The organism is Polaromonas sp. P2_G11, from assembly GCF_056403595.1.
Genome location: NZ_JBFUFE010000001.1, coordinates 1,007,411 through 1,063,219 on the forward strand (window position 1 = coordinate 1,007,411; position 55,809 = coordinate 1,063,219).

Below are 55,809 nucleotides of genomic sequence, written 5' to 3' on the forward strand. Positions count from 1 at the left end.
ATTGCCGAAGAACACGCCTTCGCCGCCGAGCTGATGGCCGCCGAGATACCTGTAGTGGGCGCGCTGGTGCTGGAAGGCCGCACGGTGCACCACTTCAAGGGCTTCAGTTTCAGCGTGTCGCCCAGCCGCGGCGGGCGGCGGCCCGAGCTGGACAACCTGGAAGTGCTGGAATGGATAGGCCGTTTCCTGGCGCGCATCCACACCGTTGGCAGCGCCAAACCGTTTGCGCACCGGCCGGCCCTGAACCTGCAGACCTTTGGTTATGCCTCGCGCGACATCCTGCTGGCGGGCGGCAACCATGGCGCCCAAGGTTCCCACGGCTACATCCCGCTGGACATGGAGTCGCGCTGGCGCAAGGCGTTTGATGAAGCCATGCTGGTGGCGCAAACCGTGTTTGAAAGCGTGGGCGACGTGAAGAACCTGCGCCTGCACGGTGACTGCCACCCCGGCAACATTTTGTGGACACCCGAGGGCCTGCCGCTGGCCGGCCCGCATTTTGTCGACCTGGACGATGCGCGTACCGGCCCGGCGGTGCAGGATTTGTGGATGCTGGTGTCGGGCGACCGCGCGCAGTGCACCCGCCAGCTGGGTGCGCTCGTAGACGGCTACGAAGAGTTCCGCGAATTCGACCGGCGCGAGCTCGCGCTGATCGAGCCGCTGCGCACGCTGCGCCTGGTGCACTACAGCGCCTGGCTGGCACAGCGTTGGCATGACCCGATCTTCCCGATCAATTTCCCCTGGTTCGGCTCCAGCGACTACTGGAAAAGCCAGGTCGATATGCTGGAAGAGCAGACTGAGGCGATGCAGGAAGCGCCGCTGGTGTGTTGAGTGGGCGTATCTACGCCCCCTACGGCTCGGAAATTGCTATTTATTTGATAGCTGCTCGCGCACGTATATAAAGGGTTTCAGGCCGATTTGATGAGAAAAAGAGGCGTTTTTTGCCTCTTTTTTGCTTTTGCTGCTGAATTGTCGCGCGACGCCTACACCAGCAGCGCGTTCACCCGCCGCACGTACGCCGCTGGGTCTTCAGGCATGCCGCCTTCGGCCAGCAAGGCCTGGTCAAACAGGATGTGGGCCAGGTCGTCAAAATGCGCACCTTCCACACCGGCCTCGAGCTTTTTAACCAACGGGTGCTGGGCGTTGACCTCCAGGATGGGCTTGGACTCGGGCACGGCCTGGCCGGCCTGCTTGAGCATGCGGGCCAGCTGGGTCGACATGTCGCCGTCCTGCACCACCAGGCAGGCGGGTGAATCAACGAGACGGGAGGTGGCGCGCACGTCCTTGGCCTTGTCCTTCAGCGCCTCTTTCAGCTTGTCGAGGATGGGCTTGAACTGCGTCTGCGCTTCTTCGGCGGCTTTTTTCTCGTCTTCGTCCTGCAGTTTGCCCAAATCAACAGCACCCTTGGCCACCGACTGCAGCGGCGTGCCGTCAAAGTCGTGCAGGTAATTGAGCGCCCACTCGTCCACGCGGTCGGCCATCAACAGCACTTCGATGCCTTTCTTGCGGAAGATTTCGAGCTGGGGGCTGTTCTTTGCCGCGGCCAGTGTGTCGGCGGTGATGTAATAAATCGCGTCCTGGCCTTCCTTCATGCGGGCTTTGTAGTCGGCAAAGCCCACGCTGACGGTATCCGTCGTTGAGCTGGCAAAGCGCAGCAGCCTGGCCAGTCGCTCGCGGTTGGCAAAGTCTTCGCCCAGGCCCTCTTTGAGCACGGCGCCGAACTCGCCATAAAAAGCCTTGAACTTGTCCGCGTCATTGGCGGCCAGGTCTTCAATCATGGAGAGCACGCGCTTGGTGCAGCCCTCACGGATCGCCTTGACGGCGCGGCTTTCCTGCAGCAATTCGCGCGAGACATTGAGCGGCAGGTCGGACGAGTCCACCACGCCCTTGACGAAGCGCAAGTAGGTCGGCATCAGCGCCTGGGCGTCGTCCATGATGAAGACGCGCTTGACGTAGAGCTTGACGCCCGCGGCCTTGTCGCGGTTGAACATGTCCATCGGCGCCTTGGCCGGGATGAACAGCAGCTGCGTGTATTCGGTGGCGCCTTCCACGCGGTTGTGCGTGGTGGCCAGCGGCGCTTCGCTGTCGTAACTGATCTGCTTGTAGAACTCGTCGTACTGGTCTTGCGTGATGTCTTTTTTGGCGCGCGTCCACAGCGCCGCGGCCTGGTTGACGGTTTCCCATTCGCCGGTCACCACCATCTCGCCGGGCTGGTCGTTTTCGCCTTCCTTCCATGCTTCTTTCTGCATCAGGATGGGCAGCGAAATGTGGTCGGAGTATTTGTTGATGATGCCTTTGAGTTTCCAGGCGTTCAGGTAGTCGAGCGATTCCTCCTTGAGGTGCAGGATGATGCTGCTTCCGCGCTCGGCACGTTCGAGCTCGCTGACTTCAAACTCGCCAGTGCCGTCGCTGCTCCAGCGCACACCCTGGTTTGCCGGAAGGCCGGCGCGGCGGCTTTCCACTGCGATGCGGTCGGCCACGATAAAGCCCGAATAAAACCCGACGCCGAACTGGCCGATCAGCTGCGCGTCATTCTTCTGGTCGCCCGAGAGTTTGGCCATGAAGTCGCGCGTGCCGCTCTTGGCAATCGTGCCGAGGTTGTCGATGGCTTCCTGCTGCGACAAGCCGATGCCGTTGTCAGTGATGGTCAGCGTCCCGGCCGCCTTGTCAAAGCTCACTTTCACCTTGAGCTCGGGATCACTTTCATACAGCGACGCATCGTTCAACGCTTCGAAGCGCAGCTTGTCGCAGGCATCCGACGCGTTGGAAACCAGCTCGCGCAAAAAGATGTCCGGGTTCGAATACAGGGAGTGCGTGACCAGCTTGAGCAGCTGCGCAACTTCGGCTTGAAAAGACAGGGTTTGTTTCTGCATGGTTAGGGGCATGGTTGTTTCAAGTTTGTTACTGATTCACTGGATTGGGAAGAAAAAGCCGTTTTGGATGGCAGTATTTACGCTTGTTACTTGTAAGTCTTTTGGCTCTATTTACGAATAAATCCAATAATTTCAACGGTTTGACGTGACAAATTCCCCACTAGAAGGTGCTGTTACAGATACAAATCAACCGATTTCAGAAATATCTGGTTACAGTCCATTCACCTTCACATTTCCCTTGTTTGTTATTCGTTTTTTAACTGGAGAACAGTCATGAAAAAGCTCATTTTAGTAATCGCCCTCGGCCTTGCCGCTATCGCCACCCTGCCCGCCTATGCTGCCACCGCAGCCGGCACCTTCAACGTGGTGATCAACCTGACCTCGAAGTGCGAGATCAACTCCACCAACGCCGCCACCGGCGCGGTCATCAACAACGTGGTGTTCAACTACACCTCGTTCCAGACCACGGCGGCTACCTCCACCGGCGGCGGTTTCAACGTTCGTTGCACCAACTCCCTGCCTTACACCCTGGCACTGAGCAACTCCGGCGTGACCGATGATGCCGTCAACCTGGCTTATACCCTGGCACTGAGCGCTGCTGCCGGCACCGGCAACGGCACCGACCAGGCCTTCACGGTCAACGGCACCATGGCCGCCGGCCAGGCTGGTACCTGCGCCACGGCGACTTGCACCAATACCGCTGCGACCAACAAAGTCAAGACCCTGACGATCACCTACTGATCGCCCCCCGGGCTTGATGTCAGCCACGTCGACAGTCATGATCCGCAAGGCCGCCTTCGGTGTTCTCCTGATGCTTGCCGCTGCTGCCTGCTTCGCGGGCGCGGCGGCGGGGCAGTTGTCGGTCCAGATCACGCTGAACGTCCCGGGAAACACCACCGGCAATGGCAACGCCTGTACCAGCGCCACCGGCTCTGGCGGCAGCGGTGCCTCGGTGCAGGTAACCTGCAATTCGAATGTCTTTGTCAATATCTCGCAAGTCCGCAGCCTAGGGGATGCCCGCTTCATGCCCGGTTACCGGCCCACGCGGGACTCCCTGCTGCCCGACTACTGCCGCAATGAGTTGTCCCGCAACGACCCTGGCGCCCGCTATACCTGCCGGCTCCAGGACCAGCGCCAGGTGGCCACGGCCGACGAAGAATCGGATGACGGCTGGGAAATCGAAAGCCGGCGTTACGCCCTTGACACAGATGCCGCGGCGATTGAAAAACAGGCCCGTTTGCGGCTTCAGGATGACCGCGGTACCGTGACGGCACTGCACGTTGCCCATGCCGGTAACCTCTCTAAATCGGTAGAGATGCTGGTATCCTTCTGAGGATGAACGTCTCACAGCGCCGAAGCAAGCTTGTTACCTACGCCTTCCTGCTAAGCCTGCTGGGGCCTTGGGCGGCTGCCACGGCAGGCGTTTTTTCGGTGACACCGGTGCGGCTTTACATGACCCCGCGCGATCGGGCCATCGCCGTCACGCTGTCTAACGAAGCCGATACCGAAGTCGTGCTGCAGGCTGACATCAACACCTGGACCCAGAAACCCGACGGCACTGACGAACTCGTCCTGACCGAAGACCTGATCCTGGCCCCTCCCATCATCAAGCTGGCACCCAAGGCCCGGCAAGTGGTACGCCTTGCCCTGCTGAAGCCCGCAGATGCAAGCCGGCAGCTGACCTACCGCATGATCATTCGCGAAGTTCCTGAAGCTGTACCCGCAACTGGCATTCAGGTTCCCATCGCGCTGGCCTTGAGCATGCCCGTGTTCATCACGCCCCCTGTGGCCAAACGCCAGGTTAGTTGCACTAACCAGCTGGCGGACGCCAAAACCCTCAACCTGCAATGCAGCAATACCGGTACGGCTTACGCCCAGATACGGGAAGCGACCGTCACGCGTAGCACACAAGTCCTGGCCCGGTTTGAGGGTGGCAGTTACATCCTGCCCGGTGCCCGTAAAACGGTCGGGCTTAAGGCAGAGCAGGCCCTTACAAAAGGGGACGCCCAACTGGTGGTGACCTTTGATGACGGACAAAGCCTGACGACCAGCATCACGCTGCCTTGATTTGGTACCCGATTTCAATGAGGCGCTGGTGGACTTTACGAAAACACCCCGTAGCGATTGGCATTGCAGGCCTTTGTTGCGGCCTGCTGGCACACGCCCAGACACCCGCCTCCTCTAATGCGCCGCCAGCGGCCCGGTCATCCAGCGACCGGCTCCTTCCGCTGGAAGTCTTCATCAACAGCACCAAGGGCGGCGTCTGGACCCTGCTTGAGCGCAACGGCATCCTGTATGCGCCGGAAGATGCCTTTGAAGAGTGGCGGCTGAACCATCGGCCCAGCGCGCAGGACGTTGATTTCCAGGGCCAAAAGTGGTTTCCGCTGTCTGCTATTCCGGGATTCGAAGCGCGGCTGAATTTCGCCGACCAGTCAGTGGATCTGGTGTTTTCGCCGGCAGCCTTCAACGCCGTGCGCCTGACGCAGGAATCCGCCATGCGTCCCCCGCTGTCGCCGTCGATCCCCGCTGCATTTGCGAATTACGACCTCAATTACATCACCACCCGCAGCCGCATAGCCGGCAGCACCACGGATGCGAAGGACCTGGGCGCCTTGACTGAATTCGGCGTGTCGGGGGAGATGGGGCTGTTGACCAGCAGCTACGTGGGACGCAACCTCATCAGCCAGGACCCGACACTCAGGGCCTCATGGCGCAGGCTTGAAACCACTTACACGCGCAACTTCCTGGACAGCAACAGCTCCCTGCGACTGGGTGACAGCAGTACGCGCACCGGAATTTCGGGACGCCAGGTGTATTTCGGCGGCATACAGTTCAGCAAAAACTTCTCGCTGCAACCTGGCTTTGTCACCCAGCCGATTCCCACCGTGACCGGCCTGTCGGCGGCGCCCAGCACCGTTGAGCTCTATGTCAACGACGCATTGCGGCAAACTTCCAAGGTCCCATCCGGCCCCTTCAGCATCGACAACTTTCCCGCACTGACCGGCGCCGGGGAAGCCCGAGTGGTGGTACGTGACATCCTGGGCCGGGAAACCGTCGTCACCCAATCATTTTTCAGCAATGCCAACCTGCTGGAAGAAAACCTCAGCGACTGGAGCTTTGAGTTGGGGGCCGTACGCCGCGACCTCGGGATTGAGAACGCCGACTATGGGGATCGCTTCGTTTCAGGCCTCTGGCGCCAGGGCCTGAGCAAAAGCCTGACGGTTGAAGCCAACGGCGAATGGTCGAAGTCTCTGATGCGTGCCGGCGCCGGCGCCAGCTATGAGCTGCCCTTCCAGATGCTGGGACAGACGGCGTTTTCGGCCAGCCGCAGCGACGCGGCTGGCCAGGGCACCAACTGGATGGTCGGGGTCGAGCGCAGCGGACTGCGGCACGGCGTGTCGCTCAGCGCGGAAGGCGCATCGCGCGGCTACCGGCAAATCGGTATTGATACGCCATCGCCCCGCCTGCAAACCACCGCCAGTTACAGCTACAGCAGCGACAACTTCGGCGCCTTCAACGTGAGTTACGCTGGCTTTGACAACTACGACCTCGGAAAGCTCAACACACTCAGTGTGAATTACACCCTGCGCCTCGGTCAACGCGCAGCCCTGACTTTGAGCGCCACCCGCCTCAGCGGCATCAGCTCGGGGACTTCAGTGGGCGCCACCCTGATCGTGCCGCTTGAGAATCGGGTCACCATCGCCGCAGGTGTCACTACCCGCAGTGGAAGCACCGAAGGATATGTAAACGCCAGCCGAGCAGTGAGTGCCGAAACCGGCTGGGGCTGGCGAACGGCGCTGGGCTCCCGTGCGGACGGCCGCTATGCGGAAGGCGGCGCTTATTACCAGGGCACCAAAGGCCTGTTTTCGGCTGACGTCAGCAATGGGGAGAGCCAGCAAAACCTGCGCCTGGGCCTGATCGGGGGCATGGTGGCGGCCGAAGGCCAAGTCTTCGCCACTCGCCGCGTGCAGGAAAGCTTTGCCATTGTCGAGGTGCCAGGTTATGCCAACGTGGGCGTGGGCTTCCAGGGCAGTACCCTGACCCGAACCAATTCAGACGGCGTCGCGCTGCTGCCGCGCCTGCTACCGTTCCAGCGCAACAGCGTACGCCTGGATCCGAGCGAGCTGCCGATCAGCGCCGAACTCGACTCCATCGAGCTCGAAGCCGTGCCGGCGCTTCGGGGGGCGGTCAAGATCGCGTTTCCCGTCCGCTCAGGACGGGGCGCCTTGATTCGTATTGAGCTGGACGATGGCGAGCCGGCGCCCTCGGGTGCAGAGGTTGAGCTGATCGGCGACAAGAAAGAGTTTTTTACCGCTCGCCGCGGCGAGACCTTTGTCACCGGCCTGCAGGCCCAGAATCGCCTGCGCCTGAAATGGAACGGGGCTACCTGCACATTTGCGGTGGAGTTGCCGCCCGGCAACCTTGAGGATATCGCCCGGGTAGGCCCGGTACGCTGCAGTGGTGTCAAACGATGATTGACACCAAACCCTGGCGCCTCGCCGCTGCGGCCTGCCTGACTCTTCTGGGCGCGGCACCGGCCTGGGCCGCGCTGATCTGCAACGCCACGGCGACGCCTGTGCAGACGGTGTACTTTGAGAACGACCCGAATCCCACAGACGGCGCGTGGACCGTGACGATCAACTGCACGCGCGGCCCCACAGATTCAGCCAGCTCAGACTACACCTTGCAGGCCGATAACGGTTTCAACCCCACAGGCAACACCAACCAGGCGGTCAACGGTAACGGCCAGACCAACCGGATCGCTTACGAGCTTTACAGGACGGCACCAGGCAACGGCGCATGGGGCGGAACCACGGCCACTGACTTCGCCGGAACGATCAACTTCGGCGGCGCCCTGACAGCCAGTGCCACCCATGTCTTCTACAGCCGCATTGCGGCCGGGCTCAACAAGAGCGCCAAACTCTTCACCGATACCGTGACCATGCGCCTGCGCTATGACAACGGCCCCGGCAACGTGGATGTCTTCCCCACATTCCCCGTGAGCATCAACAACCAGTCCGTCTGCCTGCTCAGCACGCCGCCGGGCAATATCCAGTTCAACTACGCCTCCTTTCAACTCGCCGCGGCCACGGCCAGTACGGCCTATGCCGTGCGCTGCACCATCGGCGAAACCTACACCATGGCGCTGGACGCGGCGGCAGGAAACCTGCTCGCGCTCAACTACGCCCTGGCTTTGAGCAATCCAGCAGGTCAGACCGGTACCGGCTTCCCGCAGAATTTCACGATCAACGGAACCATCCCAGGCGGCCAATCCGGCACCTGTGCAACGGGCATGTGCACCAGCACGCAGGCGCGGACCCTGACCATTACTTACTAACATCCATCTTGTTTTCCGTCAGCGTGATTTTTGTCACGATTTTTCGACACCAGTACCCACGGGAACGACGCAATACGGCACCATGCACAGTACTGCTACAAAACGTTACCATCAGCAGTTAGGAGTCGTCCCGCCAACGAAGGCCCGGGCGATTAACGGAGTCCATCGATGAGTGTCTCTTACGCATTGCGCATAGCCCTGGCAGCCCTGCTGTGCACCTGCGCGCTGCAAGCCAAAGCAGCCATTACCTGCACACTCGCAGCCACATCCGTAGACCTCAATTACACCAACGGGGCCGCCGCCGCCAATGCCAGCGGCACCATCACTGTGAACTGCACCAGGCTGTCGACGGACGCCAACAGCACCACTTATTGGGTCAGCATTGATTACGGCAGCCGCACGGGCCTTACCCGCCGGGTTTTCCGTCACGGCGGCGGCACCATCAATGCCGACCGGCTCGATGTCAATATCTACAAGAATGCGACCACGACCGACTGGATCAACACCGGCACCGGGCGGGTGAATGGAACGTTGAATTTCGGCGCTGCGCTAAGTGCCAGTACCACGCTGACCTACAACTTCCGCGTGGTGGCAGGACAAACCGGAAACACGGCAGGCATTTATGACGAAACCTTTATCACGACCCTTCAGCTAGCCACTGCCGGCCCCGTCGTTGCCACCACGACCTTTACACCCACCGTGAGCATCATCGCCCAATGCTTTGTGGGGCAGGTGGCGTCAGGCAATACCGCCCCGGGCGCCATTTCGCCCTCCACACTGACACTGGACTACATCTCTTTTGCGCCCACCCCCCAGACCAGTACCATGAACTTCACGGTCGACTGCACTCGCGGCACCAGTTATGCCCTGGCGCTATCACCGGCAGCGGGCACATTGCTGGGCCTCAACTACACACTGGCACTCAGCGGTGCAAGCGCAACGGGCGATGGCCGGGCTCAGCCCTATACGGTGACAGGCACCATTGCAGCCGGCCAGGCAGGCACCTGCTCTACAGCCACCTGTACTGCCACCCAGACCGGGGTTACGGTCACCGTCACCTACTAACGCGCATCCCTGGCGCACCCGTCAGCAAGCTCCTGCCGCCAGCCGGCAGCGAGCGCTTTGCTGTTTTTATGCCCAATAAGGCCAGCATTCCACAGCCTTGTCGCGGCTCATATAAGGCTGGCACCCCCATATTGAAGAAAACCCCAACAAAACATCAATTTCATCAATTAATTTAATAAATCAAATTTGTGTGAAATGTCACTAATTAACAGTTATGAGGTGACTTTTACCAATTGATTCAAATTATCAAATTCGATAGCATGACTGCAACAACTGATATTTTTAAGGAGTTGCACCATGAAGATCATCAAATTTGCTTTTGTCGCCGCCTTGGCCACGCAGTCCCTGCTGGGAATTCATGGTGCAGCCCTGGCGCAAACATCCGGCTCCTTTGGTGTCACCATCATGTTGCGCAGCTTCAGTGAGGCTGTCACGGCAGATCATCGCTGCACCCATCGCGGCCAGCCAGACGGCCAGGCCGGCACCCTGCGCATCAGCTGCCCATCCACTGTGGATATCCAGGCTATCGCCGCAGCATCGACCAGCAAAAGCGGCCAGATCCAGCGCATGAACGCCATGCCCGATTCCGCTGCAGGTAGCCGCCTTGCTGTGGTGGCAGGCAAGCCCATGAACTCCCGGGACCCGGTTGAATTGACCATTTCCTGGTAATCAGCGGCTCACACGCCGCCTGGCGACACCAGGTTTCCATCCTGCCGCACTTGCATCTCGCGAGCAGGACCTTCAAGCCCTTGTCGGCAACCGGCATGCAGTGACGGCTGCATAGCAAATCTCGCGCAAACGAGGCGCGACCTGCCCGCGCCTCCGCACCACACTCAAACGCGCCTCGACCGGCACACAACCGTAACGCCGGTGTGCTGTGTGCCTGGCGATTCCGCCGGCAATCCGTCGCAAGCCGCCGCCAGCGAGCGCGCAGTCGATCAGCTGCCTGCGCTGCTATGCACGCCACACAAGGGCACCACGCGATCCCAGTGGCGTGCCTACCTGCCTATCTATCACGGGCAACCAACCACCACCGACGTCCCTTGCGTGGACCTCTTCCGGTTAAAGCGCATACGACTTGCCCAGTCAATCCAACCACCATCGCCGTCTGATTGCATGAAGCCCGCCTTGACTTTGAGGCCTCGCTCGAATAGCGCGTGCTACAGCCTTCATTGACCAGCTCTGCCTCTCATACAACGAGTGTTCGACCAGTTCAAGCGACGCGGTAGTTCCAGAGAGGAACAGAGAAAAGCACCACTTGGCAGACAAACGCCATTTGTTTCTGACTCGTTACACCACTCTGGGAAATATGTCACAGAAGAAGGCTTATGGCATTCGTTACATCCAAGCCAAACCCCATCTTTCTTGTCGCCATTTCGCATAAATCCATTGTTTTCAATGACTTAAGCGTGACGTATTTACCATTTGTCGCCCGCGTTACGAATGTAAAGCCACCTTTTTTCGAAACGCCTAGTTACAGTCCATTCACGTTCAGAAAAAGCCTGAACACCCGATTCACCTTCTTATTACCGCAGAGAGGACCTTGATGAAAAAAATTGTTTTAGCAAGCGCCTTGGGCCTGGCCGGTTTGGCGGCAGCGCCAGCGCATGCAGAGTCCACATTTACCACGCCCGCAATTACGGGTTCCACAGCGACTGCACGGCTGGACTTTTCCATTGTCATTCCGCAGGTGCTGTTCCTGCGTGTCGGCACCAGCTCTGGCAATACGGCAACCGATGGCACGATCGACAGCGTGACCTTTACGGTTCCAGGCGCCAGTGTGGGTAACAGCACCGTGATCGCCGGTGTGGGCGGCGACCTCACCGCAGGTGCTGTGACGGTGCGCGTTTATGGCAACGGCGGCAACATCAGCCTCAACTCAAACACCACCGGCCCGTTGACGACCGGCACCGCCGGTGAAGTGATCCCCTGGAGCCAGATCAATGTGGTCGGTGCCGCACTGGGAGCCACGACCGCCGGCTTTACCAATGCCGCCATTACCCACCCAGCATTCAACCTGGGCGCAGGCGGCGGAGCTGGTACCGCCACCACATTGACGGCCACCAACCGACTTGTCCGCGTCGAAGGCAAGTGGACTTATACCTACCTCAACGCAACCTTACCCGCAGCCGGCACGTACGGCGGCACCATCGCCAAAAACGGACGAGTTACTTACACCGCCACGCAGCTCTGAACTTCAACCTTAATCCTTAGGAAACATCATGAAAAAACTCCTTCTTGTCAGCACCCTGGGCTTAACCGGCTTGCTGAGCGCTACCGCCCACGCCGAATCCACATTCACCAACCCTGCCATCGTCGGTTCGACCGCGAACGCTCGCGTGGACATGACCATCGTCATTCCACAAGTGCTGTTCCTGCGTGTCGGCACCAGCTCCGGCAATACGGCAACCGATGGCACGATTGACAGCGTTACCTTCACGGTCCCAGGCGCGAACGTCGGCGACAGCACCGTGATTGCTGGCGTGGGCGGTGACCTGACCGCAGGTGCAGTGACAGTGCGCGTGTATGGCAACGGCGGCAACATCAGCCTCAACTCCGCCACCACCGGCCCGTTGACGACCGGCACCGCCGGTGAAGTGATTCCCTGGAGCCAGATCAACGTGGCCGGCGCAGCACTGGGCGCCACCACCGCCGGCTTTACCAATGCCGCCATCACCCACCCAGCGTTCAACCTGGGCGCAGGCGGCGGTGCTGGTACCGCAACGACGCTGACCGCTACCAACAAGCTGGTCCGCGTCGAAGGCAAGTGGACCTATACCTACCTCAACGCGACCTTGCCAGCAGCGGGCACCTACGGCGGCACCATCGCAAAAAATGGCCGCGTTACCTACACCGCTACACAACTCTGATTACATAAATCCTTAAGTGGCCCCGCTTGTCGGGGCCATTTTTATTTTTGTTGATATTTCTGAGTTAGCGTAAAGTGGTACTTATGCGCACCCAACCCCTGTTCCTCGTGCCCACTCGCAGCAGTGTGTTGCAAGTGCTGCGCGTCGCCGCATTGGGGGCCGGCGCTCTGGCCTGCGCGGGCGCCCAGGCCTTTGTTGTCACCATCACAGCAGGCACCAAGTCATTGTTTTTGCAGGTAGGCGCCGGAACCATGACCGGCGGCAATTTCAGCTCCGGAGGTACGCCCGGCAACAATTCCACCATCAATCGCGTTTCAGTCACCATTCCAGCGGCCAACATCGGAGCCGGCACCAGCGCCATGACAACCGACAGCACCGTTACGGCCAGCCCTTATGACAGCTTTGCCTTTTGCACGGTGCCCGCGCAGGTTTACGTCGGCGGCTTTTACCGCACACCGGGCACCGGCGCCAACGCCACACTCACCGCCACCGCACCGGCCTCTCTGGTCAATGCCACGGGCGACACCATTCCGTTCAATACCATCTCCTGGGTTTCCGGCGGCGCACAAGACCCGACTCCCACCATCCCCAGCGGAACGTTTGTAGGCGGTGCATCACAAACGCTGCTCAGCGTTACACGCAACACCTGGTTTGAAAGCTGTCTGCAGTTCAACTACGCCAATACCCAACTGGTGGGTTCGGGCACCTTTACCGGCCGCGTCAGCTACACCCTGACCTCCCCATGATGATGAAAAGACCGGTCAGCCTGTCACACCTCATCGGATTTGCCGCCCTCCTGCTGCTTGCCAACGTGCTGACTGCACAACACGCAGCCGCCACCACGACCCGCGTGGATGACACCGGCACCGTCGCGACCCAGAGCGTCGTCCCCATGCGCTGGCGGCAGCTGGTTCCTGGCCGCGGGGCCGACAACTCGGTGGAAGCCAGCCTGCGGGTTGCGCTTCGCCTGAACCTCTCGCGCTGGTTGACCCAGCCGGTCAGGCTCTACATGGGGCTCGCCCCGGTCCCGGGCGAGCCCATCTTTGTTACCTGGAGAACCCAGGGGCGTTTGCTGCCTGGCTCACTGCGATCTGGCGGCCGCACCCTGATCTTCGACGGTGTCGTCAGTGCGGCTACCCTGGAAGAAACCGTTGAGCTGATTCTCAGAACAGATGGGCGCGCGCTGACGTCTTCCCAGGCCCTGCAGTTTTATTTCGAGGTAGATACGCAATGATCCGTCTCCGGTTACTTGCCCTGCGGCAGTATGCGGCTGGCCTTGTTGGCTTGGCCTTCGCCCTGATTGCGCCTGGCGCAATGGCAAGCGAATTTGCATTGGCAGTGTCGCCTCCCCGGTTTGAACTCGAAGTCAAACCCGGCGAGCGTCTGCGCCAGATCATGGAAATCACCAACGCATCGTCAGCTTCCTCAACGTTCAGTATCAGGACAGCGGACTGGCGGCTTGGCATGGACAACTCCGTCACTTTTAACGATGAACTGGGGCCCGGCAGCTGCCGACCATGGGTGGCCATCGAGCGGCGCGAACTCACCGTTGCGGGTGGGCGTCCTTACCGGTTTCGCTTTGAAGTCAATGTGCCCCCCGATGCAAAGCCTGGTGAATGCCGCTTTGCCATCATGCTGGAAGGCCAGGAGCAGGTTACCCGCATGGAGTCGGGCCCCCCCATCCCATTTTCCGCGCGTCTCGGCGTGGTGGTGTACGTCACCATCGGCGGCGCCACACCGGAGCTGAGCGTCGCCGGCTCGGGCGTCCAGACCGTGAACGGCAAGCCCACACCCGTCCTGCAGATCCGCAACAGCGGCACGGCCCACGGCCGTGTCACCGGCTTCCTGAACGGCACCGATGCATCCAATACCTCACTGGAATTTTCGCCAGCCAACACCCCCATACTTCCCGGCGAGACACGCACGATCCCACTGAGTGCCACTCGCCCGGGAGACCAGGACACCGCGGCGCAGATCCGCTATCCCGTCACGGTGCGCGGCAAGCTCGAATGGGGCAAAGGCCAAACACAAAGTATTGAGCAGCGCTTCGCCCCATGAAGCGACGAGCGCACACGCCGATCATCCCTTCTTCCTTGCCACTCAAGTGGTGGCGCATCGGCCTTGCAGGACTTGGGACCGGTTTTGCAACGGCTGCGGCCCTGGCCCAGGCAACGGCTCCGCCCGCTGAGGGCCAGCCTTATGTGGACCGCGTTATGGAGGGCCTGCCGGACCCTGACGGCGGACTTCAGCTGAAGGCCAGCGAATACAACGAAGCTGGCTGGCCGCGAAGCTGGCGTGTTGACTATTCCCTGTTCAAGCAGAACGGTGGCGGTGGCGACACCACCTCCCGCGCGTTGGGCATAGGCGGCTTCGTGGACACACCGAACCACGGCGCGCTCTCGATCAATGCCAACCTGGTCCAACAGCAGTCGAATGCGCCGGGCAACCAGGCCCAAAACAGCGGCAGCACCTGGCGCATTGACCAGCGCGCCCTGCCGCTGGACGGCGGCTGGTTTGCCAACCACAACGCGGGCGACATCAATACCGTCAGCACCCGGCTCGCCCGTGGTACCGGGCGGGTATCGGTGCCGGCCACGCCCATCCGGGGTGTTGGTGGACAGTGGTACCTCAACGACGCCGTAGACCTGAACGCAGCCGCGGGACGTACCGGCCTCTTTAGCGGGCTGGATGCCGTCGGCTTCCAGACTTCCGGCGGCAGCATCGGGTCTGCCGGTGCGCAATTTCGCCTTCCCACCGGTGACGCATTGGGGGCAGGAAGCCGCACTGACGCCGCATTCCAGTTGATCGACGGTAAAAATATTTCGGACAACGGAGGCTTCGGCAACTCATTGAACACCCGCGCTTACTTTGCTGCGGCGTCCTGGGAAGGCGCAGCGCCGTGGGGCACGGGACTGGCTACCGGCTATGGGTCGCCCAGCGAGCGGGTCGGCGGCCTGCGCATGCAGGCCAACCTGGTGCGCAGCAACAGCACGCAGGGCGGCGAAGCCACTGGCCTCTGGCTGGATGCCGCGTGGCGCACCGAACGCTGGCGTACCACAGCCGGTGTTTTCCGCTTTGAACCCAATTTGCGCTGGGGCACCACGGTCCTCGCCAGCGACCTGCAAGGCGTCTACTGGCAGGCCGACACCTCCACCCGGCAGTGGCAAGCCGGGTATGCGGTCGAGCTGAGTGACAGCGTGAGCCGTGCCGGCGCAGGCAGCGGTGCGTCGGGACGCAGTGCCTTCATCAACGTCAACGGCCGCTACCTGCTCGATTCGCGCAACTCGGTGGGCGCGGCCCTGAGCTTTCGTACCATCACCAGCCCCGGCCAGTCGGCGCAGCTGTCCTGGAGCCGCGCCAGCGACTGGGGCCAGACACAATGGCGCGCCGACCTGGCCAATGCATCCGGCGTCCGGACAACCCGGCTCGGGGTAGACCAAAGCTGGCCGGTTGTCTTGCCGGCCACTTTCGGCACCTCGCTGGCATGGGAGCGGATGAGCGGCAATGTCAGCCCCACCACAGGCCTGATCTGGGGCATTCTTGGCACCCTGTCGCCGTGGTCGCAATGGTCGCTGGATGGGTCGGTGCGGGGTGCACGCCGCAGCGACGGCGGCGAGTCGGTCAATGCCAATGTCGGCGTGAGCTGGCAACCTTATGGCGGCTGGTCGCTCACCCTTCGTTACACCGAGTCACGCGGGCAGGAACCGCTTCCGGCACTGGTGGTCTCGGCCCTGACGGCAGCAACGCAGCAGGCCATTGCAACCACCCAGACCAACCGCAGCATCCAGCTGCTGCTGCGCTACGAAGACCGGGCCGGCACCTCCACAGCACCGCTAGGCGGCCTGCCCGGAACCGGCTCCGGCGGGCTGACAGGCACGGTGTTTTTCGACGCAGACAGCAATGGCCGCAGGGAAGCGTCCGAAGGTGGCGTGCCTGGTGTCACCGTCATCCTCGACCGGCGCTACGTGACACGAACCGACAGCCAGGGCCGCTACGAGTTTCCCTACGTGGCGGCCGGAGATCATTTGATTGAAATTTCTCCGGACAACGTTCCCTTGCCCTGGAGCCCGGTTCTTCGCGATCCTGCGAAGACGGTCATTTTGGTACGCCAAACCAATTCGCTCGACTTCGCCGTGCAGCGCGAACGCTGAAAACACCGCCTCCGCTCCACGGAGAGCCCGTGTGAGTTGATGGCTGCGTCAAAACTCAGAACGTCTGAGCTCGGGGCCGCGGCAGCCCTCGGAAAACTCAAAAATTGACAAATCGATGGGTTCGCTCGGCAATAATTTGATGAAACAATCAAAAACAAGCTGAAATTTGCTGAAAAACCGAATAAACCGGTAAATAAGTCACACATTTGCTGGCATTAATGTCTTGCATCACTTTTATCAATTTAGTTACTATTGAGGCGTACTTAATCACTTCACAGGTTCAGCTCCGTGTCCTCCTGCAGCACCTACCCAATGTCTTTCAGCCGCCTCATGGCGCTGTCGGCGCTGCTGGTGGCCATGTTCTGCATACCGCAGAGTTCACGAGCTGGCGAGATGCTGAGTGTTGACAAACCCCAGGCCAGCACAAAGCTGGATTTCGCCATCGTCATTCCGGCTGTGCTTCGTATCCTGGAAAACAGCCACCCGGCAGCCCTGCTTTCTGCCGACACCACGGGATCCCTCATTTCCGCCACACAGCGCATGGTGCTGGTATCGACCCTGGGCAAGGGCTTCTGCATGGATTTGCAGCTCAACCAGCAGCAAGTAGCGGGCTGGCAGCTGAACGTCAGCGGCAGCGCGGGCACACGCGTCGAGGCAGCCGACGGCGGCTACCGGGTTTGTGCACTGCGTCCCGGCCGTTTTGAATTGGCACTGCAACACGCCTTCAGCCTGAAGGAACGCAAACCCGGCGCAGACGCCTTGGCCTCCAACTTCAGCTGGCCCGTCAGTGTGAGCCTGGTCACCCCCTGACCAGATTGCGTAAAACCCCCGGCCGCCAGGAAGGCTAACGGCCCAGCCATTGCACCAGCTGGCGCGTCACCTCGGGGCGGCCCAGCAATTCCATGTGATTCATGCCTTGTGCCACCCACTGGTTTTCCGGCGCAAACGCCAGCGTGCGGGCCGCCTCTTCATGCAGGCCCAGGGCGCTTTCCAGCGACACCAGCCCATCGCCCACCATCTTGCGCGCCAGTGCCTCCCTGACCGGAACCAGGGGGCCGCGGCCGGCTGAAAGCGTGGTGGCGGCGACCGCATAACAATCCACGCCCGCGGGCAGGGGCACGACCTCCCGCACGTCTGGGCCACGTTCAAAACGCCCCGCCTGCCGCCAGTCGGCTTCCAGCACGTTGCCGTGGCGCAAGTCAGTGATGCCGGCACTGCGCACCTGGCCGATCCTGGCAAAGGGCCGTGTCACCAGGTTGCTGCCCAGCACGCCGTCGACCCAGCTGCCCAACCGCTCCAGCGGCGCGCCGTGATGGGGTGTTCCCAAAAATACCATGGCCTTGAGCTGCTGCAGCCAGCTGTGGCCCGTCTGGGCTGCGTGGTGGCAGGCGCTGCGCGCAACCAGGCCGCCCATGCTGTGCACCAGCAGCGTCACGTCCTGCGCCGGTTGCGGCCAGGCTTTGACCAGTTGCTGCAACAGGCCGGCCAATTGCTCGCCGTTGGCCGAGGTATGCAGCCCCGTGTTGTAGTGCAGGTACACCGGCGTGTAACCCAGCTCGCGCGCAAGCTGGCCGCCATGGCCCTGCGGCAGCGCGCTGTTGCCGCACCACTGCAGGTCATTCATGCACAGCCCGTGAACCATCACCAGGATTTTTCCCGTCGCTTGCGGCAGCCGCGCGGCCAGCGCCTGTGGGTCCAGCACCAGCGGCTGGCCTTCATGGCGCAAGCTCATGCGGATCGCCAACGGATTGGCGGTGTCCAGCAGCAGGTCACCCAGCACGCCGTTCAGGGCCGAAAGCATGGCCTCGCGCTGCGGTGAAGAAGCCTGCGCGCCGGCCAGCGGCGCTGCGCGCGACAACACCGCATTGGCCGCCCCGCCTGCCAGCCGCGTGACGCCCCTGATGCTGCCGTAGACCCAGCCCGTGATGCCGGAAGGCCTGACGCCGCTGCTTCCCGGCGCGCTGTCGACGAACCTTGAACCCAGCAGGCCAAACGGTGCGGCCACGGCTTTGTACACATTGCCCTGCACGGTTTCTGCCAGTCCCGTGACGCCCAACGTTGCCTGCGTGGCAAGCTGGGCCAGCCCCTGGATGTCGGAAACATGCAGCCAGGTGGGCAACAGCTTCGATGAAGAAGTGGAAGTGCCTGCTACGGTGTCTGTCGGGCCTGGTGTGCGCATGCCACGATTGTGGGGGCAAGAGCGTGCGCGCGCCAGCGATACCGCATGGCGGGCGTTTTGTAAGTAAAAATGCCGGCTGGCCTTTATGGGCGGGCGCAAGCAGCTACCAATTTAATAGCACGTCCGTGAGAACCCTTATCACCGGCAGAATCCTGCCAGCCCTTCAGCGCCTTACTTGCAAAGGTGCAGCAACTCCGTCGGTGCAGCCGTTTCAACACCCACGGGGTTGGGTGTAACCACCGGCACAGGCTCGGGCGCGCCCGGGTTCAGCACGTTGTGGATGCGCGCCGCAAGCGCAAAGCGTGGATACGCGGCGTCGCCCACCGTATTGCTGCCGTTGGCCAGCAACACCACGTCATAGCCGCTACCGTAGCCCGCATCGACCGATGCAAAACTGACCGTCTGCCCGCCGGCACCATAACTGCCTGGCCCGCCCAGCGCGGTCAGGCCCATGCCGATGGGCGCAGATTCTCCGTCGGCCAGGCGCGCCGGTGTGCGCATCAGCACAAGGCTGTCGGCCGACACGATGGCGCCGCTTCTCAGTGCGCCGTTCCATCGCACCATGTCGGACGCGGTGGACACCACGCCGCCTGTCGCGTCGAAGCCCGAGTTGAGGTCGGGGCACACCAGCCATCGGTCACCCGGCTTCACGCGGTAGTAGCCGCGCGCAGCCTCAGGCCGCGGCTGCGGCCCCAGCAGATAGGAAGCCGACATGCCTGCAAGCTGGAACAGCAGCTGCGTGAAGGCCGTCTCCAGCGGTTGCCCGCTGGCGCGCTCGATCACGCGGCCCAGCAGGATATAGCCGGCATTCGAATAGTCGTAGGCCGTGCCCGGCGGTGCATAGAGACCGCGCGCATTGAGGTTGGCAAAAAACGTCTCCCTGGGAATGGGCGGCTCCTGCAGCACGGCCGGCACGCTGCCCACCAGCAGGTCATCGGGGTCTTTTTTGGCACCAGGAATGCCGGCCACCATCTGCATGACCTGGGCGATGGTGGGGTCCGGCCGGTAACGCAGCTCGGGGATCCAGTGCGACAGCGGGTCGGCCAGCGAGATTTTTTTCTGTTCCTGCAGCTTCAGCAATGCCGCCGCAGTGAGCTGCTTGGTGACCGAGCCGATCTTCACCGGCGTGGAGGACGTCATGGGCACGCCGGCACGCAGGTCGGCCGCGCCATAGCCGCGTGCATAGAGCACCGTGCCGGCCTTGCCCACCGCCAGTTGAAGGCCTGGCAACACACCCGGAACATATTCGGCGACCAGCGCGTCGATTTGCCCAGCCACCGCGGGCGGTATCGCCGGCCGCTCAACCTGGGCCTGCGACGCGCAGGCACCCAGTGCCAGACAGCAGGCCGCCACTCTGTGGGCCAGCGGACGCTTTGAAAATCCCTCGACAGGATGGCAGGTGTGCATCTGTGTATCCCTCCATGGTTGGACCTGGGCCCGTTATGGCGTTATCAGGCCCTAGCTTACTTCTGTTGGAGGACTACTTCCGCTGGAAGCGGTTTTGCAGAAAAACCGGTACGTCCATTGCCCGTGAAACATGACGGCCTGCTTTCGCTACGGCTGGACGCTGAACGATGGGAGGCGGGTCAATTCCAGCTGTGCGGACATCTTCGGATTTCGGCAAGACAGGGATCGCATCAGCAGCATGCGCATCGTTGACGACACCCATCCCCTGCTGCGCCAGGAGGTGGGTGACAAATACGCGCCTGATTCCGCCTGGGGCCTGTTAACGAGCCCTAGTGCAGGGTCGTTTGTTCCTGGCAATAGTCAAACAGGCCCTCTAGCTCACTGGATTTGTCGAACACCGCATCGGCCCCGAGTTCGGCGGCGCGCCTGCGGATTTCATCCGTCGCATAGTTGCTCAGGACAACCACCTTCTGGTAGGGCTCACGGTTGCGGCAGCCTGCGAGAACGCCCAGCCCGCTGCCTTCTTTCAGGAAAAGATCCACGATGGCCAGATGCCACTCGCCGTCGTGAAGTTTCAGCCAGCGGGTGGCCTCGGTCTGGGTGGCGCCGTGGCCCGTTACCTGGACAGCGGCAATCTCCTTGAGCGCCTCTATCAGGTTCTCAAGAACGATTTCGTTGTCTTCTACCAGGTAAGTAATTAGTGCCATACAACCCACTTTAGGCTTTGGCCTACGGGAAACTGCCATCCGTTGACGCGCATCCGGGTAGGACAGAGGGACGCACGGCCCACAGGACGGTCAGAGCCTGACAGGGCAGACTAGAAGTGCTCGTGCGGCGCCAGGTAGCGCCATTGGCCGACCGGCAGGTGGCCCAGATTGACATTGCCGATGCGCACGCGCTTCAGGCCGGTAACAAAGAGGCCCACCTGCTCGCACATGCGGCGAATCTGGCGCTTTTTGCCTTCCTTGAGCACAAAACGCAGCTGCTCGGGGTTTTGCCATGACACCTTTGCGGGCTTGAGTGCCTGGCCATCCAGGCTCAGGCCGTGATTCAGCAGCGCCAGCTTTTCACGCGGGAACAAAGCCTGCACGTTGGCCGTTTCGTCCCCTTTTTCGGTTCTGTAGCTGACGCGCACCAGATACTCTTTTTCGATCTCCGAGTCTTCGCCGATGAGCTGGCGCGCCACGCGGCCGTCCTGCGTCAGCACCAGCAACCCGATGGAGTCAATGTCCAGCCGCCCGGCCGGCGCCAGGCCGCGCAACTGCTCATGGCCCCAGCGCATGCGGCTGTTGCATTCGCGCCAGCGGTTTTGCGGCTGCACCAGCACCACGGCCGGCTCATGCCCGTCTTCGGCCTGGCCGCTGACATAACCGACCGGCTTGTTGATCAGGATGGTGACCTGCTGGCGCTGCTGCTGCTCGGCCTGGCGGTCAATCTCGATGCGTGCATCCACGGCCACCGGTTGCCCCATGACGGCCGGTGCACCGTTCACACGCACCCAGCCGCGGGCGATCCAGTCATCGGCCTCCCGGCGCGAGCACAAGCCCAGCTCGGCCATGCGCTTGTTCAGCCGCATGGTGGGGGCCGGTGCGCCTGGTGCGGGTGCCGGGGCGGCGGTTTTCGGAATTCGCACGGCCGCACCCACGGGTTTCGGAGCCGGGCCGGGTTTGAGAGGTTCTGTCATTTGCTATATATTTTATAGCTGCTTGCGCGCGTCAATCGTGGTCTGCAGCCATATTTGTCATTCAATACGGGCGGAAAGCGCCGTCAGGCCACCCAAAGGCGATAACCCACAGCCGTTTCCGTGAGCAAGTGTTTGGGCTGCGCCGGATCGGCCTCAAGCTTCTGGCGCAGGTGGCCCATGTAGATGCGCAGGTAGTGATTTTGCCCGGCATGGGCGGGGCCCCACACCTCGCGCAATAGCTGGCGGTGGGTCAGCACCCGCCCGGCGTTGGTCATCAACACGGTGAGCAGGCGGTATTCAATAGGCGTGAGGTGCACCTCCACACCGCCGCGGCGCACCAGCCGCGCCTGGCGGTCCACCACCACATCGCCAAAGGTAAAAAGCGGCTCGTCAGGCGTTCCGTCAGCACTGGCAGCGCGCGGGCGGCGCAGGTTGGCACGCACACGGGCCAGCAGCTCGCCCACGCCGAAGGGCTTGGTCAGGTAGTCGTCGGCGCCGGCGTCCAGCGCGGCAATTTTGTCGGCCTCGTCGGCGCGCGCCGACAGCACCACAATCGGCACGGCCGACCAGCCGCGCACGTCGCGAATCACCTCCAGCCCGTCGCCGTCGGGCAAGCCCAGGTCCAACACCAGCAGGTCGGGCTTGCGGGTGCCGGCCTCGGTCAGCCCGCGCTTGCCGGTGTCCGCCTCGAAGACCTGCCAGCCTTCGGCTTCCAGCGCCGCGCGCACAAAGCGGCGTATCTGCGGCTCGTCTTCAATCACAACGGCAACGGGTGCGGGGTGGGACATGGGTAAAGAAGAAGAAAGGTCAGGCGGTTTCGGGCAGGCCATGCGGCGGCGGGCGGCGCGGCAGGGTGATGGTGAATTCTGCACCACCGCCCGGCGCATTGGCGGCCGTGATTTGCCCGCGGTGCGCCTGCACCACTGCCTGACAGATGGCCAGGCCCAGCCCCACGCCCGGCGTGGCCGACTCGGCCTCGCCGCGCGTGAACTTCTCGAACAGCTCATGCTCCCGGCCCTTGAGGCGGGCGGGCAGGCCGAGCCCATGGTCACGCACCGCCAGCCGCAGCGACTGCTCCGTCGTCTCCGCGCTAACCTCTATGGGCGGCTGCCCGTACTTGGCAGCGTTTTCCAGCAGGTTGACCAGCACACGTTCCATCAGCACCGCGTCAAATTCGACCAGTGGCAGATCGGCGGGTAGCGCCGCCGTGATAGCCTTGCCGGCCAGCGCATGCTGCGCCTGGCGGATCGCCGAACCAACGATTTCCTCGACCGACTGCCACTCACTCCGCAAGTTAACGGCCCCGCTTTGCAGCCGTGCCATATCCAGCAGGTTGTTGACCAGCGCGCTCAGGTGGCGCGCTTCGCCGGCGATGGCGCGCGCCGCCTGCGACTGTTCGTCGCTAAGTGGCGGCGCCGTGCGCTGCAAGGAGTCGGCCAGGCCGATCAGTGCGGTCAACGGCGTGCGCACATCGTGCGAAATCGCCGCCAGCAGCATGTTGCGCAGTTTTTCGGACTCCATCTGCACCACCGCCTGCTGGGCCACCTCGACATAGTGCACGCGCTCCTGCGCGATGGCGATCTGCCGCGCCAGGGTTTCGAGCTGCTGCATCTGCTCGGGAATCAGCAGCCAGCGCGCCTGCGCAGGCTTGAGCGCCAGCACGCCACGCACGCGCATCGGCGCCTTGAGCGGGATGTAATGCCATGCCTGGGCTGACAAGGTGGCGGTGGCCAGCCCCGCCGGCTGTTCGTTGCGGAACACCCAGTCGGCCACGCTGGCATCGAAATCCGCGGGCGGTTTGGCGGGCGAAAGCAACTGGTCGTGGCTGTCGGTCACCATCACCAGAGCCTGCCCGCCGAAGTTGCGCTGCGCGGCCGCTTCGCCGAGTTCAATGACCTGCTCACTCAGCAGCGCCGCCGACAGGTCGCGCGTGAGCTCGAACAGCGACTGCGCGCGGCGCTCACGGCTGGCCGCGATGCGCGCCTGAAAACGCAGGCCCGCCGTGAGCTGCCCGGTCAGCAACCCCACCACCAGCATGACACCGAAGGTCAACAGGTACTGCACGTCGCTGACGGCAAACGACAGGCGCGGCGCAACGAAGAAAAAGTCAAACGCCGCCACATTGAGAAAGGCCGCCAGCGCCGCCGGTCCACGCCCGAACTTCAACGCCACCAGCACCGTACCGAGCAAAAACAGCATCACGATGTTGGCGAGGTCAAAAAAGCTGAGCAAGGGCAAAGCCAGCACGGTGACGGCTGCGCTGCTGGCCGCAGCCCATGCGTATCGCGGCACGCTCTCCTGCCAGGCCGCAGCCTCGTCATCGTCGGCAGAACGCTGCACGGCGCGCGCCAGTCGCCGCGCGCTGTCGGCGTGGCCCACTTCCACGATGTCCAGGGTAGGCGCCAGCGTCGCCAGCCGGCGCGTCATGGTGGAGCCGGCCCACAGCGCGCGCCAGCCCGGCAGTTGCGGGCGCCCCACTACCAGCGTGGCGCAGTTGAGCTGCTGTGCCTGCGCCACCAGTTCGGCCGCGGCATCGCTGCCGGTCAACACCGCCGTGGCAGCCCCCAGCTCTTCGGCCAGCTGGATGACGGCGAGGATGCGGTCGCGCCTGGCGACCTCGAGAAGCTGCAGGCGCGGCGTTTCCACATAAGCCGCATGCCAGCGCACATTGAGCTGGCCGGCCAGGCGCGCCGCCGTGCGCACGGTCTGCTCGGCCCCTTCGCGCGGGCCTATGCAGGCGAGGATGGCGCCTTCGGTGTTCCAGACCGGGGAGATGGACTTCTCGACGCGGTAACTGCGCACGTCGTCTTCCACATGCTCGGCCGTGCGCCTGAGCGCGATCTCACGCAGCGCGATCAGATTGCCCTTGCGGAAGAAATTCTGCGCCGCGCGCTCAGCCTGCTGCGGCAGGTAGACCTTGCCGGCCTTCAGCCGTGCCATCAGCTCGTCGGGCGTGACGTCAACCAAAATGATTTCATCGGCGCCGTCCAGCACCGTGTCCGGTACGGTTTCATGCACGCGTATACCGGTGATGGCTCCCACCGTGCCGTTGAGGCTTTCCAGGTGCTGCACGTTGACCGCCGACCAGACGTCGATGCCGGCTTCCAGCAACTCCTGCACGTCCTGCCAGCGCTTGGCGTGGCGCGACCCCTCGACATTGCTGTGGGCGAGCTCGTCGACCAGCAACAGCGACGGCCTGCGCGCCAGCGCCGCGTCCAGGTCGAACTCTTTCAACCTGTGCCCGCGGTAGGCCACCTCCTGCAGGGGCAACTGCTCAAGCCCGGCCAGCAATTCCATGGTTTCGCTGCGGCCATGCGTTTCGACCACGCCGACCAGCACATCGCGCCCGGTCTTGCGCTCGCGCTGCGCGGCGCTGAGCATGGCGTAGGTTTTGCCCACACCGGCGCTGGCGCCGAAGTAGATGCGCAAACGGCCGCGGCGCGCTCTTTCTTCCTCGCCGCGCAGGCGGTCGAGAAGCTCGTCGGGGTCAGGGCGGGAGTCGGGAAAACTGGCCATGCCGTTGCGCTATTACTGGGTGATTCAAAAGTTTCAAAGATCGCCTCGCAAAGGGTAACACCGGGTGTGTTCTTCCTGTTCGCCTGACTCGCCATCTTTTGGCATGCCGGACTCCTGCCTTTCACCGCGGCCTGCGATCCACCAGGCCACCGCCAACGGCACGCCAAAGGCGGCCAGCGCACACAAGACCCGCAGAAGATCAGAGTCCATGGAAATTTCTCTTAACGAAGCGCTTCCAGCGCGAGGTTGAGTTGCAGCACATTCACCTGGGCCTCACCCAGAAATCCCAGCAAGGGTTGCCCGGTGTGCTGTTCGACCAGGGACTGCACCTTCTCAGGCGCCAGGCCGCGTGCTTTAGCAACGCGGGCCTCCTGGTAGCGCGCCGCAGCCGGGCTGATGTGCGGGTCCAGCCCACTGGCAGACGCCGTGACCAAGTCCACCGGCACCTGGGCCGTGTTGCCCGGATCGGCCGCTTTCAGCGCTTCGACACGGCCCTTGACCGCGTCGACCAGCGCAGGATTCAGCGGGCCCTGGTTGGAGCCGCTGGAAGCCGATGCGTTGTAAGGCATGGGCCCCGTGGCCGATGGGCGGCCCCAGAAGTTTTTGGGGTCGCTGAAGTTTTGCCCGATCAGCGAAGAGCCGACAACCTTGCCGTCACGCTGGATCAGGCTGCCGCCGGCCTGCGCCGGAAACAACGATTGCGCGGCGCCGGTCACCACCAGGGGATAAGCCACGCCGGTGACCAGGGTCAGCACAGCGAACATCACAATTGCGGGGCGAAGAATATTTGTCATGAGGATTCCTTGATATGCAGGTGTTCAGGCGAGGTTCAGTGCTACCAGCAGCAGGTCAATCGCCTTGATGCCGATAAAGGGCACGATGAGGCCGCCCAGGCCGTAAATAAGCAGGTTGCGGCGCAGCAGCGTGGCGGCGCCCACAGCGCGGTATTTCACACCCTTGAGCGCGAGCGGGATCAGGAACATGATGATCAGCGCGTTGAAAATCACCGCCGACAAAATCGCCGACGACGGGCTGCCCAGTCGCATCACATTGAGCGCGGCCAGTTGCGGGTAAGTGGTCACAAAGATCGCCGGAATGATGGCGAAGTACTTGGCCACGTCGTTGGCTATTGAAAACGTGGTGAGCGAGCCGCGCGTCATCAGCAGGGCCTTGCCGGTTTCCACGATCTCCAGCAGCTTGGTGGGGTTGGAGTCGAGATCCACCATGTTGCCGGCCTCCTTGGCGGCCTGGGTACCGCTGTTCATGGCGACCGCCACGTCGGCCTGGGCCAGGGCTGGTGCGTCATTGGTGCCGTCGCCCGTCATTGCCACCAGTCGGCCTTCGGCCTGGTATTGGCGTATCAGCTTCAGCTTGTCTTCGGGCGTGGCCTCGGCCAGGAAGTCGTCAACACCCGCCTCGGCGGCGATGGCGGCAGCCGTGAGCTTGTTGTCGCCGGTGATCATCACCGTCTTGATGCCCATGCGGCGCAATTCGCCGAAGCGTTCCTTGATGCCGGCCTTGACAATGTCTTTCAGCTCCACGATGCCCAACACCGTACTGCCGTCGGCCACGGCCAGCGGCGTGCTGCCGCGGCGCGACACGTCATCTGAAGCACGCAAAACTTCAGCCGGAACGGTTCCGCCCAGTGCTTCCACATGCTTGCGAATCGCATCGACCGCACCTTTGCGCAGTTGCCGCTTGCTTCCATCGGGGTTCAAGGCGTCCATTCCGCTCATGCGGGTTTGCGCGGTAAAGGGAACCTCAGTCACGGCCTGCATGGGCGACTGGCTCACGGCCAGCTTCAAGGCCAGCGCCACGATGCTGCGGCCCTCCGGCGTTTCATCGGCATAGGAGGCCTGCATGGCGCAGGTGGCGAGCGCTTTTTCAGACACGCCGGGTGCGGGCAAAAAGCTCGAAGCCTGGCGGTTGCCGTGGGTGATGGTGCCGGTCTTGTCCAGCAGCAGCACATCCACGTCGCCGGCAGCCTCAACCGCGCGGCCCGACGTGGCGATGACATTGGCCTGCATCATGCGGCTCATGCCGGCCACACCCACGGCCGACAGCAGGCCGCCAATCGTGGTCGGGATCAGGCAGACCAGCAAGGCCACCAGTGCAGTGATGCTCACCACCGTGCCCGCCCCCACCGCGCCCACGCTGAACACTGAGAAGGGCAGCAAGGTGACCGTGACCACCAGGAAGACGATGGTCAGCGCCACCAACAGGATGGTCAGTGCGATTTCATTGGGCGTCTTCTGCCGTTTGGCGCCTTCGACCATGCTGATCATGCGGTCCAGGAAGGATTCGCCAGGGTTGACCGTGATGCGTACCACCAGCCAGTCGGACAGCACGCGTGTGCCGCCGGTCACTGCGGAGAAGTCGCCGCCCGACTCGCGCACCACCGGGGCCGATTCGCCGGTGATGGCACTTTCGTCGACCGAGGCCACGCCTTCAATCACTTCTCCGTCCAACGGAACCATGTCGCCGGCATCGACCAGCACCACGTCTCCTTTTCTAAGATTTTCAGCTTCTTGCGGCAGGAATGTGGAACCATGCCGGGGCTCCTTGAGCTTCTTGGCCCAGGTGCTTTTTTTCAGGCTCCGCAGCGATGCGGCTTGTGCCTTGCTACGGCCTTCGGCCAAGGCTTCGGCGAAGTTGGCGAACAACACGGTGAACCACAGCCAGACGGCCACGGCAAAGATAAATCCGGCCGGTGCTTCGCCCTGCCCCTGCAGGGCCTGCAGGCCCAGCAAGGTCGTGAGAATGCTGCCGATATAGACGACAAACATGACCGGGTTGCGCCACTGCACGCGCGGGCTCAGCTTGGTAAACGAAGCCACGATAGCCGGCTTGAGCAGCGCGGGATCCAGCAACATTAAAGATTTTTTGGTACTCATATAGGTTTCTCTTTGAGCCTTGCGGTTATTTGCCTGGCCACAGCATCAGGTGCTCGACCATGGGGCCCAGCGCCAGGCCGGGCACGTAGTTAAGCAACCCCACCAGCAGCACAGTGCCTATCAACAGCGTCACGAACAGCGGGCCGTGCGTGGGCATGGTGCCGGCCGTAACCGGCAGGCGTTTCTTGGCGGCCAGCGCACCGGCAATGGCCAGCACCGGAACGATGAAGCCGAAGCGCCCCAGCCACATGACGATGCCCAGCAGCGTGTTGTAGAACGGCGTGTTGGCAGACAGGCCCGCGAAGGCGCTGCCGTTGTTGTTGCCGGCCGAGCTCAGCGCATAGAGGATTTCGGAGAAACCGTGCGCGCCGGGGTTGGCAATGCCAGCCTTGCCTGCGCCCGCCAATACGGCGATGGCAGTGCCGGCCAGCACCAGGATGGGCGTGACCAGGATGGCGATCGAAGTCAGCTTCATCTCATGCGCCTCGATCTTCTTGCCCAGGTATTCCGGCGTGCGGCCGATCATGAGGCCGGCGATGAACACCGCCAGGATGGCGAAGATCAGCATGCCGTAGAGGCCCGTGCCAACGCCGCCGAACACCACCTCGCCCAGCTGCATCATCACCATGGGCACCATGCCGCCCAGCGGCGTGAAGGAGTCGTGCATGGCATTGACCGCGCCGCAGGAGGCCGCCGTCGTGATGACCGCGAACAGGCTGGAGGCATTGATGCCGAAGCGGGTTTCCTTGCCTTCCATGTTGCCGCCGGCCTGCAGCGCGCTGGCCGTCTGGTCCACGCCCAGAGGCGGCAGCAAGGGGTTGCCGGCCTGCTCAGCCGGGGTGATGGCCCCCACCGCGATGACAAACATCACCGTCATGGCGGCCAGCACGGCCCAGCCCTGGCGCTGGTCGCCCACCGCGCGGCCGAAGGCGAAGCACAGCGCCGCCGGAATCAGGAAGATGGACAACATCTGAAAGAAATTGCTCAGCGCGGTCGGGTTTTCATAAGGGTGCGCTGAATTGGCGTTGAAGAAGCCGCCGCCGTTGGTGCCCAGCATCTTGATGGCTTCCTGAGACGCGACCGGGCCCATGGCCAGGGTCTGCTTGTCGGATTTGGCATCCTCCATCACGGGATTGCCCTTGTCGTCTTTCAGCGCCTGGCCATCAGGGCCGTTTTTCGGCTGCTGATAGCTAGTCACTTCCAGCGTGCTCACGTCTTTGTAGGCATCAAAGTTCTGGATGACGCCCTGCCCCACAAGGAAGACGGCAAACACCAGCGACAGCGGCAGCAGCAGCCAGGCCGTGATGCGCGTCACGTCCACCCAGAAGTTGCCGATGGCGCCGGTCGCCCGCGCAGCAAAACCGCGGAACAGCGCAAACACCACGGCAATGCCGGTGGCGGCCGAGAAGAAGTTCTGCACAGCGAGCACCAGCATCTGCGTGAGGTAGCTCATGGTGGACTCGCCGGCATAGCCCTGCCAGTTGGTGTTGGAGACAAAGCTGACGGCGGTGTTGAAGGCCGAATCGGGCGTTACCGCGGCCATGCCGGCCGGGTTGAGCGGCAGCCAGACCTGCAAGCGCTGCAGTGCATAAACGGCCAACACACCGAGCGCATTGAAAGCCAGCAAGGCCAGCGCGTACTGCGACCACTTCATGTTGGTATAGGCCGATGTACCGGCCAGGCGATACAGCGGCGCTTCCGCCTTATGCATCCAGTTGGGGAGGCTGCCGGAATACAGGCGGGCCAGCCAGATGCCCAGCGGCCACGCAGTGGCCAGCAATACACCCAGAAAAAGGGCCAGCAGACCCCAAGACGAGTTGCTCATCAAAACTCCTCGGCGCAGATCAGCGCATAGACGAGGTAGGTGAGCAGCAGGACAGCACAGACGCCGCCAAAGCCGTACAAAACGTCCAGGCTGATCATGAACGGCCTCCTTCGGACTTTTCAAGCTTCTGGAAGCCCCAGACCAGCAAGACCATCACACCCCAGAGGGCGGCGGCACCAAGAATAAACGCGAGATCCATGATCTTTCTCCAACAAACAACGATGGGGAAAGTTTCGGATCCGGTGTGTAAAAACGGGGATGAAAGACCGGCAGCCGGTATAAAGAAAGCGTAAAAATCAGGGGTTAAACCCTGTTCAGGCCGATACGTGAGGCCGCATCACCACGCGCAGGTGCAGCGCGCGCAGGGCGTCAATGTCGTCCAGCAGGGACGAGGCCTCGGGCAGCGGGGAAACCGGGTCATCGGCGAGCTCCAGCAGCAAGAGCAGACGTGCGGCTTTGGCATGGAGCGCCTCCATAGCCTGCGAAACCTCGCTGTGGTTTTCCATCGCACCGGCGTGGCTACCGCATCGCGCTGCGAGTGACCATGTAAATGCCTATCAGCAGCAGACCGGTGAAAAAAAGGCGCCTGAAACCCTTCTCGCCCACCCGCCCGCGCAGCTTCTGACCGGCGGCCATCCCCAACAAGGCAGCAGGCAATGGCAGCAGCAAACTCCAGCCACCCGGCATGCTGCCCATGGCAAAAGAGCCTTCCATCACCAGGCGCAGAAAAAGTGCGGCAGTGGAAACGGTGAAGGACAGGCCCAGCGCCTGCACCAGTTCGTCTTTCTTGAGCGACAAGGCCTGCAGGTAAGGTACAGCCGGAAAGACAAACACGCCGGTGGCCGAGGTGATGGCGCCGGTCGCCAAGCCGGCAGCGAAGGAAAAAAACCGCTCACCGCGCGGCGGGACCGCCAGCGGCAGTGCGCACAGCCCCAGTAGTGCATAAATGATCAGCGCAGCGCCCAAGCCTGCCGACGCGAGGTCCGTATCAAGGGTAACCAGGCTGACCGGTGCCCACAGCGTCCCCGCGACCACCCCAGCCTGCAGCGGCCACAGACGCCGCAACAGGCTTTCCAGCGCAGCGCCATCCCACATCTGCCAGGCATTCGTCAGCAACGAAGGCAGGATCAGGATGACGGCTGCCTGCGCAGGCGGCATCACGCCGGCCAGCAAGCCCATGGAAAGTGTTGGCAACCCCAGGCCCACCACGCCCTTGACGAGGCCGGCCAGCAGGAATACGCCGGCGACGACGGCCATCAAGAGGGTGTCGTTCCCTGCACCCATGAAGTTGTTCATTGAGTTCATGTCGCCGATTCTGCGCAGCGGCGCGTTTGCGCTCAAGCGGTAATATCCGTTCACAGCCTTCGCCGTTACCGAAGGCTAAAACGCCTTCAGCTCATGCCCGCCACCCTTCGCTTTGACCTTATCGACCTTCGGCTGTTTCTGCACACCGTCGATACCGGCAGTATCACAGCGGGCAGCAGGCTTTCGCACCTGGCGCTCGCCTCGGCCAGCGCACGCATACGCGGCATGGAAGACGCATTGGGGGTCCCGCTGCTGGAGCGTCTGCGCGCCGGTGTGAAACCGACCAAGGCCGGCCTGGCCGTGGCTCACCATGCGCGGCTGGTGTTGCAGCAAATCGAGCGCATGCATGGTGAGATCGGCGACTATGCGGGCGGGCTGGCGGGCAACGTGCGTTTGCTGTCGAACACCGCCGCCATCACCGACTACCTGCCGCAGGCGCTGGCGGATTTCCTCAACACCCATCCAGCCATCGACGTCGACCTGGAGGAGCGTCCCAGCCACCTGATCGTGTCGCAGTTGCTGGGCCAGGTGGCCGACCTCGGCATCGTGGCCGACTCCGCCGACATCTCCAGCCTTGAATCAAAACCTTTCCGGCGCGACCAGCTTGTGCTGGTGGTTCCAGCCGGCAGCGGATTCGGCCGCCAGCGCCATGCTCCGTTCGGGCAAGCCCTGGGCCATGACTTCGTCGGCCTGGGGGAAGACAGCGCGCTGCAACAGCACCTGAACCTGCAGGCCGAACGCCTGGGGCTGCGCATGCGGACCCGCATACGGCTGCGCAGCTTTGAGGCAGTCTGCCGCATGGTGGAGGCGGGTGTCGGCGTGGCGGTGGTGCCGGCCGTCGCGGCCGAACGCCATGTGGAGGCAGGCAAGCTGCGCAGCCTCAAGCTGACCGACACCTGGGCCGACCGGCAATTGCTGATCTGCGCGCGCCGCTTTGACCAGCTGTCGCTGCCGGCGCTGCGACTGGTCGAGTCCCTGTGCGCGCCTGCCGCGCCGCCGGAGCGCTCACACACGCACAAAACGCCCAAACGATAAAGTCATGCCCATGCAAACCCCTGAACCCACAGACCTGCTGGCCCGATCCTGGCGGCATTGCGCGGGCGCCCTTGCCGCACGGCCGATCGGGCCTGCGGTGTTTGATGAACTGGTGGCGCGCTACTCGGAGCCGCACCGCAAGTACCACACGCTGCAGCACCTCACGGAATGCCTCGCGCATTTCGAGGCCGTTCGCGATCTGGCCGTACAGCCCGCAGAGGTCGAGATGGCGTTGTGGTTCCATGATGCGATTTACGACACGCAGCGCCACGACAACGAGGAAACAAGCGCCGACTGGGCTCGCGAGGTGCTGCTGGCGCACGGCACTGCCACGGCCGCCGCGCAGCGTGTTCACGACCTGGTCATGGCCACCCGCCATACGGCGCTGCCAGCCTCGCCTGACGAACAGTTGCTGGTCGATATCGACCTGTCCATCCTGGGCGCCGGCCCCGGCAGGTTTGCCGAGTACGAGCAGCAGATCCGGCACGAATACGCTTTTGTGCCCGCCGCCCTGTTCCAGCAAAAGCGGCGCGAAATCCTGCAGGGTTTCCTGGACCGGCCTGTGATCTACAGCACGGCGCATTTCCGCGAAACACTGGAAGCACGTGCACGCGAGAACCTGTGCAGGGCGATTGCCGGCACGACTTCGGCAACCACCCCTTCAGCACCATGAACATCTGCCCCCATTGCCACCAGGCCGGAATCAAAACCTGGGAAAAACGTCTCTCCAGCCGAGGCAACCCCGCCACCTGCACCTTGTGCGGAGGGCTCTCGCATGTTCTGGCCAGCGCTGCGGGCGGCACATTTGTCCTCACATCCGTCCTGTTGGTGATTGCCGTCCTTGCCGGCTTCTTGACCAACTCATGGCTGGCCGGGTTGTCGGGTGCACTGCTGGCGGCGGCCTACAACCTGTGGGCATGGCAACGCGAAGTGCTTTGGCCAATCCTCAAGGAAAACGCCCAGGCTGCAAACCGCGCCAATTGGGTGGTCGAAGCGGTTTCCATCTTTATTTTGTTTCTTTCCTGAGGACGGCGGCTGTACTCGTCACACCAAGCGCTCCTGATTTCATAGCTGCTTGCGCTCGTCCTGATTGGTCTGCAGGCACTTTTGGCACCTGAAAAGCGCCCCAAACCGCACCCCAAACGCCCAAAACGGCTCCCCGGGCAGTTCAACCCGCCCAACACACTTGCTATTAATTCAGTAGCTGCTTGCGCTCGTCCCTATTGGCCTGCAGCCTTTATTTGCTTGAGAAAACACTGGACCGCAGGGCGCCCAGGTCGAGCACGCGCAGGCCGCCGTATTCGATGCGGATAAAGCCCCGGGCCTGCAGCGTGCTCAGCGCCTCGTTCACGCGCTGGCGCGACAGGCCCACGAGGTAGGCCATTTCCTGCTGCGTGATGCGCAGGATTTCGCCCACACCCGGGTACAACACCGGGTTGAACAGCGCGGCCAAGCTGCGTGCCACACGGATGTCGGGGTTGTTCATGCGGTCGATTTCGCGCGCGACGATGAACTGGCCCAGGCGCTCGTTGAGCTGGTTCATCACAAAGCGGTTAAAGCCGATGGAATGGTCCAGCAACCAGTGGAAGTCGTCGACCGGCAGCCCCGCCACCACCGTCTTGCGCAGGGCCTGGATGTTGTAGCGGTAGGGCTCGCGCTTGAGCACCGTGCCTTCGCCGAACCAGGCGCCCGGCGGCAGGCCGGTGAAGGTCATGGTGGCGCCCTGCTCGCTGTCGGTGCTCATCTTGAGCAAGCCCTCGACGACGCCGAACCAGTAGGTCACCGGCTTGCCGACACGGCACACGTAGTCGCCGATGTTGGCGTCGCCGACGCGCACGCTCGCCACGGCGCGCTCGCGCTCGGCCGGCAACAGCTCATTCAGCCAATGGATGCCGGCGAGCTCCTGCGCGTCGGGCATGCGGGCACGGATCTGCATCGATTGGCCTGTCATCGTCACCATGCGCGCTGTCCTAAGGGAAAGTCCGGGGGAGTAATCACCCTTGAATTGTCGTCCGAACGACAACCTAACGTCAAACGCATGCCTACGATGCATTCACAAGACAACTTTCGGGCTAGCCGGCAAGCGAGCGACTCCCCGAAGGCATAACGACCGCGAGACAAGGACCATGCAGACCACTTTTCCGAGACTGTTGCTCAAACATGCGGCTGAGCGCCCCGGCGCTCCGGCCATGCGCGAAAAAGAGTACGGCATCTGGCAGGCGCACAGCTGGGCCGGCATGGCGCAGCTGGTGGAGCGCATCGCCTGCGGCCTGCATGAAGCCGGGCTGCAGCGTGGCGAGCACATGGTCATCATCGGCGCCAACCGGCCGCGCCTCTATGCCACCATGCTGGCCGCGCAGTCGCTGGGCGCCATACCCATTCCGCTTTACCAGGACGCCGTGGGCGCCGAGTGTGTCTTTCCCATCAACAATGCCGACGTACGTTTTGCGCTGGTGGAAGACCAGGAGCAGGTCGACAAGCTGCTGGAGATACGCAGCCAGTGCCCGCAACTGGACCAGATCATTTATGACGACCCGCGCGGCCTGCGCAACTATGCCGAGGCCGGACTGCAATCGCTGGACGCCTTGCTGGAAAAGGGCGAAGCCTTTGCCGCAAAGCAACCCGGCTTCTTCAAGAGCGAAGTCGAAAAATCCCGGCCGGATGATGTGGCCGCGATGTTTTTCACCTCGGGCACCACGGGCAACCCCAAGGGCGTGGTCCACACCCACAACACCCTGCTGGACCGCGCCAGGGCCGGCGCCGACTTCGACAAACTCACCTCCGGCGAGGAAGTGCTGGCCTACTTGCCACCCGCGTGGGTCGGTCAGAACATCTTCAGCTATGCGCAATGGCTGGCCTGCGGCTATGTGGTGAATTGCCCCGAAAGCGCGAGCACCGTGATGATCGACCTGAAAGAAGTCGGCCCGACCTATTACTTTGCGCCACCGCGGATTTTCGAAAGCCTGCTGACGACCGTGATGATCCGCATGGAAGACGCGGGCCGCATCAAGCGCGGCATGTTCAACTATTTCATGGGCGTGGCCAAACGCGCCGGCCCAGCCCTGATGGACGGCAAACCCGTCGGTGGCATGGACAGACTGCTGTATGCGCTGGGCAGCGTAATGGTCTATGGCCCGCTGCGCAACACGCTGGGTTTTTCGCGCGTTCGCGTGGCCTACACCGCGGGTGAAGCGATTGGGCCGGACCTCTTTACCTTCTATCGTTCCATCGGCATCAACCTCAAGCAGCTCTATGGCTCGACAGAGACCGCCGTGTTTGTGTGCCTGCAGCCGGACAACGAGGCGCGTGCCGATACGGTAGGGGTGCCGATCAGCGGCGTGCAAATCAAGGTGGCCGACAACGGGGAAATCCTGGTCAAGTCCGCCGGCCTGCTCAAGGAATATTACAAAAACCCCACGGCGACGGCCGAGGTGCTGAGCGCCGACGGCTGGTATCACACCAGCGACGCGGGCTTTATCGATGCCAGCGGCCACCTCAAGATCATCGACCGCGTGAAAGACGTGGGCCGCATCAAGGGCGGTGCCAACGACGGCGCCATGTTCGCGCCCAAGTATGTGGAGAACAAGCTCAAGTTCTTCCCGCATATCAAGGAAGTCGTGGCCTACGGTGATGGCCGCGAAAAAGTCTGCGTGATGATCAACATCGACTTCGACGCCGTGGGCAACTGGGCCGAACGCCGCAATCTGCCTTACGCCGGCTACACCGATCTGGCGCAGAAGCCCGAGGTCTACCAGCTCATCAAGGAATGTGTCGAAAAAGTCAACGCCGACCTCAGCGTGGATGCGCTGCTGGCCGGCTCACAGGTCAGCCGCTTCCTGGTGCTGCACAAGGAGCTGGACGCAGATGACGGTGAACTCACACGAACGAACAAGGTGCGGCGCGGCTTCATTGCCGAGAAGTACCAGCCGCTGATCGATGCGCTCTATGGCGACAAGACCGAACAGTTCATTGAAACGGTCGTGAAGTTTGAAGACGGCCGCAGTGGCAGCGTCAGCGCGACCCTGAAGATCAGTGACACCCAGACTTTTGCGCCCGTGAAGGCAGCAGCATGACTAAAAAGATCGGCGACGTCATATTGGACGTCAACAACATCAGCCTGAGTTTTGGCGGGGTCAAGGCCCTCTCGGATATTTCCTTCAATGTGAAAGAGCACGAGATTCGCGCCATCATCGGCCCCAATGGTGCGGGCAAGAGCTCCATGCTCAACTGCATCAACGGCGTTTATGCGCCGCAGCAGGGCTCCATCACTTTCCGCGGCCAGACCTTCAAGCACATGAACAGCCATCAGGTGGCGGTCATGGGCGTGGCGCGCACTTTCCAGAATCTGGCGCTCTTCAAGGGCATGAGCGTGCTCGACAACATCATGTCGGGCCGCAACCTAAAGATCAAAAGCAACCTGCTGCTGCAGGCGCTGCGCATAGGTCCCGCCGAAAAAGAAGAAATCATGCACCGCGAGGCAGTGGAAAAAATCATCGACTTCCTGGAAATCCAGGCCTATCGCAAGACGCCCGTCGGGCAACTGCCCTACGGCTTGCAAAAACGCGTTGACCTGGGCCGTGCGCTGGCGATGGAGCCGCAAGTCCTGCTGCTCGACGAACCCATGGCCGGCATGAACGTCGAGGAAAAACAGGACATGTGCCGCTTCGTACTCGACGTGAACGACGAGTTCGGCACCACCGTCGTGCTGATCGAGCACGACATGGGCGTGGTGATGGACATCTCCGACCGCGTAGTGGTGCTCGACTACGGCAAAAAAATCGGCGACGGCACCCCCGACGAAGTACGCAACAACGAAGACGTGATCAAGGCTTACCTCGGAACGAGCCACTAACCATGAACAAAAAATCCCAACTGAACAAATCCAGCGACCGCCGCGGAACCGGCTTCGCCGGGCCGCTAGCGGTGTCCCCCTCAGGGGGAGAGGCGGCTACACGAAGTGAGCCCGCAACAGGGGGGAGCCAATAACATGGGTTCATTTCTTGAGACCATCATCGGCGGCCTCATGTCCGGCATGCTGTATTCGCTGGTCGCGCTGGGCTTTGTGCTGATCTACAAGGCTTCGGGCGTCTTCAATTTCGCCCAAGGCGCGATGGTGCTGTTCGCGGCACTGGCCATGGCGCGGTTCTCCGAATGGATACCGCAATGGACGGGCCTGGACAGCAAGTTCATCAACAACGCACTGGCCTTTGCAGCCGCGCTGGCCATCATGGTGGTGGTGGCCTGGTTGATTGAGAAACTGGTGCTAAGCAAGCTCGTGAACCAGGAAGGCGTGGCGCTGCTGATGGCGACGCTGGGCATTTCGTATTTCCTGGACGGCTTCGGCCAGACTATCTTTGGTTCCAGCATTTACAAGATTGACGTGGGCATGCCCAAGGACCCGATGTTCCTGCTGGAAGGTATCTTCCAGGGCGGCCTGCTGGTGAACCAGGAAGACCTGGTCGCCGCGCTGATCGCGACTGCCCTGGTGGCGGCACTGGCCGCCTTCTTCCAGTACACCAGCACAGGCCGGGCCCTGCGCGCGGTGGCGGACGACCACCAGGCCGCGCAATCCATCGGCATTCCGCTGAACCGCATCTGGGTCATCGTCTGGAGCGTGGCAGGCTTCGTGGCCCTGGTGTCCGGCGTCATCTGGGGCAGCAAGCTGGGCGTGCAATTTTCGCTCTCGGTGCTGGCGCTCAAGGCGCTGCCGCTGGTGATTTTGGGCGGCCTGACTTCGGTGCCCGGCGCGATTGTGGGTGGGCTGATTCTTGGCGTTGGCGAGAAACTGGCCGAAGTCTTTCTCGGGCCCTATGTCGGCGGCGGTATTGAAATCTGGTTCGCGTATGTGCTTGCGCTTTGTGTCTTGCTCGTTCGGCCTCAGGGCTTGTTCGGCGAGAAAATTATTGATCGCGTCTGAAGCCGCTTCTATCTAAAGAAAAACCATGTTTTACAGAGAAAACGGCCAGTTCAAAACCAACTACCGGGCGGACCAGCAGATCTTCCCGATCCTGCAGGACCGGGTACTGATCGCACTCCTCCTCTTGGTGGCATTTGTCGTAATCCCGGTGTTATCCGTGTTTCCGCCCGAGAAACACTTGTACCGCTACCTTATTGGCCTGGCGCTTATAACAATGTCGTTCGCCGGATTCAAGTGGTCCGGATGGAAGAGGGGTTTGCTGGTCTCACTTCTATCCGTCTGCATCGCACTAATACATCCTTTGCTTGCTTCGGACTATATGTTCCGAGCCATCCTGATTCCTTTTCTGATCTTCTCGCTGGCGGCAGTGGGTGTGAACATCCTGGTGGGATATTGCGGGCAGATCTCGCTGGGCTCAGGCGCCTTTATGGCCGTAGGCGCCTATGGGGCCTACAACTTTTTTGTACGCTTTCCCGGCATGCCGCTGATTCCGGCGCTGATCCTGGGTGGTTTGTGCGCCATGCTGTTTGGCATTTTGTTCGGGCTGCCCAGCTTGCGCGTGAAGGGCCTGTACCTGGCGGTGACCACGCTGGCCGCGCAGTTCTTCAGCGACTGGATGTTCCTGCGCATCAAATGGTTCACGATGGACACGCCCTCGGGCTCGGTGTCGGTCTCCAACCTGCAGGTGTTTGGACTGCCCATCGAAAGCGCGCTGAGCAAATACCTGTTTTGCCTGGCCATCGTGGTGGTGATCACCCTGCTGGCCAAAAACCTTGTGCGCAGCGCGATCGGCCGCGAGTGGATGGCCATTCGCGACATGGACGTCGCCGCCGCTGTGATCGGCATACGCCCCATGTACGCCAAGCTCAGCGCCTTTGCGGTGAGCTCTTTCATCATCGGCATCGCCGGTGGCCTGTGGGCTTTTATCTACCTGGGCGCCTGGGAACCTGCGGCCTTCTCGGTGGACTACTCCTTCCGCCTGCTGTTCATGGTGATCATCGGCGGCATGGGCGCCATCATGGGCAGCTTCTTCGGTGCGGCTTTCATCGTGGTGCTGCCGATCGTGCTGAGCCAGCTGCTGCCGGTGCTGGCCGGCTGGCTGGGCATCTCGATCTCCACGGCGGGCATCTCGCACGCGGAACTGATGATTTTCGGCGGTTTGATCGTGTGGTTTTTGATTGTCGAGCCGCACGGGTTGGCCAAGCTGTGGGCCGTTGGAAAGCAGAAATTACGGCTATGGCCATTCCCCCACTGAAACTATGGCCCCCACGCTTTTCACTTCGTGTAATACGCTGCCCCCCGCGGGGGCGCTGCGCCTGCGGCCCGGCAAAGCCGGTTCCGCGGCCCCGGCTGGTAGGGGGCTTCTGCTCGAAATCACCGATGCGCGGTGGATTGTTAGGTCGTTTACTGAGGTGTCAGTTTTTTCACGGTGTTTATAAATTTTCCAGGAGACAACAATGAAGATTCGTAATGTGATGTTGGCGGTGGCAATCCTCGCCACCGGCGCTTCGTCCCTCGTGGCGACTAGCGCATTCGCCCAGGCGAAGGAGCAGTTCTTCCCGGTGCTGTCCTACCGCACCGGGCCTTACGCGCCCAACGGCGTGCCCTGGGCCAACGGCTATGTGGACTACCTCAAGCTGGTCAATGCGCGCGGCGGCATCAATGGCGTGAAGATCTCGTTTGAAGAGTGCGAAACCGGCTATGACACCGCACGCAGCGTGGAGTGCTACGAACGCCTGAAAGGCAAGAACGGCGGCGCCACGCTGGTGCAACCGCTGTCTACCGGTGCGACATTTGCCATCACTGAGAAAGCGCCCGTCGATAAAATCCCCGTGGTGACCGTGGGCTATGGCCGCAGCGAAAGCGCGGACGGCTCCATCTTCAAATGGAACTTCCCGATTGCCGGCACCTACTGGGTTGCCGCCGACGCCATCCTTCAGGCCATCGCCAAGAAGGAAGGCGGCTTCGACAAGCTCAAGGGCAAGCGCATTGCGCTGGTCTATCACGACTCGCCGTTCGGCAAGGAGCCGATCCCGCTGATGCAGGAACGCGCCGCCATGCACGGCTTTACCTTGCAACTGCTGCCTGTTACCGCGCCCGGTGTCGAGCAAAAGGCCACCTGGCTGCAGGTTCGCCAGTCGCGCCCTGACTACGTCGCGCTGTGGGGCTGGGGCATCATGAACACCACTGCCATCAAGGAAGCGCAGGCCACCGGCTACCCGCGCGAGAAGATGTACGGCGTGTGGTGGGCCGGCGCAGAGCCTGACGTGAAAGACGTGGCCGACGGCGCCAAGGGCTACAACGCCGTGACGATGCAGCACGGCGCCGAGCCGAACTCCAAGCTGGCCAAAGACATGCTGACCCTGGTGCACGGCAAAGGCCAGGGCACGGGCCCCAAGGAAGAAGTCGGCCAGGTTCTTTACATGCGTGGCGCCATGAGCGCGATGCTGGGCGTGGAAGGCCTTCGCGCTGCACAAGACCGTTTCGGCAAGGGAAAAATCATGACAGGCGAGCAGGTGCGCTGGGGCCTGGAAAACCTGAACCTGACGCAGGCCAAGCTGGATGCGCTGGGCTTTGCCGGCGTGATGCGGCCTATCAGCACCTCGTGCACCGACCACATGGGCTCGGCATGGGCACGTATCCATACCTGGGACGGCAAGGAGTGGAAGTTCACTTCCGACTGGCTGCAGGCTGACGAGCAGGTGATCAAACCCCTGGTCAAGTCGACCGCCGCCAAATACGCAACAGAGAAAAAACTGACGGCGCGCACACCCGCTGACTGCCAAAGCTAGGCTCCCCCGTGGCGGCGTTCTGCGCCGCCTCCCCCTCAAGGGGCGGCACTGGCGGACCGGCAAAGCCGGATCCACGGTGCCCTTGCCTTGAAATCCTCCCGCCTGGCGGGAGGGGTGCGGCTCTCGCGAGCCGCCAGCCTTGAGGGCTGATCGCCTTGCCAGCAGCCCTCAAGATTGGTCAGGAAAAAATATGGACACACCTAACATCGTTCTCAACGTCAACGGCATCGAGGTCATCTACAACCACGTGATCCTGGTGCTCAAGGGCGTCTCGCTGCAAGTCTCGCAGGGCCGCATCGTGGCCATCCTGGGCGGCAACGGCGCAGGCAAGACCACGACTCTGCGCGCGATTTCCAATCTGCTCAGGGGGGAGCGCGGCGAAGTCACCAAAGGTTCCATCGAGCTGCGCGGCGAGCGCATAGAAAACCTCTCGCCGGCCGACCTGGTGCAGCGCGGCGTGGTGCAGGTGATGGAGGGACGACACTGCTTTGCCCATCTGACCATCGAAGAAAACCTGCTGACCGGCGGCTACACGCGCAGCAGCAAGGCCGAAGTGGCGGCGAATCTGGAGAAGGTTTACAACTACTTTCCGCGCCTGAAAACCCGACGCACTTCGCAGGCGGCTTATACGTCGGGCGGCGAGCAGCAAATGTGCGCCATCGGCCGCGCGCTCATGGCAAACCCGTCGATGGTGCTGCTGGACGAGCCCTCCATGGGCCTGGCGCCGCAGATTGTCGAAGAAGTGTTCAACATCGTGAAAGACCTGAACCAGAAGGAGCAAGTCACCTTCCTGCTGGCCGAGCAGAACACCAACATGGCACTCAAATATGCCGACTACGGCTACATCATGGAAAGCGGCCGTGTGGTGATGGACGGCGCGGCCAGTGACCTGGCCAATAACGAGGACGTCAAGGAGTTCTACCTTGGCGTGGGCGGCGGCGAGCGCAAGAGCTTCAAGGATGTGAAGAGCTACAAGCGGCGCAAACGGTGGCTGGCGTAGAACATGACCCCCACGCTTGTCACTTCGTGTACTGCGCTGCCCCCCGAGGGGGCCGCTGCGCCTGCGGCCCGGCAAAGCCGGTTCCGCGGCCCCTGCTGGTTTAAGACTTCTCCTTGCCCAGGTTTTCTCCAAATATGACCACACATTACGACTCACTGGAAGTGCGAAGCCCTACGGAACGCGAGGCGGCCCTGCTGACGGCCTTGCCGCAGCAGATTGCCCATGCCAAGACGCGGGCGCCTGCCTTCACCGCCATTCTCAAGGACGTTGACGCCCAGGCCATCACATCACGTGCGGAACTGGCGCGATTGCCCGTCACGCGCAAGCATGAGCTCCTTGAGCGCCAGCAGGCCGAGCGCGCGCCCGGTGGCAGTGGCAACGCATTTGGCGGTTTCAGCGCTTTGCGCTACGGCGCGCATATGCCTCATGTTTTTGCCAGCCCTGGCACCATTTACGAGCCCGGCGGCAAGCGCAAGGACTACTGGCGCATGGCCAGGGCCTTGTATGCCGCGGGCTTTCGCCCCGGCCAGCTGATCCACAACAGTTTCAGCTACCACTTTGTGCCGGCAGGCTCCATGATGGAAACCGGCGCGCATGCCCTCGGTTGCACCGTGTTCCCGGGCGGTACCGGCCAGACGGAGCAGCAGGTACACGCCATGGCGGAACTCAGGCCGGCCGGCTACATCGGCACACCAAGCTTCCTGAAAATCATCATGGAGAAGGCCGCCGAAATGAAGGTGGAACTGCCGACCGTGACGCGGGCACTGGTTTCAGGCGAGGCGTTTCCCCCCAGCCTGCGCGACTGGCTGGGTGAGCGCGGCATTGCGGGCTACCAGTGTTATGCCTCGGCCGACCTGGGCCTGATTGCGTACGAAACCGAAGCGCGTGAAGGGCTGGTGCTGGATGAAGGCGTGATCGTGGAAATCGTGCGCCCTGGAACGGGTGACCCGGTGGCTGAGGGCGAAGTGGGAGAGCTGGTGGTGACCACCCTCAATCCCGGCTATCCGCTGATTCGCTTTGGCACGGGCGACCTTTCCGCCATCCTTGCGGGCACCTGCCCCACGGGACGCACCAATGCGCGCATCAAGGGCTGGATGGGAAGAGCCGACCAGACCGTCAAGGTCCGCGGGATGTTTGTACATCCCGGGCAGGTCGCTGACATTGCCCGGCGCTTTCCGGAAGTGATCAAGGCCAGGCTGGTGGTCAGCGGAGAGATGGCGAGCGACAACATGCACTTCCAGGTCGAAACCGCGTCCGCCCCGGACGGCCTGGACCAGCGTATCGGCGACGCCATCCGTGACGTCACCAAATTGCGCGGCACCGTGCAACTGGTGGCGCCCGGCAGTCTCCCCAACGACGGGAAGGTTATTGAGGATGCACGTAGTTACAAGTAGAGCCCCCACGCTTGTCGCTGCGCGTACTGCGCTGCCCCCAAAGGGGCGCTGCCAGCAAAGCGACCGGGGGCTAGCCCTTACGTAGTTCCCGCGATGTTTGCGCAGTAAGCGGATCGTAAACTTGGCGCGTTCATCACAAGGAGACGCTCATGAAACGCCTGTTAGTCCTCGCCGCTGCTGCAACGGCCATATTTGCAGCCCACGCGCAAGCCCCCGCCTTCCCCGGCTCCAAGCCAGTCACTCTGGTGGTCCCATTCGCGGCCGGCGGCCCAACCGACCGTGTGGCACGCGACCTGGCCGAAGCCATGCGCAAAGCCATGGGCGGCAGCGCCAACTTCGTGGTGGAAAACGTCAACGGCGCCGGCGGCACCATCGGTGCGGCCAAGGTAGCCCGCGCAACACCCGATGGTCACACCTTGCTGGTGCACCACATCGGCATGGCGGCCGCGCCGGCCCTGTATCGCAAGCTGCCCTACAAGGTGCTGGACGATTTCGAGTTCCTGGGCATGATCAACGAAGTACCGATGACCATCATCGGCAAACCGCAGCTGCCGGCCAACAACTACCGCGATTTCGAGAATTACATTCGCGCCAATGCCGGCAAACTCAATATCGCCCATGCAGGATTGGGCTCGGCATCGCACCTCTGTGGCCTGATGTGGCAGGCAGCCATCAACGCCAAGGACGCGATGACCACCATTCCCTTCGGCGGCACGGCGCCGGCCATGAATGCACTGGTGGGCGGACAGGTCGACATGATGTGTGACCAGACCACCAACACCACCGGCCAGATTGAAGCCGGCCGCGTCAAGGCGTTTGCGGTCACGACCGCCAAACCGCTGAAGAACAACAAGCTGCTCAAGGACTATCCGACGCTGCAGGAAATGGGCCTCAAAAACTTTGACCTGACGATCTGGCACGGCATGTACGCCCCCAAGGGAACGCCGCCGGCCGTGATGACCCAGCTCAACAACGCCCTGAAAGTGGCGCTCAAGGATCCCGACTTCATCAAGAAGCAGGAAGGCCTTGGCGCCGTGGTGGTGACCGACAAGCGTGTCGAGCCCGCCGCCCACAAGGCTTTTGTATCCGCCGAGATCAACAAGCTCAAGCCCGTGATCGACGCCGCCGGCAAGTTCGCCGACTGATCTGTTGACCGTTTGATTGCCAGCCGCCCGGTTCATGCCGGGCGGCTTTTCTTTTTTTGGATGGCTGGGTTGAAACCCTCTTGAAGCATGAACCCACGCACGCTATCTTCATGTGACCCCCGGCCGCGCCGGCCATCCCTGGAGCCCCTCTTGAACAACAATAGCAAGCCCTTTCTTTCCCGTCGCTACGGCGCTTTCCTGGCCACCGCGCTGACCGCCGTCGCCACCTTTATGGCCACGCCCTCCGCCTGGGCGCAAAGCGCCAGCTGGCCCACCAGGCCCGTCAAAATCGTCGTGCCCTTCGCGCCAGGCGGCACCACCGACATCCTGGCCCGCGCCATGGCGCCGGAACTCTCCAAAGCCTTCGGCCAGCCCTTTGTGGTTGAGAACCGTGCCGGTGCCGGCGGCAACATTGGCGCAGACGTGGTCGCCAAATCCGCGCCTGACGGCTACACCCTGCTGATGGGCACCGTGGGCACGCATGGCATCAACAAGTCGCTGTACAGCAAGATGGCCTACGACCCGCAAAAAGACTTTGCACCCATCACGCTGGTCGCGGGTGTGCCCAACGTCATGGTGGTCAACGCCGAAAAAGCCAAAGCCGCGGGCATCAACAACGTCACGGACTTCATACGCGCGGCCAAAGCCAAGCCCGGCACTTTCAACATGGCCTCCAGCGGCAACGGCACGTCCATCCACCTGGCGGGTGAACTGTTTAAAACCATGAGCGGAACCTATATGACGCACTTCCCCTACAGCGGATCCGGCCCCGCGCTGCTGGCACTGGTGGGCGGCGACATGGACGTCATGTTCGACAACCTGCCGTCTTCCATGCAGCTCATCAAGTCCGGCAAACTCAAGGCACTGGCCGTGACGAGCTCAGAACGCTCAGCGGCCCTGCCTGACGTCCCCACCATAGAACAGGCCGGCGGCCCGGCCATGAAAGGTTTCGATGCGAGCTCCTGGTTCGGCCTGCTCGCCCCCGCCGGTACGCCGCCCGACATTGTGAACCGCATCCAGCAGGAAGCCGCCAAGGCGCTGGGCACGCCTGCGATGAAAGAGAAGCTCCTCGCGCAGGGTGCGATTCCCAGCGGCAATACGCCGCAACAGTTCACGGCCTTTATCAATGCCGAGCACAAGAAGTGGGCGCAGGTGGTGAAGGCTTCGGGGGCGAAGGTGGACTGAGCGCATATCAACTCACCATGCAAAAAGCCCTGTCACCAGGGCTTTTTGGTATGGGTCAGCGCGACTGCTAAGCCTAAACGCCCCAAACCACCTCATGCCCCGACTTCAGGTTGCGTTGCAGCATGTCGATAAACGGCACGGCGCGCTGGCGCAGGCCCAGGCCGTCGCCAGGGACGACCCCCTCGTCGGCATTGGCATCGTGGGCTTCCTCGTGCGCGATCGCTGCCTGCAGGGCGGCTATCGCGGCGGGCATTTGCTCGGGCAGGATGATGCCTTTGGGGGCGGGGTCTTTGCCGATGATTTCGAGGACCTTGCGGCCGTTGGCTTCGAGCATGATCACGTCGCCGGCGTCTTTGGATTTGAATTTATAAAGCATGGTGGCTCCTCAAGTTGGACAGACAGGCCATTATGGAAAGTTTTCGAACCCGTGTATGTAGGCTGGTTTCACCTGTTGCGGCCCCGGGGTTCCGGCTACGGCTGCCGGGCCGGCCGCGCGGCTCAAGCAAAATAGGGCCCATGTTCAATATCGCCACTGTCCCCAAGTCGGCTCGCCAGGCGCTCAGCCAGGACGGGCTGAGCCTGCTCAACCCTGCCGAGCTGACGGCCACGCTGGAACTGCCGACGCCGGCCTGGACATCAGGCTGGCAGGCGCTGACAGACTCCTGGAACCGCTTGCCGCCTGACGCCCATCTGAAAGACGGTGGCCACTACCGCAAGCGCCGCCATTCCTGCTTCGTCCAGGAGCTGGCCGAAGGCACGCTCACGCAAACCCCGCATCGTGCCCACTGGCAACCCACCGACTACAACGCCCTGCACGGCGGCTTCGAGCGCTGGTTCGACCCGGTCGAGCCAGCGGTAGCCACAGCCCCGGCATGGACGGACCTGCTGGCCAATCTGGGCAAGCTGTTTGCGCAAGTGCAACCCGCCGGGCGCTGGCATATTGAAGCGCACCAGTTCCGCATCGACACCGCGGGCGGGGTAGGCCGGCCCACGCCTGAAGGCGCACATCGCGACGGTGTGGACTTCGTGGTGGTGATGATGGTGGCGCGGCACGGCGTCAAAGGCGGCGAAACCCGGGTGTTCGATGCCAACGGCCCGCATGGTGTGCGCTTTGTGATGCAGGAGCCCCTGACGGCGCTTCTGCTGGACGATGCCCGGGTAATTCACGAGACCACGCCCATCCTGCCGGCAGACGATCGGGCCGGCAGTAGTTTTCGGGATACGCTGGTGCTCACTTACCGGGCAGCGGGCTTTCAGGCCCCCTGATATCCGGCTGGCGCGGCAGCCGTAAATACCGGCACACCTCTGCACCGCTGCGGTAACACCCGTTTTCCGGTGTTGCGAAAAACACCGGAAAACCCGCTTGACGGATTTAGTTTAAACCTAAACAATTAAGGTCAAATTAATCCAGAGAGTACGCATTCATGCACATTCTTTGCCTGGGCGGCGGTCCCGCAGGCTTGTATTTCGCCCTGCTGATGAAGCTGCAAAATCCGGCGCATCAGGTGACGGTGGTCGAGCGCAACCGGCCTTTTGACACCTTCGGCTGGGGCGTGGTGCTGTCGGACCAGACGCTGGGCAACCTGCGCATGGCCGACCCGGTCAGCGCACAGCTGATCGGCGACGCCTTCAACCATTGGGATGACGTGGAGGTGTTCTTCAAGGGCCGCTCGGTGCGCTCCGGCGGCCACGGTTTCTGCGGTATCGGCCGCAAGCGTCTGCTCAACATCCTGCAGGAGCGCTGCATCGCGCTGGGCGTGGACCTGGTGTTCGAAACCGACGTGCAGGACGACCAGGCTATCGCTGCGCAATACAACGCCGACGTGGTGATCGCCAGCGACGGTCTGAACAGCCGCATCCGCAACCGTTATGCGGAGACCTTCAAGCCAGACGTGGAGCTTCGCGCCTGCCGTTTTGTCTGGCTGGGCACGCACAAAACTTTCGATGCTTTCACCTTCGCCTTCGAGCAGACTGAGCATGGCTGGTTCGCCGCACATGCCTACAAGTTTGACGAGAACACTTCGACCTTTATCGTCGAGACACCCGAGGCCGTGTGGAAGGCGCACGGCCTGGACCAGATGAGCCAGGAAGACGGCATCTCATTTTGTGAACGCCTGTTTGCCAAATACCTGGACGGCAACGCGCTGATGAACAACGCGACGCATGTGCGCGGCTCGGCGATCTGGATACGTTTTCCGCGTGTGGTTTGTGAACGTTGGGTTCACGAGGAAAACATCAACGGCAAACAGGTGCCCATCGTACTCATGGGCGATGCAGCGCATACCGCGCATTTTTCCATCGGCAGTGGTACCAAGCTGGCGCTGGAAGACGCGATTGAGTTGACCAACTGTTTTGCGCAGCACGGTGATGCCGCTGCGGCGCTCAAAACCTATGAAGCCCTCCGCTCCGTGGAAGTGCTGAAGATCCAGAACGCGGCGCGCAACTCGACCGAGTGGTTTGAGAACGTTGACCGCTACAGTGGCATGGAGGCCGAGCAGTTCTTTTATTCGCTGCTCACACGCTCGCAGCGCATCAGCCACGAGAACCTGCGCGTGCGCGATGCCGCCTGGCTGCAGGGTTATGAGCAGTGGTTGGCTAAAAGCAGCGCACCGCATGCACCGCCGCCCATGCTGCTGCCTTTGAAGGTCCGCGAACTGAATCTGAAGAACCGTATCGTCGTTTCGCCCATGGCTACCTACAGCGCGGTGGACGGCGTGCCGCAGGACTTCCACCTGGTTCACCTTGGCGCGCGCGCATTGGGTGGCGCTGCGCTGGTGTTTGTCGAAATGACCGCACCGTGCGCAGAAGGCCGAATCACCCCCGGCTGCCCGGGCTTGTGGAACGAGACGCAGGCCAGGGCCTTCAAGCGCATCGTGGATTTTGTCCATGCCTCGGGTGCCGGCGCCAGAATCGGCATGCAACTGGGACACAGCGGCCCCAAAGGCTCCACGCAAGTCGGCTGGGAAGAGCCCGACGAGCCGCTCGTCACCGGCAACTGGCCGCTGCTGGCGGCTAGCGCTGTGGCTTACGGCCCCACCAACCAGGTGCCGCAAGCCATGACACGCGTCGACATGGACCGTGTCAAGACTGAGTTCGTGCAGTCCACCCGCTACGCGGCCGAAGCCGGGTTTGACTGGCTTGAGCTGCATTGCGCCCACGGCTATCTGCTGTCGAGCTTTATCACGCCGCTGACCAACCAGCGCACGGACGAGTACGGCGGCAGCCTGGAAAACCGCTGCCGCTTTCCGCTGGAGGTGTTTGCCGCCATGCGTGAAGTGTGGCCGGCGCATCTGCCGATGAGCGTGCGGATCTCCGCGCACGACTGGGCGCCGGGCGGTAACACCGCCGACGATGCCGTTGCCGTCGCCCGGATGTTCAAGGCCGCAGGGTGCGACTTCATCGACGTGTCGTCGGGCCAGACCACGCGCGCGGCCAAGCCGGTTTACGGCCGCATGTACCAGACGCCGTTTGCCGACCGCATCCGCAACGAGGTGGGCATACAGACCATCGCCGTGGGCGCGATCTCGGAAGTCGACCATGTCAACAGCATCATTGCAGCCGGCCGTGCCGACCTCTGCGCCGTTGCCCGCCCGCACCTGGCCGACCCCGCCTGGACGCTGCACGAAGCTGCCAAGCTGCAAAGCCGCCATGTGGATTGGCCACAACCCTACCTGAGCGGGCGCGACCAGCTCTACCGTGAACTCTCGAAGCAAAAAGAGCTTGCAGCGCAGACAGGACAAGCGCAAGTTGCTATCAAATAGATAGCGCCAACAAGTAGCATTATCAAGGAGACACGCCATGGACATGGAAGCAAGAGGCCACAGCGAACACCCCGAAGCGTTGCGGCTCTGGCTGCGCATGCTGACCTGCACTCAGCTGGTGGAAAAGCAGGTGCGCACCCAGTTGCGTGAACAGTTCGACACCACCCTGCCGCGCTTTGACCTGATGGCACAACTCGAGCGCAGCCCGGAAGGGCTGAAGATGAACGAGCTGTCGCGCCGCATGATGGTGACCGGCGGCAACGTCACGGGCATTACCGACCAGCTGGTGAATGAAGGGCTGGTGGAGCGCGTGGATGTGGAGGGTGACCGCCGGGCCTATCGCGTTCGCCTGACCCCGCGGGGGCGAAAACTGTTCGACGAAATGGCAAACGAGCATGAAGCCTGGATCGTCGCGGCCTTTGAGGCTTTGTCACCACGCGAGGTGGAGTCCCTGCACAAACTGCTGGGCAAGGTCAAGCAACACCACAACGCCCTGCTGACCGACAGCAAACTGGAAACGACATGAAACACTACATCGGCCTGGCCAACCCCATGCATGCGCAGTTTGATGCGCTGGCCCATCACCAGGCGGAGCATTTCGCTTACGCCTTCGACGCCGGCGTCGCGACGCTGACGCTGAACCGGCCCGAGCGCAAGAACCCGCTGACCTTCGACTCCTACGCGGAGCTGCGCGACCTGTTCCGCACGCTGAACACCGCCACCGACGTGAAGGCAGTGGTCATCACTGGCGCCGGCGGCAATTTCTGCTCGGGCGGCGACGTGCACGAGATCATCGGGCCGCTGACAAAAATGACCATGCCGGAAATGCTGGAGTTCACGCGCATGACGGGTGACCTGATCAAGGCCATGCGCCTGTGCCCCCAGCCCATCATCGCGGCGATTGACGGTATCTGCGCCGGCGCCGGTGCCATGATGGCGCTGGCCGCCGACATGCGCCTGGGAACGGCCCAGGCGAAGACGGCGTTCCTCTTCACGCGCGTGGGCCTGGCCGGTGCCGACATGGGAGCCTGCGCGTTGCTGCCGCGCCTGATCGGACAGGGGCGCGCATCGGAACTGCTGTTTACCGGCAGATCCATGAGCGCGCAGGAAGGCTTGCAGTGGGGCTTCTTCAACGCGCTGCACGAGCCGCAAGATGTGCTGGCGCAGGCGCAAAAACTGGCGCAAGAGCTGGCTGACGGCCCGACCTTTGCGCACGGCATGACCAAAACCATGCTGCACCAGGAATGGGCGATGACGCTGGACCAGGCGATAGAGGCCGAAGCGCAGGCGCAGGCCATCTGCATGCAGACGCAAGATTTCACACGGGCGTACGAGGCCTTTTCAGCCAAACAGAAACCGGTGTTCCGCGGCGACTGAGCGCGGCAGGACGACAAGGATCACGCATGAGATCGACCACCGCCCACCTGGCACTGCCTTTTTTTGACGAGGTTCACCGCGACCTGGCGCAGCGCCTGGCCGACTGGACGCCGGATCAGTACATCGACGAGAGCGACGACCGCAGGGCTTGCAGGGAGTGGGTGAGTCTGTTGGGCGCCAACGGCTGGCTGCGCTACTGCGTGCCGGCGGGCAAGGACGGCGCCCTGGGCGGCGCGCTTGAAAAATTGGATTCCCGCGCGCTCGTCATCCTGCGCGAAACGCTGGCTTTTCATTCGCCGCTGGCCGATTTCGCGTTTGCGATGCAAGGGCTGGGCAGCGGCGCGATCACGCTGGCGGGGACGCCGGCACAGCAAGCGGCTTACCTGCCGTTGGTCGCCAACGGGAAGAGGATCGCGGCTTTTGCGCTGAGCGAACCCGACGCTGGCTCGGACGCCGGTGCCATGGTGACCTCCGCCACAGACGCGGGTGAAGGCTGGGCCTTGAACGGCAGCAAGACCTGGATCAGCAACGGAGGCATCGCGGATTTTTACGTGACCTTCGCCAAGACGGATCCGCAGGCCGGCACGCGCGGCATTACTGCCTTCATTGTCGATGCGGAAAACAAGGGCCTGGACAGCAGCGAACACATCGCTGTGATGGCGCCGCACCCGTTGGCCACGCTGAAGTTCACGCATTGCAAGCTGCCGCGGGACGCGCAGTTGGGCGCGCTGCATGGCGGGTTCAAGCTGGCGATGCAGACGCTGGACATCTTCCGCGCCTCCGTGGCCGCTGCCGCGCTGGGCATGGCGCGCCGTGCCCTGGCCGAGGCAGTGCATTTCTCGAAGGAACGGAAGATGTTCGGCCAGACGCTGGCCGACTTCCAGCTCACGCAAGCCAAGCTCGGCGAGATGGCGGCGCTGATCGATGCGGCCGCGCTGCTGACCTATCGCGCCGCCTGGATGCGCGACGAAAGCGAACGCCTGGGCAGCGGCGCGCGCATCACCGCCGAGGCAGCCATGGCCAAGATGACAGCCACCGAAAACGCCCAGAAGGTCATCGATATGGCGCTGCAGATGCATGGTGGCCTGGGCGTGAAGGTTGGCACCAAGGTGGAAAGCCTGTACCGCGACATACGCTCATTGCGCATTTACGAAGGTGCGACCGAAGTGCAGCAACTCATCATTGGAAAGGCCGTATTGCAATCATGAGCACCTCCGTCTCCGACTCCATCGAAAGTGTTGCCGCGGTACCGTCCGCACAGACGGACCGCTTTGTACATGACCGTTTGCCGCCGTACGAACAGCTTCCGCGCATGGTGTACGCGCTGCCCGAGCTGTGCATACCGGCGCAGGCCAATCTGGTGCAGAGCCTGTTTGACAAAGCTTTTCGCGAGGGACGCGCGGACAAGCCGATGCTGCGCTCGGACAAGATCACCCTGACCTATGCCGACGCACTGGAGCGCGTGAACCGCATCGCACAGGTGCTGACGGAAAACTTCGGCCTCAAGCCCGGCAACCGGGTGTTGCTGCGCGGCGGCAACTCGATCGGCATGGCGCTGGCCTGGCTAGGCGTTGTGCAAGCCGGGCTGGTGGCGGTGGCAACCATGCCGCTACTGCGTGCCAAGGAGCTGGGAGAGATCATTGAGAAAGCCAGGCCCGCGCTGGCTTTGTGTGATGCCAGCCTGCTGGAGGAATTGCAGGCGGCGCAGGCGCAAAGCGATACGCTGCCCATCATCGTGCCCTTCAACCTGATGGACGCACCGGGCTCGCTCGCGGTTCTGTCTGCGCAGAAGGACGGCGAATTCACGCCCTGCCCGGTAGCCGCCGACGACATCGCCTTGATGGCCTTCACCTCGGGCACCACGGGAAAACCCAAAGCCGCGGTGCACACGCACCGCGACGTGCTGGCGGCCAGCGAGGCCTGGCCGCGCCACGTGCTCAAGGCAAAGCCGGACGACATCGTCATCGGCTCGCCGCCGTTGGCCTTCACCTTCGGCCTGGGCGGCATGCTGATTTTCCCGATGTGGGCCGGCGCTTCGGTTTACTACCCCTCCATCGCCTATACGCCGGAGGCCATGGTCAAGCTGATCAACCAGGTCGGCGCAACGGTCTGCTACACGGCACCTACGTTTTACCGGCAGATGGCTGCTTTCGCCAAACAGCACGGCGTGCCCGGCTTGCGGGTGTGCGTGAGTGCCGGCGAGAGTCTGCCTGACGCCACGCGGCAGCTATGGAAGGACGCCACCGGTATTGAAATGATCGACGGCATCGGCGCGACCGAGATGTTCCACATCTTTATCTCCGCAGCCGGCGCCGACGTGCGCCGCGGCGCCATCGGCAAGGTGGTGCCAGGCTACACCGCCAGGGTGGTGGACGACACCGGCACGGAAGTGCCGCGCGGCACCATAGGCAAGCTGGCTGTGGTGGGCCCGACCGGCTGCCGCTACCTCGATGATGCGCGCCAGGGCAACTATGTGAAGGACGGCTGGAACTATCCGGGCGACGCCTTCATGCAGGACGCCGACGGTTATTTCTTCTACCAGGCGCGCGCCGACGACATGATCATTACCGCGGGCTACAACGTGGCGGGCCCTGAGGTGGAAGATGCCCTGCTCAAGCACCCTGCCGTAGCTGAATGCGGTGTTGTGGGCTTGCCCGACGACGACCGGGGGATGGTCGTCAAGGCCTTTGTGGTGCTCAAGCCTGATCAGGCAGCTGATGACGTCATGACAAAAGCCCTGCAAGACCACGTCAAGGCGGCGCTTGCGCCTTTCAAATATCCCCGTCAGATCGAATTCGTGACCAAGCTCCCACGCACTGAAACCGGCAAGCTGCAACGCTTCAAGCTGCGCGAATCATGAAATTCACCGCGCAAAAGCTCGTCAGGTTTCACCATTGCGATCCGGCCGGCATCGTTTTTTACCCGCAGTTTCTCTATCTGCTGCATGAGGTGCAAGAGGACTTCCTGGCCCACATCGGTTTTCCCGAACATGTCTTGATTGCCGGAGGCACGGGTGTGCCGATTGTGGATTTGAAGGTTGAGTTCCTGGGTATGTGCCGCCATGGCGACCCACTGACAATTACTTTGGAACTGACCCGCCTTGGCAACGCGAGCATGGGTATGCACTACGAAATCCATGGCAGCCCAGTTGGCAGCGCCGGGGTGACCATCAAGCTGAAAGCGCATGGCGTGGTGGTCTATTCGGAGCTCCCCAATGGCAAACCCCTGCCGCTTCCCGAACGAATGCGCAGCGCCCTGTTACCTTATTTGAAAACACCCTCAGGAAGCTCATGATCAAGAAACTACAACCGCCCGACTGGGCCGAGCCGAAAGGTTATGCCAACGGCATCCTTGCTCGCGGCGCCCTGCTGTTTGTGGGCGGCCAGATTGGCTGGAATGCGCAGCAACAGTTCGAGAGCGACGATTTCATCGCGCAGACGCGCCAGGCGCTGCTGAACATTGCGGCCGTGCTGAAGGCCGGTGGCGCCGGACCCGAACATATGGTCCGCATGACCTGGTATGTGGTGGATCGTGTCGAGTACGTGGCCAGGCTCAAGGAATTGGGTGGCGTCTACCGCGAAGTCATGGGAAAGAATTTTCCGGCCATGACATGTGTCGAGGTTGCGGCGCTGGTTGAAGACCGCGCCCAGGTCGAAATTGAAGTGACAGCAGTTATGCCGGACTGAGCAACCGCCATGCAGGCCAGCCGCAAGCAATGACTGCCAGTGATGCTACTGGCAGTAGAACCGCTGAACGCCGAATGAAGGCCGGAAAGCAAAACGCCTGCTTGATGCAGGCGTTTTGCTGTTGGCCTTGAGAGGCTAACGTGTTGGTTGCGCGGGCAAGATTTGAACTTACGACCTTTGGGTTATGAGCCCAACGAGCTACCAGGCTGCTCCACCGCGCGGTATGTGTGTATTGTAGCTTACTCTGCCTTGGCCGTGTCAGCTGTAGTGTCTTCCGACACTTCAGGACGGTCCACCAGTTCAACCAGTGCCATGGGCGCGTTGTCACCAACGCGGAAGCCCATCTTCAAAATGCGGGTGTAGCCGCCGGGACGTGCCTTGTAGCGTGGACCGATCTCTGCGAACAGCTTGACGACCATATCGCGGTCGCGCAGGCGGTCAAATGCCAGGCGCTTGTTGGCCAGAGTAGGTTCTTTGCCGAGGGTGATCATGGGTTCGACCACGCGGCGCAATTCTTTGGCCTTGGGCAGGGTGGTCTTGATGACTTCGTGCTGCAGCAGCGAGTTCATCATGTTGCGCAGCATGGCGAGACGGTGCTCGCTGGTGCGGTTGAGTTTACGTAATCCGTGTCCGTGGCGCATGATGTTTCCTTTTTTAAAATCCAGACAGCCGTATCAGGTACTGCCCGTGCGAGATCCCCTTTCGGGCGGGATCTTGTGGTTCAAATTAACGCTTGTCGAGGCCGGCGGGTGGCCAGCTTTCCAGGCGCATACCAAGAGTCAGGCCGCGCGATGCAAGCACTTCCTTGATTTCGTTGAGCGATTTACGGCCCAAGTTCGGCGTCTTCAGTAGCTCATTCTCAGTGCGCTGGATCAGATCGCCGATGTAGTAAATGTTTTCCGCTTTGAGGCAGTTTGCCGAACGAACGGTAAGTTCGAGCTCATCGACAGGGCGCAGCAGGATCGGGTCGAACTGCTGCGAGCTGCGCTGAACGGGTGCGTCAAACGCGGCCAGTTCATTGCCTTCGAGCTGTGCGAACACGGCCAGCTGCTCGACCAGGATCTTGGCCGAGGCACGGACAGCATCTTCAGCCGTCACGGCGCCGTTGGTTTCGATTTCCAGCACGAGTTTGTCGAGGTCGGTGCGCTGCTCAACGCGGGCGCTTTCGACGATGTAGCTCACGCGCTTGACGGGCGAAAAAGACGCGTCGAGCACGATCCGGCCAATCGACTTTGGCGACTCATCGCCATAGCGGCGCTGGTTGCCGGGCACGTAGCCGCGGCCGTTTTCAACCTTGATCTGCATGTCGATCTTGCCGCCGTGCGACAAGTTCACGATCACGTGTTCTGGGTTGATGATTTCCACGTCGTGCGGAGTCTGGATGTCGGCGGCAGTGACTGGGCCTTCGCCGTC

At 62.3% G+C, this 55,809-nt stretch carries 53 protein-coding genes and 1 tRNA gene (2 of these 54 only partly in view); 35 read left to right on the plus strand and 19 right to left on the minus strand.

Translation table 11 applies throughout. The annotated features are described in order from the left end of the window. A protein-coding gene (locus tag AC1DWQ_RS04895; protein WP_477668623.1) for a serine/threonine protein kinase crosses the window boundary here: on the plus strand, positions 1-828 show its 3' portion. Its footprint begins 246 nt before the window's first position; the window shows 828 of its 1,074 coding nt (coding positions 247-1,074); its start codon lies beyond the left edge, outside the window; its stop codon occupies positions 826-828. Between the two features lie 152 nt (positions 829-980). Here the strand turns inward: AC1DWQ_RS04895 and htpG are convergent, their stop codons facing one another. Beyond that, positions 981-2,870 (minus strand): molecular chaperone HtpG, encoded by a 1,890-nt coding sequence (htpG, locus tag AC1DWQ_RS04900; protein ID WP_477668624.1) that lies wholly within the window; start codon positions 2,868-2,870, stop codon positions 981-983. A gap of 273 nt (positions 2,871-3,143) precedes the next feature. Between htpG and AC1DWQ_RS04905 the strand changes: the two genes are divergently transcribed. The 14 genes from AC1DWQ_RS04905 (at position 3,144) to AC1DWQ_RS04970 (ending at position 17,104) form a co-directional block, all read left to right on the plus strand. Then, entirely contained in the window at positions 3,144-3,611 is a 468-nt protein-coding gene (locus AC1DWQ_RS04905) for a Csu type fimbrial protein (RefSeq protein ID WP_477668625.1), read from the plus strand. Positions 3,612-3,648: 37 nt separating this feature from the next. After that, positions 3,649-4,203, plus strand: a complete 555-nt coding sequence (locus AC1DWQ_RS04910) for a hypothetical protein (protein ID WP_477668626.1) — start codon at positions 3,649-3,651, stop codon at positions 4,201-4,203. 2 nt (positions 4,204-4,205) lie between these two features. Continuing rightward, a complete protein-coding gene (locus AC1DWQ_RS04915; protein ID WP_457281347.1) occupies positions 4,206-4,937 on the plus strand; it encodes a fimbrial biogenesis chaperone in 732 nt (243 codons plus the stop codon). Positions 4,938-4,954: 17 nt separating this feature from the next. Next, on the plus strand, positions 4,955-7,345 hold the full coding sequence (locus AC1DWQ_RS04920; protein WP_477668627.1) for a fimbria/pilus outer membrane usher protein: 2,391 nt from the start codon (positions 4,955-4,957) through the stop codon (positions 7,343-7,345). Further along, positions 7,342-8,208, plus strand: a complete 867-nt coding sequence (locus tag AC1DWQ_RS04925; protein ID WP_477668628.1) for a spore coat protein U domain-containing protein — start codon at positions 7,342-7,344, stop codon at positions 8,206-8,208. The genes AC1DWQ_RS04920 and AC1DWQ_RS04925 overlap by 4 nt, the downstream gene beginning before the upstream one ends. Positions 8,209-8,376: 168 nt before the next feature. Then, positions 8,377-9,273 (plus strand): hypothetical protein, encoded by an 897-nt coding sequence (locus AC1DWQ_RS04930; protein ID WP_477668629.1) that lies wholly within the window; start codon positions 8,377-8,379, stop codon positions 9,271-9,273. A 297-nt stretch (positions 9,274-9,570) separates the two neighbouring features. Continuing rightward, the gene (locus AC1DWQ_RS04935; protein WP_477668630.1) at positions 9,571-9,942 is read left to right on the plus strand and encodes a hypothetical protein; all 372 of its coding nucleotides are present in this window, start codon (positions 9,571-9,573) and stop codon (positions 9,940-9,942) included. A gap of 877 nt (positions 9,943-10,819) precedes the next feature. Beyond that, complete coding sequence (locus AC1DWQ_RS04940) at positions 10,820-11,467, plus strand: hypothetical protein (RefSeq protein ID WP_477668631.1); 648 nt, start codon at positions 10,820-10,822, stop codon at positions 11,465-11,467. Positions 11,468-11,495: 28 nt separating this feature from the next. Beyond that, positions 11,496-12,143 (plus strand): hypothetical protein, encoded by a 648-nt coding sequence (locus AC1DWQ_RS04945; protein WP_477668632.1) that lies wholly within the window; start codon positions 11,496-11,498, stop codon positions 12,141-12,143. Positions 12,144-12,226: 83 nt separating this feature from the next. Continuing rightward, complete coding sequence (locus AC1DWQ_RS04950; protein WP_477668633.1) at positions 12,227-12,889, plus strand: hypothetical protein; 663 nt, start codon at positions 12,227-12,229, stop codon at positions 12,887-12,889. Next, on the plus strand, positions 12,886-13,377 hold the full coding sequence (locus AC1DWQ_RS04955; RefSeq protein WP_477668634.1) for a hypothetical protein: 492 nt from the start codon (positions 12,886-12,888) through the stop codon (positions 13,375-13,377). Before AC1DWQ_RS04950 ends, AC1DWQ_RS04955 begins: the two co-directional genes overlap by 4 nt. Positions 13,378-13,457: 80 nt before the next feature. After that, positions 13,458-14,201, plus strand: coding sequence for a COG1470 family protein (locus AC1DWQ_RS04960; RefSeq protein ID WP_477668635.1), 744 nt, complete (start codon positions 13,458-13,460; stop codon positions 14,199-14,201). Continuing rightward, entirely contained in the window at positions 14,198-16,294 is a 2,097-nt protein-coding gene (locus tag AC1DWQ_RS04965; protein ID WP_477668636.1) for an SdrD B-like domain-containing protein, read from the plus strand. Before AC1DWQ_RS04960 ends, AC1DWQ_RS04965 begins: the two co-directional genes overlap by 4 nt. Before the next feature lie 312 nt (positions 16,295-16,606). Then, positions 16,607-17,104, plus strand: a complete 498-nt coding sequence (locus tag AC1DWQ_RS04970; protein WP_477668637.1) for a hypothetical protein — start codon at positions 16,607-16,609, stop codon at positions 17,102-17,104. Positions 17,105-17,138: 34 nt separating this feature from the next. Here AC1DWQ_RS04970 and AC1DWQ_RS04975 read toward each other — a convergent pair whose 3' ends face one another. The 13 genes from AC1DWQ_RS04975 to AC1DWQ_RS05035 form a co-directional block, all read right to left on the minus strand. Then, positions 17,139-18,473: an esterase/lipase family protein gene (locus AC1DWQ_RS04975; RefSeq protein WP_477668638.1), complete on the minus strand. Its 1,335-nt coding sequence runs from the start codon at positions 18,471-18,473 to the stop codon at positions 17,139-17,141. Positions 18,474-18,644: 171 nt separating this feature from the next. After that, complete coding sequence (locus tag AC1DWQ_RS04980; protein WP_477668639.1) at positions 18,645-19,880, minus strand: serine hydrolase domain-containing protein; 1,236 nt, start codon at positions 19,878-19,880, stop codon at positions 18,645-18,647. Between the two features lie 329 nt (positions 19,881-20,209). After that, positions 20,210-20,587, minus strand: a complete 378-nt coding sequence (locus AC1DWQ_RS04985) for a response regulator (protein ID WP_477668640.1) — start codon at positions 20,585-20,587, stop codon at positions 20,210-20,212. Between the two features lie 110 nt (positions 20,588-20,697). Beyond that, the gene (locus AC1DWQ_RS04990) at positions 20,698-21,564 is read right to left on the minus strand and encodes a pseudouridine synthase (RefSeq protein ID WP_477668641.1); all 867 of its coding nucleotides are present in this window, start codon (positions 21,562-21,564) and stop codon (positions 20,698-20,700) included. An 83-nt stretch (positions 21,565-21,647) separates the two neighbouring features. Then, the gene (kdpE, locus tag AC1DWQ_RS04995) at positions 21,648-22,352 is read right to left on the minus strand and encodes a two-component system response regulator KdpE (RefSeq protein WP_477668642.1); all 705 of its coding nucleotides are present in this window, start codon (positions 22,350-22,352) and stop codon (positions 21,648-21,650) included. A 19-nt stretch (positions 22,353-22,371) separates the two neighbouring features. After that, the gene (locus AC1DWQ_RS05000; protein WP_477668643.1) at positions 22,372-25,080 is read right to left on the minus strand and encodes a DUF4118 domain-containing protein; all 2,709 of its coding nucleotides are present in this window, start codon (positions 25,078-25,080) and stop codon (positions 22,372-22,374) included. 33 nt (positions 25,081-25,113) lie between these two features. Then, a complete protein-coding gene (locus tag AC1DWQ_RS05005) occupies positions 25,114-25,290 on the minus strand; it encodes a hypothetical protein (RefSeq protein ID WP_477668644.1) in 177 nt (58 codons plus the stop codon). A gap of 11 nt (positions 25,291-25,301) precedes the next feature. Next, complete coding sequence (gene kdpC / locus AC1DWQ_RS05010) at positions 25,302-25,874, minus strand: potassium-transporting ATPase subunit KdpC (protein ID WP_477668645.1); 573 nt, start codon at positions 25,872-25,874, stop codon at positions 25,302-25,304. A 24-nt stretch (positions 25,875-25,898) separates the two neighbouring features. After that, positions 25,899-27,974 carry a potassium-transporting ATPase subunit KdpB gene (gene kdpB / locus AC1DWQ_RS05015; protein ID WP_477668646.1) on the minus strand — a complete coding sequence of 692 codons (2,076 nt, stop codon included), beginning with the start codon at positions 27,972-27,974 and terminating at the stop codon, positions 25,899-25,901. 25 nt (positions 27,975-27,999) lie between these two features. Then, positions 28,000-29,799, minus strand: a complete 1,800-nt coding sequence (gene kdpA / locus AC1DWQ_RS05020) for a potassium-transporting ATPase subunit KdpA (protein ID WP_477668647.1) — start codon at positions 29,797-29,799, stop codon at positions 28,000-28,002. After that, positions 29,799-29,897: a potassium-transporting ATPase subunit F gene (locus AC1DWQ_RS05025; RefSeq protein WP_457281368.1), complete on the minus strand. Its 99-nt coding sequence runs from the start codon at positions 29,895-29,897 to the stop codon at positions 29,799-29,801. The genes kdpA and AC1DWQ_RS05025 overlap by 1 nt, the downstream gene beginning before the upstream one ends. Positions 29,898-30,113: 216 nt before the next feature. After that, positions 30,114-30,305, minus strand: coding sequence for a hypothetical protein (locus AC1DWQ_RS05030; RefSeq protein ID WP_477668648.1), 192 nt, complete (start codon positions 30,303-30,305; stop codon positions 30,114-30,116). Positions 30,306-30,318: 13 nt separating this feature from the next. Next, complete coding sequence (locus AC1DWQ_RS05035; protein ID WP_477668649.1) at positions 30,319-31,104, minus strand: sulfite exporter TauE/SafE family protein; 786 nt, start codon at positions 31,102-31,104, stop codon at positions 30,319-30,321. A gap of 93 nt (positions 31,105-31,197) precedes the next feature. Here AC1DWQ_RS05035 and AC1DWQ_RS05040 point away from each other — a divergent pair, with 93 nt between their 5' ends. The 3 genes from AC1DWQ_RS05040 to AC1DWQ_RS05050 are packed head-to-tail and all read left to right on the plus strand — an operon-like array spanning position 31,198 to position 33,165. Beyond that, on the plus strand, positions 31,198-32,139 hold the full coding sequence (locus AC1DWQ_RS05040) for a LysR family transcriptional regulator (RefSeq protein WP_477668650.1): 942 nt from the start codon (positions 31,198-31,200) through the stop codon (positions 32,137-32,139). A 4-nt stretch (positions 32,140-32,143) separates the two neighbouring features. Continuing rightward, a complete protein-coding gene (locus AC1DWQ_RS05045) occupies positions 32,144-32,812 on the plus strand; it encodes an HD domain-containing protein (RefSeq protein ID WP_477668651.1) in 669 nt (222 codons plus the stop codon). Next, positions 32,809-33,165 carry a hypothetical protein gene (locus AC1DWQ_RS05050; RefSeq protein WP_477668652.1) on the plus strand — a complete coding sequence of 119 codons (357 nt, stop codon included), beginning with the start codon at positions 32,809-32,811 and terminating at the stop codon, positions 33,163-33,165. Before AC1DWQ_RS05045 ends, AC1DWQ_RS05050 begins: the two co-directional genes overlap by 4 nt. 211 nt (positions 33,166-33,376) lie before the next feature. Here the strand turns inward: AC1DWQ_RS05050 and AC1DWQ_RS05055 are convergent, their stop codons facing one another. Further along, on the minus strand, positions 33,377-34,090 hold the full coding sequence (locus AC1DWQ_RS05055; protein ID WP_477668930.1) for a Crp/Fnr family transcriptional regulator: 714 nt from the start codon (positions 34,088-34,090) through the stop codon (positions 33,377-33,379). Between the two features lie 175 nt (positions 34,091-34,265). On the opposite strand from AC1DWQ_RS05055, the gene AC1DWQ_RS05060 reads away from it, so the two are divergent. The 9 genes from AC1DWQ_RS05060 (at position 34,266) to AC1DWQ_RS05100 (ending at position 45,572) form a co-directional block, all read left to right on the plus strand. Beyond that, on the plus strand, positions 34,266-36,212 hold the full coding sequence (locus AC1DWQ_RS05060) for an AMP-dependent synthetase/ligase (RefSeq protein WP_477668653.1): 1,947 nt from the start codon (positions 34,266-34,268) through the stop codon (positions 36,210-36,212). Further along, positions 36,209-36,991 carry an ABC transporter ATP-binding protein gene (locus tag AC1DWQ_RS05065; protein ID WP_477668654.1) on the plus strand — a complete coding sequence of 261 codons (783 nt, stop codon included), beginning with the start codon at positions 36,209-36,211 and terminating at the stop codon, positions 36,989-36,991. The genes AC1DWQ_RS05060 and AC1DWQ_RS05065 overlap by 4 nt, the downstream gene beginning before the upstream one ends. A gap of 135 nt (positions 36,992-37,126) precedes the next feature. Then, entirely contained in the window at positions 37,127-38,056 is a 930-nt protein-coding gene (locus AC1DWQ_RS05070; protein WP_477668655.1) for a branched-chain amino acid ABC transporter permease, read from the plus strand. 25 nt (positions 38,057-38,081) lie between these two features. Continuing rightward, positions 38,082-39,311, plus strand: coding sequence for a branched-chain amino acid ABC transporter permease (locus AC1DWQ_RS05075; protein ID WP_477668656.1), 1,230 nt, complete (start codon positions 38,082-38,084; stop codon positions 39,309-39,311). A gap of 202 nt (positions 39,312-39,513) precedes the next feature. Continuing rightward, positions 39,514-40,848 (plus strand): ABC transporter substrate-binding protein, encoded by a 1,335-nt coding sequence (locus AC1DWQ_RS05080; RefSeq protein WP_477668657.1) that lies wholly within the window; start codon positions 39,514-39,516, stop codon positions 40,846-40,848. Between the two features lie 190 nt (positions 40,849-41,038). Further along, positions 41,039-41,848 carry an ABC transporter ATP-binding protein gene (locus AC1DWQ_RS05085; RefSeq protein ID WP_477668658.1) on the plus strand — a complete coding sequence of 270 codons (810 nt, stop codon included), beginning with the start codon at positions 41,039-41,041 and terminating at the stop codon, positions 41,846-41,848. A gap of 134 nt (positions 41,849-41,982) precedes the next feature. Beyond that, positions 41,983-43,242: a phenylacetate--CoA ligase family protein gene (locus tag AC1DWQ_RS05090; protein ID WP_477668659.1), complete on the plus strand. Its 1,260-nt coding sequence runs from the start codon at positions 41,983-41,985 to the stop codon at positions 43,240-43,242. Between the two features lie 149 nt (positions 43,243-43,391). Next, positions 43,392-44,387: a tripartite tricarboxylate transporter substrate-binding protein gene (locus tag AC1DWQ_RS05095; RefSeq protein ID WP_477668660.1), complete on the plus strand. Its 996-nt coding sequence runs from the start codon at positions 43,392-43,394 to the stop codon at positions 44,385-44,387. A 231-nt stretch (positions 44,388-44,618) separates the two neighbouring features. After that, entirely contained in the window at positions 44,619-45,572 is a 954-nt protein-coding gene (locus AC1DWQ_RS05100; RefSeq protein ID WP_477668931.1) for a Bug family tripartite tricarboxylate transporter substrate binding protein, read from the plus strand. A 73-nt stretch (positions 45,573-45,645) separates the two neighbouring features. On the opposite strand, the gene AC1DWQ_RS05105 is transcribed toward AC1DWQ_RS05100, so the two are convergent. Next, positions 45,646-45,948, minus strand: coding sequence for a DUF1840 domain-containing protein (locus tag AC1DWQ_RS05105; RefSeq protein WP_477668661.1), 303 nt, complete (start codon positions 45,946-45,948; stop codon positions 45,646-45,648). Between the two features lie 140 nt (positions 45,949-46,088). Between AC1DWQ_RS05105 and AC1DWQ_RS05110 the strand changes: the two genes are divergently transcribed. From AC1DWQ_RS05110 to AC1DWQ_RS05145, 8 genes are all read left to right on the plus strand, one after another. Then, positions 46,089-46,838, plus strand: a complete 750-nt coding sequence (locus AC1DWQ_RS05110; protein ID WP_477668662.1) for a 2OG-Fe dioxygenase family protein — start codon at positions 46,089-46,091, stop codon at positions 46,836-46,838. A gap of 158 nt (positions 46,839-46,996) precedes the next feature. Beyond that, the gene (locus AC1DWQ_RS05115; protein ID WP_477668663.1) at positions 46,997-49,333 is read left to right on the plus strand and encodes a bifunctional salicylyl-CoA 5-hydroxylase/oxidoreductase; all 2,337 of its coding nucleotides are present in this window, start codon (positions 46,997-46,999) and stop codon (positions 49,331-49,333) included. 37 nt (positions 49,334-49,370) lie between these two features. Beyond that, positions 49,371-49,859, plus strand: coding sequence for a MarR family winged helix-turn-helix transcriptional regulator (locus AC1DWQ_RS05120; protein WP_477666480.1), 489 nt, complete (start codon positions 49,371-49,373; stop codon positions 49,857-49,859). Continuing rightward, entirely contained in the window at positions 49,856-50,710 is an 855-nt protein-coding gene (locus AC1DWQ_RS05125) for an enoyl-CoA hydratase family protein (protein WP_477668664.1), read from the plus strand. The genes AC1DWQ_RS05120 and AC1DWQ_RS05125 overlap by 4 nt, the downstream gene beginning before the upstream one ends. A 26-nt stretch (positions 50,711-50,736) precedes the next feature. Next, positions 50,737-51,918, plus strand: coding sequence for an acyl-CoA dehydrogenase family protein (locus AC1DWQ_RS05130; protein ID WP_477668665.1), 1,182 nt, complete (start codon positions 50,737-50,739; stop codon positions 51,916-51,918). Then, entirely contained in the window at positions 51,915-53,570 is a 1,656-nt protein-coding gene (locus tag AC1DWQ_RS05135; protein ID WP_477668666.1) for a benzoate-CoA ligase family protein, read from the plus strand. Before AC1DWQ_RS05130 ends, AC1DWQ_RS05135 begins: the two co-directional genes overlap by 4 nt. Continuing rightward, the gene (locus tag AC1DWQ_RS05140; RefSeq protein WP_477668667.1) at positions 53,567-54,004 is read left to right on the plus strand and encodes an acyl-CoA thioesterase; all 438 of its coding nucleotides are present in this window, start codon (positions 53,567-53,569) and stop codon (positions 54,002-54,004) included. The genes AC1DWQ_RS05135 and AC1DWQ_RS05140 overlap by 4 nt, the downstream gene beginning before the upstream one ends. Further along, positions 54,001-54,396: a RidA family protein gene (locus AC1DWQ_RS05145; RefSeq protein WP_477668668.1), complete on the plus strand. Its 396-nt coding sequence runs from the start codon at positions 54,001-54,003 to the stop codon at positions 54,394-54,396. Before AC1DWQ_RS05140 ends, AC1DWQ_RS05145 begins: the two co-directional genes overlap by 4 nt. Positions 54,397-54,540: 144 nt before the next feature. On the opposite strand, the gene AC1DWQ_RS05150 is transcribed toward AC1DWQ_RS05145, so the two are convergent. From AC1DWQ_RS05150 to AC1DWQ_RS05160, 3 genes are all read right to left on the minus strand, one after another. Beyond that, a tRNA-Met gene (locus AC1DWQ_RS05150) sits at positions 54,541-54,617 on the minus strand. An 18-nt stretch (positions 54,618-54,635) separates the two neighbouring features. Continuing rightward, positions 54,636-55,037 carry a 50S ribosomal protein L17 gene (gene rplQ / locus AC1DWQ_RS05155; protein ID WP_122954335.1) on the minus strand — a complete coding sequence of 134 codons (402 nt, stop codon included), beginning with the start codon at positions 55,035-55,037 and terminating at the stop codon, positions 54,636-54,638. 85 nt (positions 55,038-55,122) lie between these two features. Next, positions 55,123-55,809, minus strand: the 3' portion of a protein-coding gene (locus tag AC1DWQ_RS05160; protein WP_122954336.1) for a DNA-directed RNA polymerase subunit alpha. The gene runs 303 nt beyond the window's last position; only the last 687 of its 990 coding nucleotides appear in the window; the start codon falls outside the window, past its right edge; the stop codon is at positions 55,123-55,125.

Excerpts from the sequence above, each read along its gene's own strand:
- AC1DWQ_RS05045 (WP_477668651.1), top strand. The coding sequence starts at position 32,144 with ATGCCCATGCAAACCCCTGAACCCACAGACCTGCTGGCCCGATCCTGG.
- AC1DWQ_RS04955 (WP_477668634.1), top strand. The coding sequence starts at position 12,886 with ATGATGATGAAAAGACCGGTCAGCCTGTCACACCTCATCGGATTTGCC.
- AC1DWQ_RS05145 (WP_477668668.1), top strand. The coding sequence starts at position 54,001 with ATGATCAAGAAACTACAACCGCCCGACTGGGCCGAGCCGAAAGGTTAT.
- kdpC (WP_477668645.1), bottom strand. The coding sequence starts at position 25,874 with ATGACAAATATTCTTCGCCCCGCAATTGTGATGTTCGCTGTGCTGACC.
- AC1DWQ_RS05000 (WP_477668643.1), bottom strand. The coding sequence starts at position 25,080 with ATGGCCAGTTTTCCCGACTCCCGCCCTGACCCCGACGAGCTTCTCGAC.
- AC1DWQ_RS04925 (WP_477668628.1), top strand. The coding sequence starts at position 7,342 with ATGATTGACACCAAACCCTGGCGCCTCGCCGCTGCGGCCTGCCTGACT.
- AC1DWQ_RS05060 (WP_477668653.1), top strand. The coding sequence starts at position 34,266 with ATGCAGACCACTTTTCCGAGACTGTTGCTCAAACATGCGGCTGAGCGC.
- htpG (WP_477668624.1), bottom strand. The coding sequence starts at position 2,870 with ATGCAGAAACAAACCCTGTCTTTTCAAGCCGAAGTTGCGCAGCTGCTC.
- rplQ (WP_122954335.1), bottom strand. The coding sequence starts at position 55,037 with ATGCGCCACGGACACGGATTACGTAAACTCAACCGCACCAGCGAGCAC.
- AC1DWQ_RS04965 (WP_477668636.1), top strand. The coding sequence starts at position 14,198 with ATGAAGCGACGAGCGCACACGCCGATCATCCCTTCTTCCTTGCCACTC.
- AC1DWQ_RS05115 (WP_477668663.1), top strand. The coding sequence starts at position 46,997 with ATGCACATTCTTTGCCTGGGCGGCGGTCCCGCAGGCTTGTATTTCGCC.
- AC1DWQ_RS04975 (WP_477668638.1), bottom strand. The coding sequence starts at position 18,473 with ATGCGCACACCAGGCCCGACAGACACCGTAGCAGGCACTTCCACTTCT.
- AC1DWQ_RS04935 (WP_477668630.1), top strand. The coding sequence starts at position 9,571 with ATGAAGATCATCAAATTTGCTTTTGTCGCCGCCTTGGCCACGCAGTCC.
- AC1DWQ_RS05135 (WP_477668666.1), top strand. The coding sequence starts at position 51,915 with ATGAGCACCTCCGTCTCCGACTCCATCGAAAGTGTTGCCGCGGTACCG.
- AC1DWQ_RS05065 (WP_477668654.1), top strand. The coding sequence starts at position 36,209 with ATGACTAAAAAGATCGGCGACGTCATATTGGACGTCAACAACATCAGC.
- AC1DWQ_RS04985 (WP_477668640.1), bottom strand. The coding sequence starts at position 20,587 with ATGGCACTAATTACTTACCTGGTAGAAGACAACGAAATCGTTCTTGAG.
- AC1DWQ_RS05125 (WP_477668664.1), top strand. The coding sequence starts at position 49,856 with ATGAAACACTACATCGGCCTGGCCAACCCCATGCATGCGCAGTTTGAT.
- AC1DWQ_RS05030 (WP_477668648.1), bottom strand. The coding sequence starts at position 30,305 with ATGGAAAACCACAGCGAGGTTTCGCAGGCTATGGAGGCGCTCCATGCC.
- AC1DWQ_RS05085 (WP_477668658.1), top strand. The coding sequence starts at position 41,039 with ATGGACACACCTAACATCGTTCTCAACGTCAACGGCATCGAGGTCATC.
- AC1DWQ_RS04980 (WP_477668639.1), bottom strand. The coding sequence starts at position 19,880 with ATGCACACCTGCCATCCTGTCGAGGGATTTTCAAAGCGTCCGCTGGCC.
- AC1DWQ_RS04945 (WP_477668632.1), top strand. The coding sequence starts at position 11,496 with ATGAAAAAACTCCTTCTTGTCAGCACCCTGGGCTTAACCGGCTTGCTG.
- AC1DWQ_RS05075 (WP_477668656.1), top strand. The coding sequence starts at position 38,082 with ATGTTTTACAGAGAAAACGGCCAGTTCAAAACCAACTACCGGGCGGAC.
- AC1DWQ_RS05050 (WP_477668652.1), top strand. The coding sequence starts at position 32,809 with ATGAACATCTGCCCCCATTGCCACCAGGCCGGAATCAAAACCTGGGAA.
- AC1DWQ_RS04950 (WP_477668633.1), top strand. The coding sequence starts at position 12,227 with ATGCGCACCCAACCCCTGTTCCTCGTGCCCACTCGCAGCAGTGTGTTG.
- AC1DWQ_RS04990 (WP_477668641.1), bottom strand. The coding sequence starts at position 21,564 with ATGACAGAACCTCTCAAACCCGGCCCGGCTCCGAAACCCGTGGGTGCG.
- AC1DWQ_RS04940 (WP_477668631.1), top strand. The coding sequence starts at position 10,820 with ATGAAAAAAATTGTTTTAGCAAGCGCCTTGGGCCTGGCCGGTTTGGCG.
- AC1DWQ_RS04915 (WP_457281347.1), top strand. The coding sequence starts at position 4,206 with ATGAACGTCTCACAGCGCCGAAGCAAGCTTGTTACCTACGCCTTCCTG.
- AC1DWQ_RS05110 (WP_477668662.1), top strand. The coding sequence starts at position 46,089 with ATGTTCAATATCGCCACTGTCCCCAAGTCGGCTCGCCAGGCGCTCAGC.
- AC1DWQ_RS05055 (WP_477668930.1), bottom strand. The coding sequence starts at position 34,090 with ATGACAGGCCAATCGATGCAGATCCGTGCCCGCATGCCCGACGCGCAG.
- AC1DWQ_RS05080 (WP_477668657.1), top strand. The coding sequence starts at position 39,514 with ATGAAGATTCGTAATGTGATGTTGGCGGTGGCAATCCTCGCCACCGGC.
- AC1DWQ_RS05090 (WP_477668659.1), top strand. The coding sequence starts at position 41,983 with ATGACCACACATTACGACTCACTGGAAGTGCGAAGCCCTACGGAACGC.
- AC1DWQ_RS04970 (WP_477668637.1), top strand. The coding sequence starts at position 16,607 with ATGTCTTTCAGCCGCCTCATGGCGCTGTCGGCGCTGCTGGTGGCCATG.
- AC1DWQ_RS05025 (WP_457281368.1), bottom strand. The coding sequence starts at position 29,897 with ATGATCAGCCTGGACGTTTTGTACGGCTTTGGCGGCGTCTGTGCTGTC.
- AC1DWQ_RS05035 (WP_477668649.1), bottom strand. The coding sequence starts at position 31,104 with ATGAACTCAATGAACAACTTCATGGGTGCAGGGAACGACACCCTCTTG.
- kdpE (WP_477668642.1), bottom strand. The coding sequence starts at position 22,352 with ATGTCCCACCCCGCACCCGTTGCCGTTGTGATTGAAGACGAGCCGCAG.
- AC1DWQ_RS05140 (WP_477668667.1), top strand. The coding sequence starts at position 53,567 with ATGAAATTCACCGCGCAAAAGCTCGTCAGGTTTCACCATTGCGATCCG.
- AC1DWQ_RS04930 (WP_477668629.1), top strand. The coding sequence starts at position 8,377 with ATGAGTGTCTCTTACGCATTGCGCATAGCCCTGGCAGCCCTGCTGTGC.
- AC1DWQ_RS04960 (WP_477668635.1), top strand. The coding sequence starts at position 13,458 with ATGGCAAGCGAATTTGCATTGGCAGTGTCGCCTCCCCGGTTTGAACTC.
- AC1DWQ_RS04905 (WP_477668625.1), top strand. The coding sequence starts at position 3,144 with ATGAAAAAGCTCATTTTAGTAATCGCCCTCGGCCTTGCCGCTATCGCC.
- AC1DWQ_RS05120 (WP_477666480.1), top strand. The coding sequence starts at position 49,371 with ATGGACATGGAAGCAAGAGGCCACAGCGAACACCCCGAAGCGTTGCGG.
- AC1DWQ_RS05040 (WP_477668650.1), top strand. The coding sequence starts at position 31,198 with ATGCCCGCCACCCTTCGCTTTGACCTTATCGACCTTCGGCTGTTTCTG.
- AC1DWQ_RS05130 (WP_477668665.1), top strand. The coding sequence starts at position 50,737 with ATGAGATCGACCACCGCCCACCTGGCACTGCCTTTTTTTGACGAGGTT.
- AC1DWQ_RS05105 (WP_477668661.1), bottom strand. The coding sequence starts at position 45,948 with ATGCTTTATAAATTCAAATCCAAAGACGCCGGCGACGTGATCATGCTC.
- kdpB (WP_477668646.1), bottom strand. The coding sequence starts at position 27,974 with ATGAGTACCAAAAAATCTTTAATGTTGCTGGATCCCGCGCTGCTCAAG.
- AC1DWQ_RS05005 (WP_477668644.1), bottom strand. The coding sequence starts at position 25,290 with ATGGACTCTGATCTTCTGCGGGTCTTGTGTGCGCTGGCCGCCTTTGGC.
- AC1DWQ_RS04910 (WP_477668626.1), top strand. The coding sequence starts at position 3,649 with ATGATCCGCAAGGCCGCCTTCGGTGTTCTCCTGATGCTTGCCGCTGCT.
- kdpA (WP_477668647.1), bottom strand. The coding sequence starts at position 29,799 with ATGAGCAACTCGTCTTGGGGTCTGCTGGCCCTTTTTCTGGGTGTATTG.
- AC1DWQ_RS05070 (WP_477668655.1), top strand. The coding sequence starts at position 37,127 with ATGGGTTCATTTCTTGAGACCATCATCGGCGGCCTCATGTCCGGCATG.
- AC1DWQ_RS05095 (WP_477668660.1), top strand. The coding sequence starts at position 43,392 with ATGAAACGCCTGTTAGTCCTCGCCGCTGCTGCAACGGCCATATTTGCA.
- AC1DWQ_RS04920 (WP_477668627.1), top strand. The coding sequence starts at position 4,955 with ATGAGGCGCTGGTGGACTTTACGAAAACACCCCGTAGCGATTGGCATT.
- AC1DWQ_RS05100 (WP_477668931.1), top strand. The coding sequence starts at position 44,619 with ATGGCCACGCCCTCCGCCTGGGCGCAAAGCGCCAGCTGGCCCACCAGG.